General features: G+C 54.1%; 46 protein-coding genes (1 of these 46 only partly in view). 25 read left to right on the top strand and 21 right to left on the bottom strand.

What is annotated here, in order from left to right; all coding sequences use genetic code 11:
• Window positions 1–272, top strand: the 3' portion of a protein-coding gene (locus PXG97_RS06765) for a zinc-dependent peptidase (protein ID WP_276496989.1). 643 nt of this gene lie to the left of the window's left edge; 272 of the gene's 915 nt are visible here — the last part of the coding sequence; the start codon falls outside the window, past its left edge; it ends in the stop codon at window positions 270–272.
• A gap of 835 nt (window positions 273–1,107) precedes the next feature.
• On the opposite strand, the gene PXG97_RS06760 is transcribed toward PXG97_RS06765, so the two are convergent.
• Both PXG97_RS06760 and PXG97_RS06755 read right to left on the bottom strand, forming a co-directional pair.
• Window positions 1,108–2,274, bottom strand: a complete 1,167-nt coding sequence (locus PXG97_RS06760) for a sigma-54-dependent transcriptional regulator (RefSeq protein WP_276496988.1) — start codon at window positions 2,272–2,274, stop codon at window positions 1,108–1,110.
• Window positions 2,275–2,427: 153 nt separating this feature from the next.
• A complete protein-coding gene (locus PXG97_RS06755; protein ID WP_276496987.1) occupies window positions 2,428–2,895 on the bottom strand; it encodes a DUF4126 family protein in 468 nt (155 codons plus the stop codon).
• 297 nt (window positions 2,896–3,192) lie between these two features.
• Between PXG97_RS06755 and PXG97_RS06750 the strand changes: the two genes are divergently transcribed.
• The 4 genes from PXG97_RS06750 to PXG97_RS06735 all read left to right on the top strand — a co-directional run bounded on the left by PXG97_RS06750 (window position 3,193) and on the right by PXG97_RS06735 (window position 6,676).
• Window positions 3,193–4,008: an MlaE family ABC transporter permease gene (locus PXG97_RS06750; protein WP_276496986.1), complete on the top strand. Its 816-nt coding sequence runs from the start codon at window positions 3,193–3,195 to the stop codon at window positions 4,006–4,008.
• Between the two features lie 9 nt (window positions 4,009–4,017).
• Complete coding sequence (locus PXG97_RS06745) at window positions 4,018–4,791, top strand: ABC transporter ATP-binding protein (RefSeq protein ID WP_276496985.1); 774 nt, start codon at window positions 4,018–4,020, stop codon at window positions 4,789–4,791.
• Between the two features lie 9 nt (window positions 4,792–4,800).
• Window positions 4,801–5,850, top strand: coding sequence for an MlaD family protein (locus tag PXG97_RS06740; protein ID WP_338088599.1), 1,050 nt, complete (start codon window positions 4,801–4,803; stop codon window positions 5,848–5,850).
• Between the two features lie 91 nt (window positions 5,851–5,941).
• On the top strand, window positions 5,942–6,676 hold the full coding sequence (locus tag PXG97_RS06735) for an EcsC family protein (RefSeq protein ID WP_276496984.1): 735 nt from the start codon (window positions 5,942–5,944) through the stop codon (window positions 6,674–6,676).
• A 94-nt stretch (window positions 6,677–6,770) separates the two neighbouring features.
• Here the strand turns inward: PXG97_RS06735 and PXG97_RS06730 are convergent, their stop codons facing one another.
• The 3 genes from PXG97_RS06730 to PXG97_RS06720 all read right to left on the bottom strand — a co-directional run bounded on the left by PXG97_RS06730 (window position 6,771) and on the right by PXG97_RS06720 (window position 13,349).
• Window positions 6,771–11,231 (bottom strand): DUF7619 domain-containing protein, encoded by a 4,461-nt coding sequence (locus tag PXG97_RS06730; RefSeq protein ID WP_276496983.1) that lies wholly within the window; start codon window positions 11,229–11,231, stop codon window positions 6,771–6,773.
• A 218-nt stretch (window positions 11,232–11,449) separates the two neighbouring features.
• A complete protein-coding gene (locus PXG97_RS06725; protein WP_276496982.1) occupies window positions 11,450–11,899 on the bottom strand; it encodes a 6-pyruvoyl trahydropterin synthase family protein in 450 nt (149 codons plus the stop codon).
• Between the two features lie 163 nt (window positions 11,900–12,062).
• Window positions 12,063–13,349: a citrate synthase gene (locus PXG97_RS06720; protein ID WP_276496981.1), complete on the bottom strand. Its 1,287-nt coding sequence runs from the start codon at window positions 13,347–13,349 to the stop codon at window positions 12,063–12,065.
• A 405-nt stretch (window positions 13,350–13,754) separates the two neighbouring features.
• Here PXG97_RS06720 and PXG97_RS06715 point away from each other — a divergent pair, with 405 nt between their 5' ends.
• Window positions 13,755–14,210, top strand: a complete 456-nt coding sequence (locus PXG97_RS06715) for a DUF4268 domain-containing protein (RefSeq protein ID WP_276496980.1) — start codon at window positions 13,755–13,757, stop codon at window positions 14,208–14,210.
• Between the two features lie 5 nt (window positions 14,211–14,215).
• On the opposite strand, the gene PXG97_RS06710 is transcribed toward PXG97_RS06715, so the two are convergent.
• From PXG97_RS06710 to PXG97_RS06695, 4 genes are all read right to left on the bottom strand, one after another.
• Window positions 14,216–14,527: a hypothetical protein gene (locus PXG97_RS06710; RefSeq protein ID WP_276496979.1), complete on the bottom strand. Its 312-nt coding sequence runs from the start codon at window positions 14,525–14,527 to the stop codon at window positions 14,216–14,218.
• Window positions 14,528–14,680: 153 nt separating this feature from the next.
• A complete protein-coding gene (locus PXG97_RS06705; protein WP_276496978.1) occupies window positions 14,681–15,874 on the bottom strand; it encodes an MFS transporter in 1,194 nt (397 codons plus the stop codon).
• 123 nt (window positions 15,875–15,997) lie between these two features.
• Window positions 15,998–16,210 (bottom strand): hypothetical protein, encoded by a 213-nt coding sequence (locus PXG97_RS06700; protein WP_276496977.1) that lies wholly within the window; start codon window positions 16,208–16,210, stop codon window positions 15,998–16,000.
• Window positions 16,211–16,440: 230 nt separating this feature from the next.
• Window positions 16,441–16,908 (bottom strand): MaoC family dehydratase, encoded by a 468-nt coding sequence (locus tag PXG97_RS06695; RefSeq protein WP_276496976.1) that lies wholly within the window; start codon window positions 16,906–16,908, stop codon window positions 16,441–16,443.
• A 677-nt stretch (window positions 16,909–17,585) separates the two neighbouring features.
• Here PXG97_RS06695 and PXG97_RS06690 point away from each other — a divergent pair.
• The 4 genes from PXG97_RS06690 (at window position 17,586) to PXG97_RS06675 (ending at window position 23,875) form a co-directional block, all read left to right on the top strand.
• Entirely contained in the window at window positions 17,586–19,514 is a 1,929-nt protein-coding gene (locus tag PXG97_RS06690; RefSeq protein ID WP_276496975.1) for a PrkA family serine protein kinase, read from the top strand.
• A 103-nt stretch (window positions 19,515–19,617) separates the two neighbouring features.
• On the top strand, window positions 19,618–20,886 hold the full coding sequence (locus PXG97_RS06685) for a YeaH/YhbH family protein (protein ID WP_276496974.1): 1,269 nt from the start codon (window positions 19,618–19,620) through the stop codon (window positions 20,884–20,886).
• A 111-nt stretch (window positions 20,887–20,997) separates the two neighbouring features.
• The gene (locus PXG97_RS06680) at window positions 20,998–22,512 is read left to right on the top strand and encodes a SpoVR family protein (RefSeq protein WP_276496973.1); all 1,515 of its coding nucleotides are present in this window, start codon (window positions 20,998–21,000) and stop codon (window positions 22,510–22,512) included.
• A gap of 466 nt (window positions 22,513–22,978) precedes the next feature.
• A complete protein-coding gene (locus PXG97_RS06675) occupies window positions 22,979–23,875 on the top strand; it encodes an aldo/keto reductase (protein WP_276496972.1) in 897 nt (298 codons plus the stop codon).
• Between the two features lie 977 nt (window positions 23,876–24,852).
• On the opposite strand, the gene PXG97_RS06670 is transcribed toward PXG97_RS06675, so the two are convergent.
• The 3 genes from PXG97_RS06670 to PXG97_RS06660 form a co-directional block, all read right to left on the bottom strand.
• Window positions 24,853–25,164 (bottom strand): hypothetical protein, encoded by a 312-nt coding sequence (locus PXG97_RS06670; protein WP_276496971.1) that lies wholly within the window; start codon window positions 25,162–25,164, stop codon window positions 24,853–24,855.
• Window positions 25,165–25,352: 188 nt separating this feature from the next.
• Window positions 25,353–25,595, bottom strand: coding sequence for an NUDIX hydrolase (locus PXG97_RS06665; protein ID WP_276496970.1), 243 nt, complete (start codon window positions 25,593–25,595; stop codon window positions 25,353–25,355).
• A gap of 85 nt (window positions 25,596–25,680) precedes the next feature.
• Window positions 25,681–27,906: an FUSC family protein gene (locus PXG97_RS06660; protein ID WP_276496969.1), complete on the bottom strand. Its 2,226-nt coding sequence runs from the start codon at window positions 27,904–27,906 to the stop codon at window positions 25,681–25,683.
• A 226-nt stretch (window positions 27,907–28,132) separates the two neighbouring features.
• Between PXG97_RS06660 and ypfJ the strand changes: the two genes are divergently transcribed.
• Window positions 28,133–29,023, top strand: coding sequence for a KPN_02809 family neutral zinc metallopeptidase (ypfJ, locus tag PXG97_RS06655; RefSeq protein WP_276496968.1), 891 nt, complete (start codon window positions 28,133–28,135; stop codon window positions 29,021–29,023).
• Window positions 29,024–29,119: 96 nt separating this feature from the next.
• On the opposite strand, the gene PXG97_RS06650 is transcribed toward ypfJ, so the two are convergent.
• Window positions 29,120–30,010 carry a phosphorothioated DNA-binding restriction endonuclease gene (locus PXG97_RS06650; RefSeq protein WP_276496967.1) on the bottom strand — a complete coding sequence of 297 codons (891 nt, stop codon included), beginning with the start codon at window positions 30,008–30,010 and terminating at the stop codon, window positions 29,120–29,122.
• A 509-nt stretch (window positions 30,011–30,519) separates the two neighbouring features.
• Between PXG97_RS06650 and PXG97_RS06645 the strand changes: the two genes are divergently transcribed.
• On the top strand, window positions 30,520–31,704 hold the full coding sequence (locus PXG97_RS06645) for a serine hydrolase domain-containing protein (protein ID WP_276496966.1): 1,185 nt from the start codon (window positions 30,520–30,522) through the stop codon (window positions 31,702–31,704).
• A gap of 150 nt (window positions 31,705–31,854) precedes the next feature.
• Here the strand turns inward: PXG97_RS06645 and PXG97_RS06640 are convergent, their stop codons facing one another.
• A complete protein-coding gene (locus tag PXG97_RS06640) occupies window positions 31,855–32,409 on the bottom strand; it encodes a 3'-5' exonuclease (protein ID WP_276496965.1) in 555 nt (184 codons plus the stop codon).
• 373 nt (window positions 32,410–32,782) lie between these two features.
• Between PXG97_RS06640 and PXG97_RS06635 the strand changes: the two genes are divergently transcribed.
• The 6 genes from PXG97_RS06635 (at window position 32,783) to PXG97_RS06610 (ending at window position 37,882) form a co-directional block, all read left to right on the top strand.
• Window positions 32,783–33,451: a porin family protein gene (locus tag PXG97_RS06635; protein ID WP_276496964.1), complete on the top strand. Its 669-nt coding sequence runs from the start codon at window positions 32,783–32,785 to the stop codon at window positions 33,449–33,451.
• A gap of 320 nt (window positions 33,452–33,771) precedes the next feature.
• On the top strand, window positions 33,772–34,632 hold the full coding sequence (locus tag PXG97_RS06630; RefSeq protein WP_276496963.1) for a hypothetical protein: 861 nt from the start codon (window positions 33,772–33,774) through the stop codon (window positions 34,630–34,632).
• 689 nt (window positions 34,633–35,321) lie between these two features.
• Window positions 35,322–35,762, top strand: coding sequence for a Z-ring associated ZapG family protein (locus PXG97_RS06625; RefSeq protein ID WP_276496962.1), 441 nt, complete (start codon window positions 35,322–35,324; stop codon window positions 35,760–35,762).
• Window positions 35,763–35,766: 4 nt separating this feature from the next.
• Window positions 35,767–36,855 (top strand): toxic anion resistance protein, encoded by a 1,089-nt coding sequence (locus PXG97_RS06620; protein WP_276496961.1) that lies wholly within the window; start codon window positions 35,767–35,769, stop codon window positions 36,853–36,855.
• Window positions 36,855–37,031: a hypothetical protein gene (locus PXG97_RS06615; RefSeq protein WP_276496960.1), complete on the top strand. Its 177-nt coding sequence runs from the start codon at window positions 36,855–36,857 to the stop codon at window positions 37,029–37,031. Before PXG97_RS06620 ends, PXG97_RS06615 begins: the two co-directional genes overlap by 1 nt.
• A complete protein-coding gene (locus PXG97_RS06610) occupies window positions 37,028–37,882 on the top strand; it encodes a hypothetical protein (RefSeq protein WP_276496959.1) in 855 nt (284 codons plus the stop codon). Before PXG97_RS06615 ends, PXG97_RS06610 begins: the two co-directional genes overlap by 4 nt.
• Before the next feature lie 129 nt (window positions 37,883–38,011).
• Here the strand turns inward: PXG97_RS06610 and cphA are convergent, their stop codons facing one another.
• The 4 genes from cphA to PXG97_RS06590 all read right to left on the bottom strand — a co-directional run bounded on the left by cphA (window position 38,012) and on the right by PXG97_RS06590 (window position 45,081).
• Window positions 38,012–40,642 (bottom strand): cyanophycin synthetase, encoded by a 2,631-nt coding sequence (gene cphA / locus PXG97_RS06605; RefSeq protein WP_276496958.1) that lies wholly within the window; start codon window positions 40,640–40,642, stop codon window positions 38,012–38,014.
• A gap of 297 nt (window positions 40,643–40,939) precedes the next feature.
• The gene (locus PXG97_RS06600; RefSeq protein ID WP_276496957.1) at window positions 40,940–42,055 is read right to left on the bottom strand and encodes an MBL fold metallo-hydrolase; all 1,116 of its coding nucleotides are present in this window, start codon (window positions 42,053–42,055) and stop codon (window positions 40,940–40,942) included.
• Between the two features lie 159 nt (window positions 42,056–42,214).
• Complete coding sequence (locus tag PXG97_RS06595) at window positions 42,215–43,618, bottom strand: M16 family metallopeptidase (RefSeq protein WP_276496956.1); 1,404 nt, start codon at window positions 43,616–43,618, stop codon at window positions 42,215–42,217.
• 5 nt (window positions 43,619–43,623) lie between these two features.
• Window positions 43,624–45,081, bottom strand: coding sequence for a M16 family metallopeptidase (locus tag PXG97_RS06590; RefSeq protein ID WP_276496955.1), 1,458 nt, complete (start codon window positions 45,079–45,081; stop codon window positions 43,624–43,626).
• Window positions 45,082–45,447: 366 nt separating this feature from the next.
• Between PXG97_RS06590 and PXG97_RS06585 the strand changes: the two genes are divergently transcribed.
• The 3 genes from PXG97_RS06585 (at window position 45,448) to PXG97_RS06575 (ending at window position 48,894) form a co-directional block, all read left to right on the top strand.
• Window positions 45,448–46,830 carry an alpha/beta hydrolase family protein gene (locus PXG97_RS06585; protein ID WP_276496954.1) on the top strand — a complete coding sequence of 461 codons (1,383 nt, stop codon included), beginning with the start codon at window positions 45,448–45,450 and terminating at the stop codon, window positions 46,828–46,830.
• Window positions 46,831–46,941: 111 nt separating this feature from the next.
• Complete coding sequence (locus PXG97_RS06580; RefSeq protein ID WP_276496953.1) at window positions 46,942–48,585, top strand: ABC-F family ATP-binding cassette domain-containing protein; 1,644 nt, start codon at window positions 46,942–46,944, stop codon at window positions 48,583–48,585.
• A 141-nt stretch (window positions 48,586–48,726) separates the two neighbouring features.
• Entirely contained in the window at window positions 48,727–48,894 is a 168-nt protein-coding gene (locus PXG97_RS06575) for a hypothetical protein (RefSeq protein ID WP_276496952.1), read from the top strand.
• A gap of 144 nt (window positions 48,895–49,038) precedes the next feature.
• Here the strand turns inward: PXG97_RS06575 and PXG97_RS06570 are convergent, their stop codons facing one another.
• Window positions 49,039–50,583 carry a hypothetical protein gene (locus tag PXG97_RS06570; protein WP_276496951.1) on the bottom strand — a complete coding sequence of 515 codons (1,545 nt, stop codon included), beginning with the start codon at window positions 50,581–50,583 and terminating at the stop codon, window positions 49,039–49,041.
• Between the two features lie 157 nt (window positions 50,584–50,740).
• Here PXG97_RS06570 and PXG97_RS06565 point away from each other — a divergent pair, with 157 nt between their 5' ends.
• Genes PXG97_RS06565 through leuB form a run of 4 tightly spaced genes read left to right on the top strand, consistent with a single transcriptional unit; the run spans window position 50,741 to window position 55,009 of the window.
• Window positions 50,741–51,907 carry a 2-isopropylmalate synthase gene (locus tag PXG97_RS06565; RefSeq protein WP_276496950.1) on the top strand — a complete coding sequence of 389 codons (1,167 nt, stop codon included), beginning with the start codon at window positions 50,741–50,743 and terminating at the stop codon, window positions 51,905–51,907.
• Window position 51,908: 1 nt separating this feature from the next.
• Window positions 51,909–53,300 carry a 3-isopropylmalate dehydratase large subunit gene (leuC, locus tag PXG97_RS06560; protein ID WP_276496949.1) on the top strand — a complete coding sequence of 464 codons (1,392 nt, stop codon included), beginning with the start codon at window positions 51,909–51,911 and terminating at the stop codon, window positions 53,298–53,300.
• Window positions 53,301–53,303: 3 nt separating this feature from the next.
• The gene (leuD, locus tag PXG97_RS06555; protein WP_276496948.1) at window positions 53,304–53,900 is read left to right on the top strand and encodes a 3-isopropylmalate dehydratase small subunit; all 597 of its coding nucleotides are present in this window, start codon (window positions 53,304–53,306) and stop codon (window positions 53,898–53,900) included.
• On the top strand, window positions 53,888–55,009 hold the full coding sequence (gene leuB / locus PXG97_RS06550; protein ID WP_276496947.1) for a 3-isopropylmalate dehydrogenase: 1,122 nt from the start codon (window positions 53,888–53,890) through the stop codon (window positions 55,007–55,009). The genes leuD and leuB overlap by 13 nt, the downstream gene beginning before the upstream one ends.
• A gap of 312 nt (window positions 55,010–55,321) precedes the next feature.
• Here the strand turns inward: leuB and PXG97_RS06545 are convergent, their stop codons facing one another.
• Together PXG97_RS06545 and PXG97_RS06540 are read right to left on the bottom strand one after the other, a co-directional pair.
• Entirely contained in the window at window positions 55,322–55,735 is a 414-nt protein-coding gene (locus PXG97_RS06545) for a c-type cytochrome (RefSeq protein WP_276496946.1), read from the bottom strand.
• Window position 55,736: 1 nt separating this feature from the next.
• The gene (locus PXG97_RS06540; RefSeq protein ID WP_276496945.1) at window positions 55,737–57,209 is read right to left on the bottom strand and encodes a PQQ-dependent sugar dehydrogenase; all 1,473 of its coding nucleotides are present in this window, start codon (window positions 57,207–57,209) and stop codon (window positions 55,737–55,739) included.
• Window positions 57,210–57,671 lie beyond the last annotated feature (462 nt).

Here is a 57,671-nt window from a genome sequence, read left to right as displayed (position 1 = left end):
CTGACATAGACAGTTATGGTGCTACCAGCGAGGCTGAGTTTTTTGCCGTGGTTACCGAGTACTTTTTTGAGAAGCCGGAGCAATTGGCTGAAAAGCACCCGAAGCTTTACGAACTGCTCACAGAAGTTTTCGATCAGAACCCCAAACGCCGCTTCCGGCTAAACTTCAGAGAGCTGTTAAACCCGTACGGCAAGCGCCTCGGCCGCAACGAGCCCTGCCCCTGCGGCAGCGGCAAAAAGTATAAACACTGTTGTATGCTTAAGCGGAAGTAGTGTAATGATTTGATGCTTTAGATCTGTATTATGTGATGATGTTGCGTCTATGACTCGACTGCCTTGCAAAGCCATACTTTATACTTGGGCTATACTTTATACTTCTCAGGCGCAAGCGTCCGCTTGTGCCTGTGTCTAGCCGCTGCTCCTGCTGCCTGAACTAAGTTATACTTCCCGCTAGCTCGTACTTTCCCTATCGCTACTGCTTCCTGTAGCTTGAACCAGGCTGTCCTTACTAGCTACTGTTCATCCAGTCTTACAAGCCTACAGTTGCATCTCCTATTTTCTGCTCTCCAGCCCGAGAGGGCTCGTCTTCGGGCATCGCGCTATCTACATTTCCTTTGCTGTCGCAATGCCCTTACGGGCACCGGAAATCTAGAAGGCGCTCAACCCAAAGACTGGGATCAGATTCGATAGCCAGCGCTGACGGAGCTTGAACCAAGCTCCCTCTCCTGTTTTTAGGAGAGGGCTGGGGAGAGGTGTATTCCCCTCCTGGGAGGGGCTGGGGGTGGGTTTATATTTTTGCTGATGTTACTCCAACAGCCATGAAACTGATGCATGACCCAAGGCAGCTACTGAGTTCCCCTCCTTAGACAAGGAGGGGCAGGGGTGGTTGGACCCGGTGTTGCAGTATACCCTCCTCTGAACTAGCCAGCACGCGATCTAGGAGCTATTGAGCGTAGCTCTGAGGTGCATTCATACTTGTGCATTAAGTTCAAGGAAGGATTATTTTCAATTACATGGTATTACAGCCAATTAGTGGGCAAGTATGCAACAGGCCCCGGCAAAAGCTTTTGCCGGGGCCTGTTCTGTTAACTTTCAATTTCATTTTAGCTTAAGCAACTACCGGTCTGGCGTAGGCTTTGGCGTCTTCGGCCGTAATTTCTGAGCCACTCATGATCACGAGGCGCTCCACGACGTTGCGCAGCTCACGCACGTTGCCGCGCCAGTCCAGGCCTTGCAGGTACTCCAGCGCCTCCTGCGTAATGGTTTTAGGCTTGTTGCCGTAGTCGTTAGCAATGTCGTTGAGAAACTTCTGCACCAGGTCCGGGATATCTTCGCGGCGTTCGTTCAGCGGCGGCACATGTATCAGAATCACGCCCAGACGGTGGTACAGGTCTTCGCGGAAGTTTCTGGCTTCAATCTCCTCCAGCAGGTTTTTGTTGGTGGCAGCCACTACCCGCACGTCCACCTGAATATCCTTGTCGCCGCCCACACGCGTGATTTTGTGCTCCTGCAGTGCGCGCAGCACTTTGGCCTGTGCCGAGAGACTCATGTCGCCCACCTCATCCAGGAACAAAGTGCCGCCGTTGGCCTGCTCAAACTTGCCGATGCGCTGTTTCACAGCAGAGGTAAAAGAGCCCTTCTCATGCCCAAAAAGCTCGCTCTCGATAAGCTCGCTTGGGATAGCGGCGCAGTTTACCTCAATCAACGGCCCTTGGGCGCGGTTGCTGTGCTCGTGGATAGCGCGGGCCACCAGTTCCTTGCCCGATCCGTTCGGACCCGTGATCAGCACGCGTGCATCGGTAGGAGCTACTTTCTCAATAGCCTGCTTCACGCGGCCAAGGGCAGGGGAGGCACCTACCATCTCGTAAGTCTTGGATATCTTCTTCTTCAGGATCTTGGTTTCCGTCACCAGGTTTGATTTGTCCAGGGCGTTACGTACCGTCACCAGCAGGCGGTTTAGGTCTGGTGGTTTTTGCAGAAAGTCGTAAGCGCCCTTTTTGGTGGCATCCACGGCCGTGTCTATGGTACCGTGGGCGGATATCATGATAAAGGGCGTGTCAGGTGTTTGCTCCATGGCTTTCTCCAGCACCTCAATGCCATCCATACCGGGCATTTTAATATCGCAGAGCACCACATCATACTTGGATTTGCTGAGCAGCTGCAGGCCTTTCTCGCCGTCCTCCGCCTCGTCCACGTTATAGTTCTCGAACTCCAGGATCTCCTTAAGGGTGCTTCGGATGGCCCTTTCGTCGTCTATGATCAATATTTTGGGCATAGTTTTATTTTAAATGTCTGCTTAAGTATAGCTATTTCGCGGCCCCTTGTCAAGGTGGCTGCAGCACTTTTACGCGAAGTATAACGTGCCGGGTAACTTGTTTGCTATACTTCTCTGTGCAGAAGCAGCAATGTAAGTATAAATATAATCTAATTACGCCTTTGCCGCCTGCAGGCCGCCGGTTAAAACCAGGGCATCCTCCAGGGCGCCGATCACCGGATCAGCCAGGCTGGTTTTTTCACAGAGCGTTTTACGGAGGTAGAAACTGGCATAGGTAGCCGCTACAGCCGCCGCTGCACCTAGGGCGGCTCCTTCAGCAAGGCTCCTGTGCCTGCTGCCATATACAGCAGCGCCCACCACCGCTCCGGAGGCTGCCCGCATCAGCAGCGACGACACCACCGTGCGGTCCGGCGCGGCGGGAAGTTTATCGCCCAGCAGCTCGGTGGCGGCGAGCCCGGCAAGCGTGTTGGCTACGTACTTGTTTTGCAGGAACCTGAGCGGGGTGTTGGCCAATGCCCCGTTTTTTTGGTCCAGCAGGACGTGGCTCAACAGGGCTGGGGCGGATAAGCTGCGCATGCCTGCCAGCGCACCCATGGCTAGCGCTTTATACAGTACTTTCATTTGTCTCGTCTTAAATTTTTGTAAAACATACACCCGTGTACGGCTAAGGTGGCATGCCGGCTGCGTAAGGATGGCGCCTGCATGTGGCACGTTACTTTGCCCCTCCTCTTGCTGCGCATGCCCCTGCAACAAATAATAAACAAGCAATGGCTAAACACAGTTTGGTGCAAAAGGCGTATAGGTATAGCTACAATGCAAAGAAAATAATTAACCTTTGCCTATATTAAAAATACTTAATTTAGCTATTCGTTACGTACACGTGGTTAGTCCACGGGAAAATCTGTATAAGAACTTTTAATGGAGTTAAAGGATAACAAGGCTGACACGGAAAGAAAGCGACAGTATTTTGTATCGCGCAGGATAGACCGCATCTTTCTGGAGCTGTACAAGGTGTATGCTTTCCATGTCCGCTTTTTTAAGGAGGTGTTTGTGCCGCCTTACGAGTTTAGGGAGGTGATAAGGCAGTGTTACGAGGTCGGTGTCAGGTCGCTGCCGCTCATCTCGCTCACGGGCTTTATCATCGGTATCGTGTTCACTAACCAGTCCAGGCCCTCGCTGGCGGAGTTTGGCGCCACTTCGTGGCTGCCCTCGCTGGTGTCTATCGCTATTGTGCGGGCGCTGGCGCCGCTGGTAACGGCTATCATTGCGGCCGGTCGTGTGGGTTCCAACATTGGCGCCGAACTGGGGTCGATGCGGGTAACCGAGCAGATCGATGCTATGGAGGTATCGGCCACTAATCCGTTTAACTTTCTGGTGGTGACACGGGTGCTGGCCACCACTTTTATGGTGCCGGCCCTAGCCCTGTACACGATTTTCGTGGCGCTGATGGGAGCCTACCTAAACGTGAACCAGAACGAGCTGACAAGCTTCACCACCTATATTACGCAGGTGTTTGAGGCCATCACTTTCCTCGATGTGTTCTCGTCCATCATCAAGACCTTCATTTTTGGGTTTACGATAGGCATGGTGGGCTGCTACAAGGGCTACTACTCCTCTAAAGGAACAGAAGGGGTGGGCAAGGCAGCCAACTCGTCGGTGGTAACAGCTATGTTCCTGGTGTTTATTGAGGAACTGTTGGCCTTGCAGGTGATCAACCTGTTCAGGGCGATGTAAACAGAGTGTATGAAGAAGATCAATCCAAACATAAATTACGATAGCAAGGTAATTGAGATCAGGGGGCTGAAAAAGGCCTTTGATGATTTTGAGGTGCTGAAAGGCGTGGACCTGGACCTCTACCAGGGCGAGAACCTGGTGGTGCTGGGACGCTCGGGCACGGGTAAATCAGTGCTTATTAAGATCATCTCTGGCTTGCTGAGCCCCGACGAGGGCCTGGTGAGGGTACTTGGCGAGGAGGTGGACAAGCTAAAAGCAAAAGACCTGGACCAGCTGCGCCTGAAAGTAGGCTTCTCCTTCCAGAACAGTGCCTTGTATGACAGCATGACCGTGTATGAGAACCTAGAGTTCCCGCTGATCCGGCACGAAAAGCACATGACCCGGGCTGAGCGCGACGAGCTGATCCATTTTGTGCTGGACGCTGTGGGGCTGATGCAGACGATCAACCAAATGCCATCAGAGCTTTCCGGAGGGCAGCGCAAGCGCATTGGTATTGCCCGCACGCTTATTCTTAAGCCGGAGATCATGCTCTATGACGAGCCCACGGCTGGCCTCGACCCGATCACCTGCATCGAGATCAACGCCCTGATCAATGAGGTGCAGGAAAGGTTTAACACATCCGCCATCATCATCACCCACGACCTTACCTGCGCCCGTGCCGTGGGCGACCGCGTGGTGATGCTGCTCGACGGGCAGTTTCAGCGGGAAGGCACTTTTGAGGAAGTGTTTGACTCGGATGATGAGCGGGTGAAGATGTTTTATGACTATAACTTTGTTAAATAAAGTATAAAAATGGCAGAAAATAAGCGTTCCATCATGGTCGGCATCTTTGTCCTGATCGCCATCGTGATCTTTGTGATAGGTATACTGACGCTGGGAGGACAGCAAAAGCGCTTTATCGAGAGTATTACAGTAAGTACTGTGTTTGATGATGTGGAAGGACTGAAGGTGGGAAACAACGTGTGGTTTTCCGGCGTGAAGGTAGGTACAGTAAAAGGGATAAACTTTTATGGTGAGTCGCAGGTGCAGGTGGTCATGAGCATTGAGCAGGAGGCGCAGAAGTACATCCGCCAGAACTCCAAGGCACGCATCAGCTCCGAGAGCCTTATCGGCAACCGCATTATCGAGATTTTTGGCGGCACCCCATCCGCGCCGCCTGTGCAGGATGGCGCGTTGTTGGCCTCCGAGGCGAACCTGAACACCGATGACATTATGAAGACGCTGCAGGAAAACAACCGGAACCTGGCTACCATTACCGGCAACTTCAGCGAGATTAGTGAGCGGTTGGTGCAAGGTAAGGGAACCGTGGGTACCCTCCTGACGGACTCAACGCTGGCACAGGATTTCAAAAGTATGGTGGCCAGCCTGGAGAACACCTCCCGCAACGCTGTGCGCGCCTCCCGCGACCTGAGCCGTTTCACCAGCAAATTAAACACCCAAGGCAGCCTGGCAAACGAGCTGCTGACGGATACAACTGTCTTCAACAGCCTGGAGCAGTCGATGGCGGAGTTGGAGAAGGCCACGCAGTCGGCCACGCAAATGGCGCAGAACCTGGAGCAGGCCAGCAGCAAGTTTAACAACGATAATAACGCGGTGGGGGTGCTGCTGAACGACCCGAACTTTGCCCGCCAGCTGCAGAACACCATGGAGAACCTGGAAACCAGCTCGCAGAAGTTCGACGAGAACATGGAGGCGCTGCAAAGCAACTTCCTGCTGCGAGGCTTCTTCAGGAAAAGGGAGAAGGAGCAGCGTAAAGCCGCCGAGGAGGCCAGCGAGCAGCAGCCAACGGAACAGCAGCAACAGTTGCCTGCTCAACAGCCCGCTGAGAAAGAGATGAAGTAAGTATAAAAGCTGGCCCTAGCCAGCTTTTATAGTTTGAAAGCTAAAGTACAGCACCACCAAACCCTCTAACTCTCTAACTTTCTAACTCCAGATGTCTCCCTACGAAGCACAGGCCCTGTACGAATTGCGGCGGTGGCAGCACGAAATGCTGCGCGACCCATCGCTGTTCAACGCGCTCTCCCATAGGGCGCAGGTAAAGCTCAACAGCTTTATTCCTGAGAAAGTGCACCAGGCCGTTACCGCGGCCATGAAGCAGATGATCCGGGGCGTGCTTTTTGGGGCAGGATACGTTTCGCAGAAGCCGCTGGAGCAGGTGCCGCTCGAGGTACGGGAGGCGCAGGTGCGCGGGCAGATAAAGTACTACCAGCAGGCCGCTGCGGCAGAGGGAGGCGTAACAGGTGCAGGCGGCTTTTTGCTAGGCCTGGTGGACTTCCCGCTGCTGCTCACCCTGAAACTGAAGCTGCTTTATGACGTTGCTGCGCTTTATGGATATGATGTGAAAGACTACCGCGAACGGGTGTACCTGTTGCACGTTTTTGAACTGGCCTTTAGCTCGCAGCAGCACCGCCGCAAAGTATACACGAACCTGGCCGACTGGGAAACGCAGAAGGAGCTGCTGCCGGAAGACATCAATGCCTTTGACTGGCGCAGTCTGCAGCAGGAGTACCGCGACTACATCGACCTGGCAAAAATGGCGCAGTTGATACCGGTGATCGGTGCGCCCATCGGGGCGGTGGTCAATTATCGTCTCATCACCAAATTAGGAGAAACAGCCATGAATGCTTACCGCATGCGCTGGAAGGAACAAGGCCAGCTGCAGAGATAGGCGGCAGCTCACAAGTATAAAGCAGAAGGGCCGGCAATAACGCCGGCCCTTCTGCTTTATACTTGATACACTAGTGTTATACTTGCTGTACCTGCTAGCGCACGTACAGTTTATAGGTAAGCAGGCCGCGGTCTGTGTGCAGGCGCAGCAGGTAAATGCCGGCCTGAGTTTGGGGCAGTTGTACCTGCAGCGCTTCCGGTCGTGGGGCTGCTATGCGTTGCTCCAGCACCATTTGGCCCAGACTGCTGAATACCTGCAGCAGTTGCACCTCAAAGTCGGCGCGGTGCAGGTCCAGGTAAAATCTGCCATCGCTGGGGTTGGGTGAGATGACGATAGCCTCGGCCATTGGGAGGCCTTCCACCACAAAATCAGCGGTGCTGTAGGCTTTGCCGCCGTACCCCGTGATTTCTACTTTGCCAGTGGTGGCCCCGCGCGGCACCCTTACCTTATACTTGTCACCGGAGGTTTCCAGCACGATGGCTTCCCGCCCGTTAAAGGTGATCTTGTCCTGCAGCCCCATGACGCCGAAGTGCTGGCCGCTGACCTCCACCACCGTGCCCACGCTTCCCTGCGCCGGCTGCATGGCCGTGAACCTGGGCCCCGGGATCACCTCGAACCGAGCGAAGGCTGCGCCGCCCGGCGTCTCCACCACAAGCACGTTGGACTCTGCCTGCTCCGGCACCCGCACCACCAGGCGCTGCGGGCCCGCCTCCAGCACCGGGGCCTGCACCAATCCGAAAAGCACATTGAGCCGGGCCTTATCCGCCGTGAAATTCTCGCCTGTGATGGTGAAGACATCCCCCACAATGCCGCTCCCCTGGCTCAGGCTGCTGATGGTTGGCCTGTACCAAACCGAGTAGGGGGAGGCGCTCTCCACCTCGCCCCCTTTGGTAAGGATGGTGAAAGTGCCTGTCACAGCTCCGGCGGGCACCTTCACCGATACTTGGTTGCTGTTTTGATAAACGATCTCGCAGTTGAGGTTGCCCAGCTTGACCGCCTCGATCAGCTGCAGGTGCTGCCCCTGCAGGTTCACCACGTTGCCTACCAGGCCTTCCGATGGGCTGAAGGAACTCAGCACCGGCGGCTGGTACACCTCAAACACCTCCGTTGCGCTCACGCCACCGTCTGGCGTCACCACCTTCAGGGGACCCGTGGACGCGCCTTCCGGCACCAGCACCCGCAGCTCCGAGTCGGTGGCGCCGACCACGGTGGCGGCCTTCCCGTTGAGGTAGACTCTGTTGGCCGTGGCCTCGGGGGCAAAGCGCTTGCCAGAGATCAGAACCTGCGTGCCGTACTTACCCGCCGCAGGCGCAAAAGCCGCAATGGCCGGTGTGGCCAGCACCTCCTCCAGGTGCACCCGCACTTCCTCGTCCACCACCGAAGGCATGTCGTAGATGCGGTTCAGGGTTGTGTTGGTGCGCACAGGGGAGTTGTAATCGAAGAAAATGTCGGCCAAGTTCTCCACGGCCGTCTTCTCCGGCAGGCCTGCCTTTGGCTTGATGCTGAACTGGATGTAGCCGTGGCTGCCCGGCTCGTTGGCGTTGCTGTCGGGCAGCATGATGTTGTCGAAGGTCCAGGTGAGCACGGGCCGGCCTTTGCCGCTCACCTCCAGGCGGTGGGCATGCGAGGCGGCCCCCATTTGTAGCGTGCTCAGGTCCAGGTGCTCGGAGAGCGTGTCGACCACCACCACGCGGTAGGCCACGTCGGTGCCCGTGTTCTGAAAGCGGATCTTATACTTGAGCGCGGTGTTGGTGGGGGTGTAGTTCTCTGCTGTCCTGCCCACCGGCGTCACCAGCTTGTCGTTCGGGTCATAGGAGTCGGTGATGGGCACACACTCCTCCGACACTTCGGCCTCCTCGTCATCTGTGGGCAGCAGGTTGACCAGGCCGGAGGTCACGGTTGTGCTTGCGTTGGCGGCGGTACAGGCTTCTAGGGTCACGCTGGCTGTTGTGTTGTCGCCGTTGCCCTCCGGCTGGTCCGCCTCCAGGCGCCAGGTACTGCCCATGGATGGCACCCAGAACACCATGCTGTCTCCGGCGGCCAGTTTGAACTGCTCTGAAGAGGCAAGCCTGCCGTCCCTGTACTTGCGTAACAGCTCGTGCTGCTCCATGTCGGCAGTGCCAGAGTTTTTGAGCACGAAACGGATCCTGCCCGTTTCGGCGTCGCAGCGGCCGGCGATGGTGACGGTGGGTGTGGGTTTGGTCGTTGCGTTGTTGGAAGGCGTGACCCAGGCGCGGGTGCAGACGGTACGACCGCGCACGCTCTCGTCGCCGCAGGTCACCATGTCCTGTATGGTGACCTTGCCCTGCTGGCCGGCTGTTAGATCGCCCACGGCGAAAACATAGGTGCCGTCGGGCTGGCGGGTGTAAGGATTGTCTGCTGAAAGCAGCTCCACCTCGGCCGGCAGCTGCACATACACCCTGGCATCGGGTGCCGTGGCAAAACCGGAGTTTACATAGCGGACGGTGGTGGTGCTTTCGAAGCAGCGCCGGCGGCGGGTGGAGGAGACGCTGACGGAGAGGTGGGGGGAGAGGGTGACCCGATTGGCGAAATCCATGCCTGCTACCGTACTTCCTTTTGCTGTGATGGTAGCTGTATGTGGCAAGTCACCCTCCGGCGACAACTGCGTGATAGACGAACGTGCATCGAGGGTTGGCAGCACCTGTGTCACCTTATAAGTACCCGCATGCTCTACCGGCACGCTATACTTCCCACTTGCATCCGAGAAACCGAAGACAGAACCGGGCTCCACTCGCACAGGTATCCCTTTTATGCCGGCCTCTTCTGCATCCTGTACGTTGTTTGAGTTGGCATCATGAAAAATAGTGCCTGCGATGAAGCTCTCCGCCGGATCAGGATTATTCTTTAGGATCAGTACTTGGCTATCGTTAAGCGCCCCGGCCAACACAGTGCTACCGGCAGCGTTCACTGAGATTAGGTTTGCAGAAACCGGTAAATACCCCTTTAGCTGCCCCTCCGTGTCAAAAACCTCCACTGAGTTTCCGGCCACATACACATTACCTGCTTTGTCAACTTCTATACTTTTGGGAATATTGATTTCCAAAATATATCTTCCCCTTGTCTTGTACTGTAGAAGTAACAGCCCATCGGGATCATACTTGTTTACCTCATACACCGCGTCTAAAGGGGAGCCTTGGCTATGGAGGAGAATGATAATGTAAAGATTACCAGTGGCATCTACCGCTATGTCCTGATAAATAGGGTTGGGGTACGATGTGTTTACTCCCGCCAAAGTAGTAACTGACAGAAGCTTACCGGCTCGGTTATACTTGGCAACCTTCCCGTCTACCAAAACATACAGGAAATGATCAAGCCCTGCGGTTAGCCTGGGCCTTTTCCCGGCCACGTTAGCCGGAATGGGTTCAAAGTTAGTGACAAAGCTCCCGTAGGCGCTGAACCTCTTTACGGTCGCACTGTCTAGAACATACAACGCCCCATCACTGGCGGTTACTATATCCTGTATTATACCGAACTCAGCCTGAGGACTTCCGTTGCCAATGTCCGTTAACTTTATGCCTTGTCGGTTATACTTCTCGATTTTTCGGGAGGCATTGTTACCAATATACAGGTAATGGCCTAGGCTGTCTGTTTCCATGGCAGCCGTGCGTAAGCCAGTTTGTGTAGGGCCAGGCTCCCCAAAGATGGCCTCACGCTCTCCTGTAGGCAGTAGTTTAAACACCTTCCCGTGCTGCGGGCTTCCCGTTAGCCTGCCGCTTGCGGTAACATACATGTTCCCATCCTTGTCAAGCCCGATGCCTAGGTTTTCGTCGGATCGGACTCCCGGCAAGTTTAGGTTTAGCCGGTACTCACCGTCTTGGTTGAAAGTATAGACAGTGGCGTTGGAGGCGTCCGCAACGTGTACGATCCCGTTGCTGCTCACCTCCACACCCGTGGGGCGTCCGAAGGCTGGGGCCCCGCTTCCTGGAGTTGAGTAGGCGGTAAGCAGTTGCCCCGCCGCATTGAATTTTGCAATACGTTTGTTGCCTGTGTCTGCCACATATACACTCCCATCCGGGCCAACGGCCACATCTGTCGGTGTGTTCAGGGAGTTAATCTCAAGCAGAAACTCGCCATTGTTGCTAAACTTCCGAACGACATGCTTGGTAACGTCCGTGATGTAGATACTACCGTCCAGGGCCACGGCGATACCCTCCACATAGGATGAGGTAAAGGAGCCAGCTAAGTGGTTTTGGAATTTGTGTAGCAGGTTGCCCTCGCGGTCATACTTGTACAGGTAGAAGGTGTAGGCATCCCAAACGTACAGATTCCCGGCAGCGTCTGTCGCCACTGCGCGTGCACGCCCCCAGAACGGAATATTGGCTGTGAGGATATCTTTGTAAAAGCTACCGTCTGCGTTTAGCACCCTTACCTGATAGCTGTTGGCCACATAAATTTTCCCTGTCTCGTCCACCGTTACGCCCACTGGTGTACTTAGCATGTGGCCAATAATGGAAGTTGTCTTCAAAGCATCCTGGGAGTGGCTGCTGTAATGGAAAAGAAACAGAAAGGCAATCAGGAGTAAAGCTGTTCTCATAGGCTAAAAGTGAACGGTGGATGAAGTAAGTATAGAGTGTTCAGTAACAGGGCCTAAAGGTATACATTTTGACTTAAATATATAGCTCTTACAGGAGCTGTTACCGAAGCCAAAGCATACTTAATAGCAGAAGCTGAGAGTACAGCGGCAAACAAAAACAGCGGCCCTTACACTTTGCAAAGTATAAAGGCCGCTGCCAACGTATAAATCCTGCGTTTTTACCGGTTATCCTCCGCATACCACTCGGCAAAGGAGTTCTGCGTTTCCCAGAGCTTGAGGTGGTGCAGGTTCACATAGTCCGGCAGGTGCTTCTGCAGCCGGTGCTGAAAATCGATGAGCATGTTTTCGCAGGTGGGCTGGTAGGGGGTAAGCAATAGTTTGTGCTCATACTTGCGCAGCAGTTCCAGCAGGTCATTCGGGAAGCCTTGCGGCAGCACCAGCGCGTGGTCGAAGGGCTGCACGATATGCTCCTGCACTAACTGCTTCAGGTCGCCGAAATCCATCACCATGCCATTTTTCGGGTGCTCTTCCTCCACTAGTGGTGTGCCTGTAACCGTTACCTCCAGTTTGTAGGAGTGGCCGTGGATGCGGCGGCAGGGGCCGTCGTAGTTGAGCAGGGCATGCGCCGTCTCAAAGGTGAAAAGCCTGGTGAGCCTGATCTTCGTCATCAAGTATAAAGCGTAAGAATTGAAGTATAAGTGATTATACGCGCAAGGTAGGCCGGCAGTAGGAAGTATAAAATGACCCAGGTCATTGTGCGGGAGGGGCAGGGGGCAAAAGAAAAAGGCCAGCCCATGGGCCAGCCTTTCCTGTGTTTATATTTTTAGCAGATTAACGCTTCTCCACCGGAACGTAGTCACGCTTGGTTTCGCCGGTGTAGATCTGGCGCGGACGGCCGATAGGCTCCTTGTTCTCACGCATCTCTTTCCACTGTGCGATCCAACCTGGCAGACGGCCCAGGGCGAACATCACCGTAAACATATCGGTTGGGATGCCGATAGCGCGGTAGATGATGCCGGAGTAGAAGTCCACGTTCGGGTACAGCTTGCGGTCCACGAAGTACGGGTCGTTCAGGGCAGCCTCTTCCAGCTCCTTGGCGATGTCCAGGATCGGGTCGTTGATGCCCAGAGCGGTCAGCACCTCGTCGGCTGCTTTCTTGATGATTCTGGCGCGTGGGTCGAAGTTCTTGTACACGCGGTGGCCGAAGCCCATCAGGCGGAACGGATCGTCCTTGTCTTTTGCTTTCGCGATAAATTTCTTAGAGTCGCCACCGTCAGCTTTTATCTGCTCCAGCATCTCGATTACCGCCTGGTTGGCACCACCGTGCAGCGGGCCCCACAGGGCGCTGATACCGGCAGAAACAGAAGAGTACAGGCTGGCGTTAGCTGAGCCTACCAGACGCACCGTAGAGGTAGAGCAGTTCTGCTCGTGGTCGGCGTGCAGGATCAGCAGCTTGTTCAACGCGTCCACTACCACCGGGTTGATCTCGTAATCCTCGGTCGGATAAGCGAACATCATGTGCAGGAAGTTAGAGCAGTAATCCAGCTTGTTTTTAGGGTAGTTTACCGGATGCCCGATTGAGTTCTTGTAAGACCAGGCTGCAATGGTTGGCATCTTAGCCATCAGGCGGACGATAGAAAGGTCCAGCTCCTCTTTAGTCTGGTTTGGGTTAAGTGACTCTGGGTAAAAGGCCGTGAGCGAGCTGATCAGGGCAGAAAGAATGCCCATTGGGTGTGCCGCAGACGGGAAGCCGTCCAGAATCTTGCGCATATCCTCGTTCACCAGCGTGTGCAGCCGAATCTTGTTGCTGAAATCGCTGAGTTCCTGCTCTGTCGGGAGCGAACCGTAGATCAGCAGGTAAGCCACCTCGATAAAGTTCGATTTCTCAGCTAGTTGCTCTATCGGATAGCCTCTGTAGTGCAGGATGCCTTGCTCACCGTCCAGGAACGTGATGGCGCTGGTGGTGGCGCCTGTGTTTTTATAACCTGAATCCAGGGTAATATAGCCCGACTGAGCGCGCAGAGAAGAAATGTCAACAGCTTTTTCATTCTCTGTACCCTCTACAACAGGCATTTGGTATGATTTACCATCTAAAATTATTTCAGCAAATTCTGACATGTGTATTAGCTTTTGTTTGCGTAGTTGTGTCTCTTAATGAAGCGAAATTAGGTAAAATTGTTATAAAATGAAACGCGCTGCTTGCATAATATCTTAATTAAACAATGTACTCACAGCCACCTGAAAGTGCCCCACTCCTTAAAGTGATTTTAGCTTAAAATGTTTCATTTTACCTGTATCATTTGTCAGGATTTGCTCCTGAGAGTCTTCACTTAGGATTGGGTGAGGCTCCCTATGGCTCCAATGTACAGACAAACAGTTGATGGTGAGGCTATAACTTCCCCGATCGCATGGGTAGAGGCCCCACGCCTTATCCTGATCAAACGCCCTGCAGGCTTATCCTCCTGCCTGCCTTCATCAAGCCGACCGATAGCTTCCGATCCTGAAAATAGCTACTTTTGCAGCATGTATACCCGTGAGCAGGCATCTCAGATAAGGCAGCATTTCTGGACCACCTTTGGCCAATACATGTCCCCGCAGCTTTCCGCCGAGGGGTGGAAGGTGAATTGGCTCAACTACAAAACCGGCGTGAAGGACATTTATTTCCGGATGAATGCCGACAATAAGCGCGGCTACATTGCCATTGAGCTCGCCCACCCTGACACCGAGATGCAGGAGCTGCTGTTCGACCAGCTGCTAGAGCATAAAACCATGCTGCACGAGGTACTGGGGGAGGAGTGGGAGTGGCAGCTGCACACCTCCGACGACTCGGGCCGTGTGGTGAGCCGGGTTTACAAGGAGATTGCCCCGGTGAGCGTATTTAATAGGGATGATTGGCCGGCCCTCATTTCTTTCCTGAAGCCCCGCATTATTGCCCTGGATACCTTTTGGAGCGATGCCAAGTATAGTTTTGAGGCGTAACCGGCTTACCAGGTCGTGTCGTCGTCGGGGTTGGTGAAGCCGAGGCCAGGGCGGTAACGGGTGCCTCTGCCGTGCAGGTGATCCCACATGTCAGCCTCCATTTTCAGCTTGTCCAGCCGCATAAACTCTTCCCACCGCTCTTTATCTTCCTGGCTTAGCTCATTTACGAGTTGCTGCAGGTGTATAGTATTGCTTTCCTGTTGCTGTGCCACCAGGTGCGGGTTGGTGCGCAGCAGATGCTCTATCTTGATGCGGAAGTAGGTGTTCAGCTCTTTGTAGCGCGTTTCGTCCCAGTTCTCCAGGTTTGGGTTCTCCATAGTATATGTGTTTGATGTTGGCGATTCACTGCAGCGGCCTTGCCTTTCTTTAACGTGCAATAAGCGATTCCGTGGCAGCCTGAAAGGTATAAAGTTAAAGGTAACAGCGTTGAGGAGAGAGATGCAATCGAACAACTAGTAACCAACAACGAACTAAGCAGCCTTGCCTGAGAACAGCAGGTGCACCGCCAGGGCCAGCGAAGAGAAAACCAGCCCCACCAGCACCACGCCATTCCAGCGCCACAACTGCCAGGCCTGGCTCGCCAGTATGGTGCCGGTAGCGCCGCCTATAAAGTAGGTAAACATGTATACTGTGTTCAGGCGGTTGCGCGCCTCCGGGTTTAGGGAGAAAATCTGTGTTTGGTTAGAGATATGGGAGCCCTGCAAACCCAGGTCCAGCAGGATGACACCCGCTACAAGACCAAGTATACTATAGGAGAAAAGCCCGAACACCGCATACGACACGATGACCATGACCAGCATTGCGATCTGGATATAGCGCGTGTTAAACCTGTCGCTAAGCCGCCCCATCACAGAGGCCATGATCGCGCCGCCTGCACCCACCAGACCAAAGGCCCCGGCCACATCGCTGCCGGCAAAGAAGGGCGGCCCCTCCAGCAGGAAGACTAGCGTAGTCCAGAAGCCGCCAAAGCAGGCAAAGGCAAAAGCCCCGCGCGCAGAGGCCAGCCGAAGCACCGGCTCAGTGCGGAACAGGTGCACGAGTGACTTCATCAGGCTTTTATAGTTACCCTTAAACTGCGGGTGGATCTCAGGCAGCAGGAGGTATATCGCCACCCACAGCAGCACCATGAGCCCGGCCGCGATCAGAAAGACGGAGCGCCAGCCCAGGTGCTCGCCCAAAAAGCCGCTGAGGGTGCGCGAGAACAATATGCCCACCAACAGACCGCTCATGACGGTGCCAACCGCCTTGCCGCGCTCCTCGGGCTTGGCCAGGTGTGCCGCCATGGGCACAAAAAGCTGGGGCACCACGCAGGTAGCCCCAATTAGCAGGCTGGCTGCCATTAAGGTATAAATGTTGGGGGAAAAGGCCGCCAGCAGCAGCGAAAGTATGATCAGCGCAAAATCGAACATAATCAGGCGCTTGCGGCGCAGCATTTCGCCCAGCGGGATGATGAACAGCAGCCCTATGGCGTAGCCCACCTGCGCCAGCATGGCCACCATGCCGGCACTCGACTCTGATACCTGAAATGTATCCGCGATCTTGACCAGCAGGGGCTGGTTGTAGTAATTGTTGGCGATGACCATGCCGGAGGCGATTGTCATCAACCAAAGTGTGGTGCGCGTAAGCTGCGGCGCAGCAGTAGGCGTTGTTTGGGGAGGCGTCATGGAAAGGCGAATGTACTATGCTTTGCTATCTTCTACTAACGGGAGCAACAAAAGTATAAAACAGAAGTTTGCCGAGCCCGCCTCTGTTGCCGGCTCCCGTTGTAGAGCCTGACGCAGCTACCCCTACTGCTCAATCGCTCTGTGGCGTGGTACCGTTCGTGAGTAAGCCCCGTTCATCCCCACAAAAATGCACGTGTCAGGTGCAGACACCCGCTCCACAAATAGCGCCCAATGCGGCGGGGCTGGGGTAGGCAGGTTATTATACCCCAAAGCCCTGCAGCTGGTAAGCAGGTGGAGGGGTGCCTTGCCGATGAGGATAGCACTTTCGATCGGCATGTCCTAAAGGTCAGCCCCACGGCTCCGGCTACCGTCGCGGCAAGCTGGGCAGCACTGGTTAACTCAATCTCCCGCAGGTGCTGCAGCAGCGCATTGTGCTCCGGTACCAGATCCACAGGGCAGGAAGGAAGCTGTTAAACTTCTCTTCCTTTGCGATGGGTTGGCAGTTAGCCTGGCGTTGGCTCAAGGCTAAGTATGGAAAACGTGCTGCTGTAGCCCAGGGGGCGCTTTTAGTCGTTAAAATGGTAGAGGAACGTAATCACCCCGGTGAAGGCCGGCTTTTTGCTGTCCTCAATCTCCAGGGTTACCTCCAGGCTAGCCTTGGCTATGCCGCGCAGGTTTTTAACCGACAGCAGCTTGGCACGCAGGCGCACACGGCTGTTCACGACCACGGCCTGGTTAAAGCGCAGGCTCTCTATCTCATAGTTTACCTGCATCTTCAGGTTCTGGATAGTGGCTATCTGCGACCACAGGTAAGGAAGCAGCGACACGGTGAGGTAACCGTGGGCAATGGTGGCTCCGAAGGGCGACTCGGTTTTGGCGCGCTCGGCGTCCAGGTGTATCCACTGGTGGTCCAGGGTGGCATCGGCAAATTTACTTATCTGCTCCTGCGTGATGGTGTGGTATTCCGAAACACCCATTTCGGTGCCTTCATACTTGGTAAGTTCATCAAGGGTGCTAATTACTAACTGGCTCATATAGTTTGTTGTTTGTGTAGGTGTGGCAGTATCTTTCTATCCCACGTATAAGGTACAAACGTGGCGCTGCGAGGCGTAATATACGAAACTTAAATATTTAGTTCGTGCATACACGCCGCAGTGCTCTGTTTCAGGTTCGTCTGCAGGGCGCGCTAACCGCTTCTTTCAGCCGTAAAACTTGAGCGACACTAAAAAATTATTGCATACAAAGTATACTTTTTATAAATCTAATAGTATAAAATATAAACCTTTTTGAATCTAAAGCACGGAAGCAGTGTTTCTTTAGTAGCTGTCCTTATCTACAGCAGGTAGTAAACGGGTGCTGCCTCAGGCGCCCGGGGGGTGGCGAAAAGGTGCTGATGTGCAGTTAGTAACACAGGGCATGTGCCCGAAAGGTATGTTCTCCCTTGTTGTTACAGGCTTACTTTCCGACGTAAATCATGAACCCTATTGTTTCTGTGAAAGACAGAAGGCAGGTAAGCTGGTTTAAAATCACCCTTAGCAAGTATTAAAAGGCACGGGTTGCCGCAGAATGGTATTAAAGACATCAGCTTAAACAAAAACCTACACCTATGATCAGATTGGTTGCTCAGCAGTACCCCAAACGCTAGTCTCGCTTTAGGAGCTGCTCTGTAAACTCAGCGGAAATGATTCTGATATGTTAAGAAACACCCGATATGAACATTTTAGAAAAGATCAAAACCAATTACAGTGCCTCCCAGAACGAGATGACAGTAGCTGCCTATCTTGAGGAGTGTAAGAAGGACCCGGCAATGTACGCCAAGCCCGCCGAGCGGATATTGAGCGCCATTGGGGAGCCTGAAATCCTGGACACGCGCCAGGACCCCATGTTAAGCCGCATCTTCTCCAACAAGAAGATCAAGATCTACCCTGCCTTCCGGGATTTCTACGGGATGGAGAGCACGATTGAGCAGATCGTTTCCTATTTCCGCCACTCGGCGCAGGGGCTGGAGGAGAAAAAGCAGATCCTGTACCTGATGGGTCCGGTGGGAGGCGGCAAAAGCTCGCTGGCCGAAAAGCTGAAGCACCTGATGCAGCAACACCCCATTTATGTGCTGAAGGCCGGGGACGAGGTAAGCCCTGTGTTCGAGAGCCCGCTGGGGCTGTTTGCCGATTACACTGATGAGCTGGAGAGCGAGTACAGTATACCTACCCGTTACGTGCCGAGCTGCATGAGCCCCTGGGCCTCCAAGCGCCTGCGCGAGTTCGACGGTGACGTGAACCGCTTTAAGGTGATCCGGCTGTTCCCGTCCATTCAGGAGCAGATCGCTATTTCCAAAACAGAGCCAGGCGACGAAAACAACCAGGACATCTCGACGCTGGTAGGTAAAGTAGATATCCGCAAGCTGGCCGAGTACCAGCAGAGCGACCCCGATGCCTACTCTTACACCGGTGGCCTGTGCCTGGCCAACCAGGGCCTGCTGGAGTTTGTGGAGATGTTCAAAGCCCCGATCAAGGTGCTCAACCCGCTGCTGACAGCTACCCAGGAGAAGAACTACAAAGGCACCGAGCCGATCGGCGCCATTCCTTTCGACGGCATTATCCTGGCGCACTCCAACGAGTCGGAGTGGGCTAAGTTTCTGAACGATAAAAAGAATGAGGCCTTCCTGGACCGTATTTACAAAGTACAGGTGCCGTACTGCCTGCGCGTGAGCGAGGAGATCAAGATTTACGAGAAGCTGATCCGGGAGAGCTCGCTGCGCGAAGCGCCCTGTGCGCCGAAGACGATAGAGCTGCTGGCTGAGTTCTCGGTGATGTCGCGGTTGAAGGAGCCGGAGAACTCCAGCATCTACTCAAAGATGCGGGTGTACAACGGCGAGACGCTGCGCGAAACCGACCCCAACGCCAAATCCATACAAGAGTACCGCGACGATGCCGGCATCAACGAGGGCATGCAGGGCATCTCGACCCGCTTTGCCTTCAAGATACTTTCCAAGGTGTTTAACTTCGACAGCGAAGAGATTGCCGCCAACCCGGTGCATTTGCTATATGTGCTGGAGCAGGAGGTGATCAAGATGATGCTGCCGCCGGAAACGGAGACGAAGTACCTGCACCTGATCAAGTCGGTGCTGGCCAGCAAGTATGCCGAGTTCATCTCGGATGAGATCCAGAAGGCGTACATCGAATCCTATAGTTCCTATGGCCAGAACATCTTTGAGAAGTATGTGATCTACGCCGACCACTGGATGCAGAACAACGATTACCGCGACCCGGACTCCGGCGAGATCTTCGACAGAAGCATTCTGAACGAGGAACTGGAGAAGATCGAGAAGCCGGCTGGCATTGCCAATCCGAAGGATTTTCGTGCCGAGGTGACCAACTTCTTTCTGCGCTACAAGGCTAACCACGGAGGCCAGAGCCCACGCTGGGACTCTTATGAGAAGATCAAGAACGTGATCGAGAAGAAGATCTTCACCAACACCGAAGACTTGCTGCCAGTGGTGTCTTTCAACGTGAAAACAAATGAGGAGGACGAGAAGAAGCACCGCGACTTCACCCGCCGCATGCGCGAGCGCGGCTACACCGATAAGCAGATCCGTATCCTGGTAGACTGGTTCATGCGCGTGCGCAAAACGATGGCCTAAATAAGTTAGAGAGTTTGTGAGTTTAGGAGTGATGAGTTAAACCGCTGCGTCTCTTAAATTCTATGACTCTCTAACTCCTAAACTCTTTAACTCCCAAACTCCCATGAGCCATATCATTGACAGACGGAAGAACGACAAGGGAAAGTCTACCGGTAACCGGCAGAAGTTCCTGAAGCGGGTGGAGAACCAGATCAAGCGGGCCATACCGGACGTCATGGGCCAGGAAAGTATAACCGACAGCAAATCCGGGGGCAGCGTGAAGGTGCCGGTCCGCGGGCTGGATGAGCCACATTTTCGCCACGACCCAAAAACCGGTAAAAAGCACATCGTGCAGCCCGGCAACGACCGCTTTAGCGAAGGCGACCGGATACCCAAGCCTAAGAGCGGCGCAGGCCGTGGCAGCGGCAAGGGCAAAGGCTCTAACAGCCCCGAGGTAACAGAGGATGAGTTTACGGTGGTGCTTTCGAGGGAGGAGTTCCTGAAGTATTTTTTCGACGACCTGGCCCTGCCCAACATGGTGAAGAAGCTAATGGAAAGCACTGAGAGCTTCTCCATGCGGCGCGCCGGCTATACACGCGACAGCGTTCCGTCGCGACTCAACATCAAAACCAGTTACCAGCAGTCGCTGGGGCGGCAGCTGGCCCTGCGGGGAGTGTTTGAGAAGAAGCTGAAGACGCTGGAAGAGCAACTGGCCAAGACCAGGAAAAAAGCAGACCGGGAGGCACTGCAGCTGGAAATAGAGAAGGTGCGCCGGCAGGCCAACACCATTCCGTTCATTGAGGACATTGACCTGCGGTACAACAACTTTGAGCGGGTGCCAGTGCCCATAACATCGGCTGTTATGTTCTGCATCATGGATGTGTCGGCCTCCATGGGCCACCACGAAAAAGACATCGCCAAACGCTTTTTTACGCTGCTCTACCTCTTCCTGACGCAGCAGTACAAGAATGTGGAGTTGGTTTTTATCCGCCACCACACCGAAGCCAAGGAAGTTAATGAGGAGGAGTTCTTCAACTCGCGCGAGAGTGGTGGTACGGTGGTGGCGCCGTCGCTGAAGCTGCTGGACAAGATCCGCCGGGAGCGGTACGACGAGAGCTGGAATGTGTACTGCTGCCAGGCCTCGGACGGTGACGTGTGGTCCAAGCAGGATGCGCTGGAGTGCAAGAACCTGGTGTTGGAGACCATACTTCCGGCAGTGCAATACATGGCTTATATCGAGATCAGCAACAGAGACCGCGAAAGCGACCTGTGGCAGGCCTACAAGCGCATCAGCAACGATGAGGAGTTCTCGATCCGCCACGTGTACGAGCCTTACGAGATATGGCCTGTGTTCCAGGGGCTGTTCCGGAAGCGTAGCGAAGCTGTTTCTTGACTGTTAGACAAAGGACTTTATGACAAAAGATAGCTTGCACATAAGCACCCATATTTAAATAAACATCCTTTGTCTTTTGTCAAATGGTCAAAATGTCAAACGAAAATCACCATGACAGAGAAAGATCAATATAAGGCCATGTTCTGTAACCCCAACTGGGATTACCAAACACTCGAGGCGGCGGATGAGGTGATCGGCAGGATAGGGAAGGAGTACCTGAAGCTGAAGACCTACCCGAACCAGATCGAGATCGTGACCTCGGAGCAGATGCTGGACGCCTACGCCCTGACCGGCCTGCCCACTTCGTACCCGCACTGGAAGTTCGGCAAGGATTTCGTGCTGAACCAGAACAACTATACCAAAGGGCGTATGGGGCTCTCCTATGAGTTGGTGATTAACTCCAACCCCTGCATCAGCTATAACATGGAGAACAACTCCACCTGTATGATGCTGCTCGTGATCGCGCATGCCTGCCAGGGCCACAATGCCTTTTTCGCCAACAACTACATGTTCCTCGACTGGACCTCGGCCGACTCGATTGTGGACTACATGGCCTTTGCGCGGGAGTATATCTTAAAGTGCGAGGAAGAGTATGGTGAGGAGGAGGTGGAGCAGGTGCTGGATGCTGCCCATGCCCTGATGCACCATGGGGTGGACAAGTATAAAAAACCATCCAAGGTATCGGCCAAAGCAGAAAATGAGCGCCTGAAGAAGCTGACGCACATTAAGCGGGAGAACTACAATGAGCTCTGGCGCACACTGCCCACCGTGCCCGACCTGCCGGAGGCCAGCGCTAGCGTGGATCACAGGTTTCCGAAGGAGCCGGAAGAAAACGTTTTATACTTTATAGAGAAGTATGCGCCGGCACTGCCGCAATGGAAGCGCGAGATCATCCGGATCGTGCGCAAGGTATCGCAGTACTTTTACCCCCAGGGGGCAACCAAGGTGATGAACGAGGGCTTTGCCACCTTTACGCACTACCACATCATCAACAAGATGTTTGAGGAAGGCTACCTGAACGATGGCTTTATGCTGGAGTTCCTCAAAAGCCATAGCGGGGTGCTGTACCAGCCCGAGTACAACAGCAAGTTCTACTCCGGTCTGAACCCGTATACGCTAGGCTTTAACATCTTTATGGACATCAAGCGCATCTGCCAAAACCCTACAGCTGAAGACAAGCAGTGGTTCCCGGACCTGATCGGTAAGGATTGGCTGCAGCAAGTACACTATGTGATGGAGAACTTCCGCGACGACAGCTTTATACTGCAGTACCTCTCCCCAAAAGTAATCCGCGATATGCGCCTTTTCATGATCGTGGACAACGAGCACGAGGACGAATATGAGATCGGGGCCATTCACAACGAGCGCGGCTACCGCCGGGTGCGCGAGCACCTGAGCAACCAGTACGACCGCTCCTCCATGGTACCGAACATACAGGTAACCAAAGTAGACCTGCACCGCACCAGTAAGCTCTACCTGACGCACTACATCCAGAAAGACCGCCGCCTGGATGCCAAGAGCGCCAAGGAAACGCTGGAACACATCCGCTACCTGTGGGGCTTTCCGGTGGAGCTGCATTCCAAAAACAAGCTGGGCATCAACGAGACCACATTTGAGGTGAAGTGACTTTCTCCCATACCCCCTCATGGGGCGGGGCGTCAAACTCTCCACTCCATGGCGCGAACTTTCAACTTTGTGATTTGCAGTGAAGGGAGAGTTTCTGGCTCAATTCGGCCGGAGGCCAGGCAATAGCAAGTCATGAGTAAGGGGCGCTCGCGCGAGGGGAAGGTTTTATTCAATTTTCTAAAACGGCCACACACTTTGGAATGGGAGCGGTGCTGTAGCTTTCTGCGTGTATGCAGGTCTTACCGCTCAATAATTGTCTACACCTCCTGATGCCGCTAAACATACCATCTCATGCCTTATCGTAAGTATAGCTTCTGTTTTTGCGCCGCCCTGGCCAGAGTGCAATCTGTAGTAGGTCTGTGTCATTTTACCTCCAAGCGTCCAGAGGGCCCTTGAGCGTCTGCCCGGGCAACTTTCCATACTTTGATGAGTTATGTATACTTTAGCAGATCATCTAACTTAAAGTATGAAGTATAAACAACTCGGAAAATCAGACTTGCTCGTAAGCGAGGTCAGCTTTGGCTGCATGTCGCTGCAAGGGGAGGAGAAGGAAAATGTCCAGCTGCTGCACCAGGCGCTGGACCGCGGCATTAACTACTTCGACACGGCTGACCTGTACGAGAAAGGACAGAATGAGGCAACGGTGGGCAAGGCATTTAAGGGGATGCGGGACAAGGTAATTATGGCTACCAAGGTAGGAAACCAATGGCGCCCTGACGGCAGCGGCTGGGACTGGAATCCGCGCAAAGCCTATATTCTGCAGGCGGTGGAGGAGAGCCTGCGCCGGCTCCAAACCGATTACATCGACCTGTACCAGCTGCACGGCGGCACAATTGATGATCTCATAGACGAAACCATAGAAGCCTTTGAGCAGCTGAAGCAGCAGGGCAAGATACGGCACTACGGTATTTCCTCTATTCGCCCCAACGTAATCCGGGAGTATGTGAAACGCTCTAACATCGTCAGCGTGATGCTGCAATATAGCCTGCTCGACCGCCGCCCTGAGGAAGAGGTGCTGGACCTGCTGCACCAAAACAACATCGGCGTGTTAGTACGCGGCAGCCTGGCGCAGGGGCTGTTAGCTGGTAAACCCGCTAAGCCATACTTAGCTTATACTTTAGAAGAGGTGCAGCAGGCCGCCGAAGCGGTGGAGGCCGTGGCCGGCACTGTCCTCGATGCCTCAACTGTTGCCACACGCTTTGTGTTGCAGCACCCGGCAGTCACCTCCGCCGTTCTGGGCATCCGGACGGAAGAACAACTAAGCGCCGCACTTCAGGCTGCCGATGCTCCACCGTTGAAGCAGGAAGCAGTACAGCAACTGCAGGCAGTGTTGCCCGCTAACAAGTATGAGCAGCACCGGTAGTCTTATCTTAAGCCATCTTGACAAAAGGAGGGGGAGAGTTCATCCCTCTACCTTTAGCCTCAAGTTATGTTTTATACTTCCTTCGCTGGCGCAAGCGTCCGCTTGTTCCAGTTCTAAGTCATAGCTTCTCCCGCTAGCGCGAGCTTGTAGCTCGTGCTTTCTCTATTGCCACTGCTTTTCGCAGCTTGGAACAAGCTATCCTTACTAGCCCCTGTTCATTCTCAGTCTTACAAGCGGCTTGTTTCATCTCTGGCTTTGGCTCGCTCCAGCCCGCGAGGGCTCGTCCTGGGGGTAGGGGTCCTCGATAAGGGCATCGCGCTGTCTACATTTCCTTTGCTCCTGCGTCGCAATGCCGCCACAGCGGCACCGGAAATCTAGAAGGCGCTCAACCCAAGGACTGGGTATCATTCCAATAACCACCGTTGATGGAGCTGGAACAGAACTCCCCTCCTTAGACAAGGAGGGGCAGGGGTGGTTGGACCCGGCACTGCAGAATTCCCGGGAAGGGGCTGTATTACACCTTTCAGTAGAAGGTTATGACCTAGTTCTGCAAGACCGCAGTGCCGAAGCTTTTACTTTCCACATGATTAAGCGAAGACCTGCTCCTGAGACAAGTATAAAGAAACCACGCCTCGAAAAGCAAAGCAGGTAAAGTATAAACAAAGCGTTAGGTAGCAGGCATAGACCTACTAAAAAGCAGAAGCAGCAAAGAATTCTTTGCTGCTTCTGCTTTTTTTCGTGTGCTATCCGCTGGCTTTGTAGCGCCAGTGGTTTCTTAATCGTAGCTGTTCTTTTTCTTTTCCAGTTTAGCGGCCTTTTTCTCCTTGTCGGTTTTGGCCGGCTTCTTTTTAACGTCCTTTTTCGCGTCTTTAGACTTTGCCATGGTTGTAGGAATTATGGTTTAGCTAAAGGTACGCTTTTTCCTGACTTCCCGGCTATGCCTGCGGTGCTATCTGAGCTATTTATTTTGGCTTGCTTCAAGAATAGTGCACCTCCAACTCCCCGGCCTCCAGGCCAAGCGCGATGCCCTGCAGCAGGATACGGCAGTTAGGGTGCGCAGGATCACGCAGGTCGTTCTCAATGTCGCTGATGCGCGTCTGGAACGGGTCGCCTTCGAAAAACCGGAACCACAGTGCCTTGCCCGTTTCCTCTTCTTCCTCCTCATCATGTATCACCTGCAGCTCGATTTCCCGAAGCCGTACGATCAGGCCATCCAGGTCTAGCTGGTTGTCCAGGTATGCGTTAAAAGCCTCGCTGGCGATAGTAGTGTAGTGCGGTTGTTTCGTCATAGTGTACAGGCTTTAATATATAAACGTAAGCTGCTACCGAATACGTTTTTGCTCCTTCAGCCAGTCAAAGATAAGCTGATCTACCGGAGTAATAAGCGCCCTTTCGGTATAAGATAGCCATACTACCTCCTCAATTTCAGCGGCGGCCGCGATAGTGCCAGTGTACGTGCCCTCGTAGCAGGTCATCTTTACCTGCACCCCATCGGGGTGGCTGTCGGCCTGTCCTGAAAGATGCCAATAAACCTCATGCTCTTCTCCACCAGTCCTATGCTTAATTCTTCCTGAATCTCGCGGTGCAGTGCCTGAAAATCTGTCTCGCCTGCCTCGCGCTTGCCGCCCGGTAGGTAGTACTTTGTTCTGCCCCTGCTGCGGGTGCTGAGGATCCTGCCGTCCCGGATCTCGATCCAGGCCAGTTTGTCGATGAGTTTCATGTGGGGTAAGTGTTGCTACGTAGATAGATGATTGGGTAAAATGCTCAAGTTGTACAGCTTTTCCGAGGCTACCAGGTTGGCTGCACTACGCCAGTTCCTCCACCGCCTGCTTTAGGTTGCCGGAAATGGTGTGCAGCCATTTTAGCTGATCCGAAATGAGACGGGCTTCCTTCAGGTTTTTGAGAAAGCCGGGGTCAATGGGCTTGTAAGCTGCGCCGGCCAGCTGTTGGGTGCGCACGGCAACCAGTTCATTATACCTGCCCTCCAGGTGCCCGTAAGCCGCTATCAGTTCCTCTTTTACCACTTCCGCTTGCTGCACCTCCTCTTGCAGCGCTTGCAGGGCCTGTGCCAGGTTGGCGTCTATTGATTTAATGATCAGATTAAAGTGTTCGCTGTCAGCCTCCGCATTGTTGTCCCGGATAAAGGTACCCAGCGCAGCCGCGGCGGCCAGGAAAGTATGGTTCAGGCCAACGATCTCATAAATTTCCATCAGGTGCTGCTGCGTGGATTTCGGCTCCTGGCTCATCCGCTGGAAAGCAGCATTCAGGTTGCCCATCTGCAGGAACGCTTCTTTCCGGGCGAGTTTATAAGCCGTGCTACTCTGTGTCTTGTGCTGGTTATAATAGGCTATCTCGGCCAGGTAGCTGCGGTTGGCATTCAGGGCTTTCACAATGTTGCCTTTTATACTTAATACCTCCCACGACGGCCACAAAAAGGAGATAGCCCCCATGGCAATGGCAGCTCCTGTCAGGGTGTCGATCACCCGGAACTGGATCGCGCCGAAGGCGTTGGGGGTGATGAGGGCGTAGATAAAGACGATACCGGTGGTCACAAAGATAGAGGAGGTGCGGTAGTTCTTCTGCACGAAGGCAAAGGAAAGCACCAGCGAGACCAGGGCCAGCACGCCATACAGGTAGGTGTTCTGCACCAGGAGCACCACCAAACCAGCTATCACGGCACCTAACAGGGTGCCGTACAGCCTGTGCTTTGAGCGCTGCTTGGTAAGGGTGTAGCCGGGCCGCATGATCACCACAATCGAGAGCAGTACCCAGTAGGCATTTTGTATCGGGAAAATGATGCCCAGCACATAGCCCAACAGCATAGCGATTGTAAGCCGGGCGGCGTGTTTGAAGATGGGCGACTGAAGAGAGAAATTCTCCCGCAAAATCCGCACATCATAATCCTGCTGGGTGAGGAACCGCTGGCTCTCCCTGCTTTGCAGGCCAATGCTTTGCTGGCCCTCCAGGTCCTGGTACACCCGTTCGATGGCGGTAATCTTTTGCAGCAGTTTCTCCTCATAATCCTGCAGGTTGTGGAGCAGCAGCGCGCCCTCCCGGGCCTGGGGCAGCTTTAGTTCCTCCACATATTGCCGTATGCTTTGGCGGCACTTTTCCAGCAAAGGCTCCAGGTCTTTTTCCGCAGCCAGGGCACGCCCCAACTGCATGCTGTCCGCCACCTTATCCAGCTTCTCCGACAACTCAAAAACCAGTTTGATGAAAGGCACCAATACTCTGCCAGAGCTTTGGTATAGTTCTCTTGCGCGCTCGTAGTTGGCTGGGTTGGCAAGCGACAGTTCCAGGATATCTATCAGCTCGATAAAAATCAGCAGTTGCCTGCGCTGATAGTTGGAGGTGCCGGTTCTTTGCCTGTCGTGTAGGAGCACCTCCCGCAAGGCCTCGTGTATCTCGTTGAGCTTTACCTGCAGGTTGTAGAGCTCTTTCTGTAGCGCCTCCTGGTCCTGGGTCTCGGTAGCCAGCTTGCCACGCAGTTGTATGTAGCGGGCTGTTTGGCGCAGGCAGTCGATGATGAGGTTCTCGGTTTGCCGCCTCTGCAGCAGCGAGTGGAAAACAAGCGACAGCAGCAGGGCCCATAGGCCGCCAGCACCAATCAGCAGGCCATGTATAAAAATGTCGGCACCCGTATGCGCGTGTACGAAGCTGAGCACAATGGCCATCAGCCCCGCAAAAGACACCAGGGAAGCCCGGAAGCCATAAACCGAGATAAAGGATATACAGAACACCAGCACCGCCAGGACCGGAAGCAGCAGGTACAGGTTGCCCAAGGCCAGGTTAATGGCCATACTGGCCAGCATGGCAATGGCAGCAGAAACAAGTATACCTACGATCTTATGTTGCCGGCTGCCCGGGACGTCGCTGCTAGAGGTCAGCATCACCCCAATGGTAATGCTCAGGAAGTAGGGCACCTGTCCGAGCCATACCCCCAGGGCAACAGGCACAGCGGCGCCAAACACAGTCACCAGTGCCTTTACAAAATCTGTACTCTTGATAAATTGTCTCAGCTCTTGAAGCATAGTGCTAATGTACGGGAAGTAGCGGCACGAAGCAGCATCTGCAGCCAGAACTATCGCTATCCCGTAATTTTTCGATGTCTTCCTGTGTAGGTAAAAGTATACGGCTCAGTTGCGGGCATCCAAGTGCAGCTGCTGTCCGTTATACTGCTCGTATATAGCAATAGAATTCAGTTGCAAGGTGGTAACCAAGCAGTTCTCTCATCACGCATTTTTGTAAAAATTAACTATGAAATGGCAAGGCAGAAGAAAAAGCAGCAATATAGAAGACCGTAGAGGACAATCGGCAGGTGGTGGCAGAGGTATCAGCCCTATGCTACTTATCCCTCTGTTCCGGTTACTTTTCTCAAAAGTGGGGCTTATTATTGTGGCGGTGCTGGTGGCGCTGATGTTTCTGACAGGCACCAACCCGCTGGCGCTGCTGCAGCAGTTTGTGGGCGGAGAGCCGCAGTATGCACAGCAAACCGAATACCAGCCAAGCCCGGAAGAGCAGAGGCTGGCCGAGCAAACAAAAGTTGTGCTGGCAGATACCGAAGACGTCTGGAACAAGATCATAGATGGGTACCGGGAACCCACCCTGGTGCTGTTCACGGATCAGGTAAACTCGGCCTGTGGGTTAGCCTCTTCCGCCACAGGTCCTTTTTACTGTCCCGGCGATGAGAAACTATACATCGACCTCAGCTTTTTTGGCGAAATGGACCGAAGGCTGGGTGCTCCGGGAGACTTTGCGCAAGCCTATGTGGTGGGCCATGAAGTGGGGCACCATGTGCAGAAGCTCACCGGCACCATGGAGCAGGTGAACGCCATGCGTGGCAGACTCTCCGAAGCGGAGTTCAACAAACTAATGGTACGCTTAGAGCTACAGGCCGATTTCTATGCCGGGGTGTGGGCGCATCATACCCAACGGGCAACAGGGTTTCTGGAGCCCGGCGACCTGGAGGAAGCCCTGAATGCAGCCAGTGCCATCGGCGATGACCGCCTTCAAAGGCAAGCCACAGGCAGAGTGGTGCCCGACTCCTTCACGCACGGCACCTCGGCACAAAGAGTTCGCTGGTTTAGAAAAGGCTTCGAGACAGGCGATGTGAGCCAGGGCGATACGTTTAATGCAGAGCAGTTGTAGAGCAATAGTTGTAGACTCGTAGTAGAACATAAAGCCTTTCCAGCAATGGAGAGGCTTTTTTACATCTAGTGCTAGTGCGTGCTTGCAGGGGCGGGATTAGCTTCTGTAGCCACCTTTAAATACCTCATTTACATGCCAGGCGGTATAAGCTGGGCTAGGGTAGAAGGCTTTTTTCTGGGGAGGCTTAATGGACTTGCCGTTATGCCGGATAAGCCAATCTTGCGCACCTATACCATTTACTTCGTCAGACACCAACATCCTAAGCTCTTCTGTAACCGTAAAAGCTCCCAGATCGAACAGCTTATGGTGCGTAGCGCAAAGGGCTAAACCATTCACCTCCACATCCGGACCGCCTGCCTGGTGCCACATAATATGTGCCGCCTCCAACGCCAGCAGCTGGTGCCGTAGTCTTACACTAAATCCACAAACAGCACATTGGTACTCGTAGGCCTTCAGTATGCTTTCCCGGAAAAGGGGATCGCGTTTCCGGCTAGGTTTTATAAGTTGGGCTGCAGGGATAACCGTGATATCTAAGCCTACAGCATCCAGTATGTCCTGGTGTAGCGTGTCCGGGAAATTCTGCTCAAGTATAACTTCAGCTATACTTTTTACCAGCTCCGGATTCTGTCTTAATTGTTGTGTTACATGCTCCGGAAACTTACCCGCCAGGTGGTGTTCACGCAGAAACTTTGAAGTATAATCCTGCTTTGTGTTGATCAGATCAGGCGCACTTAACTGCCAAAGCCCATCGTTCGCCAGTTTTGTGAAAGGGAAATTAGGGTAATGGCTTTTCCTGTAAGGCCCGAAATCAATCAGCAGGTCCTTTAATTTAGGCTCTATACTTGTATATGGTATAAAGCCGGTATTGCCTCTTTGTATCTCTCCCAAAGCAATAAGTATAAGCAATGGCTTGTGCGGCGCACGCGTGCCTTTGCTTTTCCAGGTGTTGATGTTTTGGAACTGGGAGAGGACGTTTAGAGCAGTCAATGTGCTTAAATGAAGAAAAGTAGATTACCTTTTAAATTTTAATGCTGATAGCATCTGCCAGTCGCATTTGTGGTCATGCGTCTACACCGGGCGCCTGCTTTTGTGGTTCCAGAGCATTGCACACTAGCTGATGAACTTCTGCCTGGGGAAGAACTAACGGCTTGTTCCCTATTACCACCTGCTGAGCTTTCTGGTGTAACTGTTTGGGCACCAGCAGTTGGTTTACATATACTACAGGGAGTTAACCCTTCAGCCTTGGCCAATGCTACTGTTGTTTCAATAGAGCTCTTCAGGTATCGACAATTCTGCAAGTGATACTTAGCACCTGTTCTGGTTTTGTAAACTGTTTGCGCCTGGCAGGCAAAAGCGATCAATACAAAGAGGAAGAAGAGTAAGTGTCTTTTCACGCTGTTGATCCTTGTTTTAATATTATATAGTAAATATAATATTATTTTAGAATACCTGATGCGCCAAGCAACGTACTTCTACAAAACCTTCAAAGCTCTCCTATGAAAAACCTCTACCTCCTCTTCCTTGCCATACTTCCCCTCACCACCCACGCGCAAACTATCACCAAACTCGACGGCAGCAAAGTAACCGCTACTGCCTTAGATCAAAGGATAAACCAGCTGATGCAGGAGGCACAGGTACAAGGGCTGGCTGTCGCCATTTTCAACCAAAACCAGCCTGTGTATAAGAAAGCCTTTGGCTACAAGAATCTCCAAGCTAAAGAACCGCTGAAAACCAGTACCAACCTGTATGGTGCCTCGCTGAGCAAGGCGGTATTCGCGGTGCTCGTGATGAAGCTGGTGGAGGAGGGGGGGCTGGAGCTGGACAAGCCGCTGCAGGAGTACTTGCCGAAACCGATCTACTCCTATGCCCCGCAAACCAAGTGGCACGACGACTACAGCGCCCTAAAGAACGACAGCCTCTACCAATATATCACAGCTCGCATGTGCCTGGCCCACACTTCCGGTTTTCCGAACTGGCGCTGGTATGAGGAAGACCAGCAGCTACGTGTAAAGTATAAACCCGGCACCAAGTATAGTTACTCTGGCGAGGGGCTAGTGTACCTGCAGGTGGTTCTCGAAAAAATGACGGGCAAAACGCTGGAAGAGCTGATGCAGGAAAAGGTTTTTAAACCTGCAGGCATGAAAAACTCGTCGTATACATGGCAGCCGCGCTTTGAGCCGGACTATGCGCTGGGGCACAAAAGCAACGGCGAGCTTTACCCGAAAGATAAGGACAACGAGGCACGCTCGGCCAGCACCCTCGAAACCACATTGGACGACTATACTCTATTTACGCAGGCTGTGCTGCAGCACAAAATCCTGAAGCCTGCTTCCACCCGCAAGATGTTTTCTCCGCAGATCAGGATTCGGTCTGTGAAGCAGTTTGGCCCCTTAAGCCAGCGCGACACCACTGCTAACGATGCTATTGCCCTGAGCTACGGGCTGGGGTGGGGGCTGCTGCAGTCGCCGCACGGAGTAGGGGCTTTTAAAGAGGGGCATGGCGACGGCTTTCAGCACTATTCCATCATTTTTCCGGAGGTCGGCACAGGCATTATTATCATGAGCAACTCCGATAATGCCGAGAGCATCTTCAAAGAACTGCTCGAAACCGCCATCGGCGACACTTACACGCCCTTGTACTGGGAAAATTACATTCCGTACGATCAGCAGGCATCAAAATAAGGAAAGATAAATACGCGCGCCCTCCCGGGGCCGAAGCTTGTACAGAAGAGTAAGCGCAGAGGCGGGAGCCGCTCTTACCAAAGGAGCGGGCGTATGTGCCGGCTGCCTGTACAACTAGTTGTGCTGCCGGAGCTAAAAACACCAATCCCCTCAGATGCGGCTGATCTTACAGCCCATTTTAGCAGCGAACTCTATTTCTGACAAAGTGCCGGTCAGGTCCAGGGCCTTTAGGGACAACCGGGCGCAAGCATCAGCATCTGAGGCGGCCCGGTGGTGCAGGAAATTGATGCGGTGCATGTTGCAGAGCGTTTTCAGGTCATACTTGTGCATGCCTTTCCAGATGTTTTTGGAGAACTTCAGGCTGCAGGCATAGCGGGCTTCCGGTAGCGGAAGTTGGTATGTGGCCAGCGTTTTGCGTAGCACGCTCATATCGAAGCTGGCGTTATGGGCTATCAGGAACTGGCCTTCGAGGTACGGCTGCAGCACTGGCCACAGCTCCCGAAAATCAGGCTGATCTTTCACGTCGGCTGGCCGTATGCCGTGCACGGCCACATTAAAAGGATTAAAGTGCGGGTAATACAGCGGCTTAATCAGCCAGGAGCGGGTTTCTACAACCTGCCTGTCCCGTACCACCGTCAAACCAATCTCACAAGGGCTGTCTCTTTGCGGCGTAGCCGTCTCAAAGTCTATAGAAATGAAATCCATGGCCAAAGGTAGGGAATTGTACGGAAATGTGTTTTATAGGATGGTAGGTGCAGCCGGAACTGCGGCGGTTGGAGCCGTTAAAGTAGGGCTCCTGTAGTAGCAACAGGTAAACAACATCGTACAGGGGCAAAAGCGTAATACTGCCATATCAACCTTTTTTATTATTTAAGGAAAGTGTTATCCCGATAAAAGAACTTTTATATCATTATATAAAGATGGTGTTTTTGAGGTTTTGCTATACTTCTGGCACTCAATAAATTGCTGAACGGATGCAAGCGCCCGGCGTTTGGACCTAGGAAAAGGTATAGAAACCGGCTATATAAGAAGGCACGTATATTGTCCGTTTACTACCAAACTAACACACTTATCACTTATGATGAAGAAGTTTTTCTTTGCAGTTGCCCTGGCGTTTGGCACTTTTACCGCGGCGCAGGCGCAGGCCACATTCGGCGTAAGGGGAGGGGCAAACCTAACCAACTTGTCTGGCGACCTGCAGAACGAGGATCGGTTCGAGAACAAAGTATCCTTCCACGGAGGTGTTACCCTGAACTTCCCGGTGGTAGAGGATTTCTTCTCTATACAGCCAGAGCTGCTTTACTCCAGAAAAGGCTTTAAGAACAACAGCGAGGAATATACCAACCTGCTGCTGCAGAAAAGAAGACGCGAAGGCAGGGTAGACTATAACTACCTGGACCTGCCTATCCTGGGCCATATCAATACCGGTCCGGTATACTTTGAATTGGGCCCGCAGCTGGGCTACCTGCTTAGCGTGAACAACAAAACAGAGCTGTACGATGGCAACGGCAGCCGTATCTCCAGCGAGACAGACGCAAAGAGCAAAGACGGCCTTTCGGAGTTTGAGATTGGCTACGCCGCCGGGCTTGGCTTTAACGCCAGCAACGGTGTGAGCCTGGGCTTACGCTACAACGGCGCCTTCTCCGACTTTGTGAAAGAGGACGTGAACTTTGAGGGAGACCTGACCAATGCCCGCCACTCGGTATTCATGCTGACGCTGGGCTTGCGTTTCCCGTCGGGTAATTAAGTATAAAGTATAAACTATGGAAGCTGCCAGTCTCGCCCTTTGGGCGGGGCTGGTTTTTTATTTTCCGTGCTTTCAGCCCTGAAAGGATAGCTCCAGGCTTTTACACACCACAAGGGCGGGCGGCGCTAGTTCTGGGCCTCACCCCAGTATGAATGGCCTATCCGGGTTCTGACCGATTCTAGCGGACACTGCGTCCGGGAATGGGCACTTTTCTCCTCCTCACCGCAACCGATATTGCCTTCCGAATTAATATTAGCGCATCCTAATAATTGGCACTAAACTTGATGATGCGGATATGAGCTATTTATACAAATAAAACTATGAAAAATTTTATCTATGTTAAGCCGAGGCTGCTCGTGCTTGCTGCCGGTTTAAGCCTGTCGCTACTGACGCTAACCTCCTGCGAAGAGGAGGAAGTACTGCCATCTGTTCCGGGAGTACCTTCCACAGGTACGCCGCCTACTACACCACCAGCTAATCCTGCGCCGCCGGCTAACCCAACGCCACCGGCTACACCCGCACCGCCCGTTACCACCAATAGCCTGCTCACGCAACTGGGTACTAAAGTACTGAAGTATGATGCACAAAACCGATTAGTAGAGGTGAGCTACACCGACCAGCAAACCCATGGCTACACCGTAGTGTACGAAGGCAACAAGGCTGTGCGGCTTAATTTCCGCAGCGGCGGCTACTTGCTTTATACTTACGAGGGTGATAAAGTGGTAGCGGCGGCTCGTTATTATGGCGATAACCTGGTAAACTACCGTTATGCGTTTGAGTACAGCGGCGACAAACTGGTGAAGCAAAAGCAGTGGAGCTATGCCGTGTCGGATGCAGGGTTCCTGACCGTAAATGCGTACAGCTACGACGCCAATGGCAACCTGACCAGCATTCTAGTGTCAGCGGCGGCTAGCGGGCAGGAGGCAGACCTGGCCCGGTCGTACCAAATCACCTGGGGTGGGTATGATGCCAAGCCCAACCCCATGCCTTTTGCAGAAAGCACCATTTTTCTGCCCGGCGTCAAACTGTTCGCCAATAATCCTGGCTACCGCGACTCCGGTTCTTCCAAGGAACTCTTCAGCTACTTGTACCACGAGTCGGGCATGCCGGATAAGCGGTACACCAGGTTAGAAGGCTACCCGCACGTGCCGGCGTTTACCGATACCTATACTTATCAATAAGCATTTAAGGCTCTAGAATCAGGCAGCCGCTTTACCCATGGGGTAGGGCGGCTGCTTGGTTTTATATTGGCTGGTTTAAGCTAACTCTTTGTCTTGCGCAAGCGTCCGCTTGTGCCTCACATTGCCGCTGCTTCCTGTAGGTTGAACCAAGCTATCCTTACTAGCTACTGCTGATCCTCTAGTTCCCACAAGCCTATAGTTTCATTTCTGGCTTTGGCTCCCTCCAGGCCGGGAGGCCTCGCCTTCGGGCATCGCGCTGTGTTCCCTCCTGCGCCAGGGCGCTGCCGCTCACGCGGCACCGGATCTCACAAGGCGCTCAACCCAAAGACTGGGATCAGATTCGATAGCCAGCGCTGACGGAGCTTGAACAGAGCTCCCCCTGCTGTTATTAGGCAATGGTTGGAGCGTGGTTGTCCCATTGGAAGGGGGCACGGGGATGAGAATCGTTCACGAGCGATTCTCCTCCTCGGAGGGGCTGGGGTGAGTTAACAGCTCCTAAAGGACAAACCTTAACCCCAAACCTGTTACCGTTTCTGCAGCAACATAAAAGCAGCGGCACTTCAACTAAAACCTTACCCGAGCCTTCCTGTTCTTCGTAAGGGAAGCAGACAAAAGTGGTCCATCTACCCAACTTCATTCCCCGTATAAAAAGTAGATTTCCAAACGTCAGATAAAAAGTACAATCACATATGTTATTCTTCTGGATATTCGTTATAGGGGCAGCGCTGGGATACCTGTTTGGCCACTACGTAAACCCTAACCGGCAACTGCGGAAGGCCATAGAACGGGCGCGCCTGGCAGGGCAGGCAGTGCTGCAGGAGGGGCACCAGGGCGTGTACCGCACGGTGGTTTCGGACCACGACCAGCAGTCGGAGCTGGTGGTGGAGGTAAAGGAACTGGCCGTAACGCAGGCGGGCATGGTGAAGGTGGAGTACCTGAGTGCCTTTTACAAGAACCCGACTTTCCGTACAAAAAAAGGCGAAGCCCTGATGCGGGAAGTGCGCGAATTATTAGGAGATTATCTGCCTTTATCCGATATTGAATGGTACGAAACCGCAGAGCGACAGGAGCAGGCGCGCAAGAACCTGCAAACACTGGACACGCTGGCTAAAAACAACATTGGAACGTAGCACCATGGAAAACACGAACATCACCATCACCGAGAATAAAGAACTGGTTCAGCAGAAAGCGCAGGACCTGGCCCGATCCATAGACCCGGAAAAACCAGAAACCCTGACCAATTTCGGCGTGGAGACGCAGCGCAAGCTGGGGCAGTACTCTGACGAGCTGCTGTCGAAGGTAAAATCCAAAGACTCCGGTGACGCCGGCACGGCCATTAACGAGCTGCTGACCCAGATCAACATGATCAAGATTGATGAGGAGGAGAAGCGGAGCTTTCTGTCGCGGCTGCCCTTTGGCAAAAAGATCGAGGATCGTTCCAAAAAACTGGCCATGCAGTATAACTCGATCTCGGAGAACGTGGACGATGTGGTGATAAAGCTGGAGAAAACACGCCAGAGCATCCTGAAAGACTCCACCAGCCTGGAGGTGATGTTTAAGCAGGCTGTGGAGTACATACACGAGGTACGCGCTGTAATTGCCGCCGGCAAGCTAAAGGTGGAGGAGATAGAGAACACCGTGATACCAAAGCTACAACAGGAGGTGGAAAGCAGTGGTCAGGACGAGCTGGTGGTGCAGCGCCTCAGCGACATGGTCTCGTTTAAAGAAAAGCTGGAGAAGAAGGTGCATGACCTGACGCTGTCGCATACCATTGCCACGCAGGCCATGCCGCAAATCCGCATGCTGCAGACCACCAACGACGTGCTGGCCCAGAAAATTCAGAACTCCATTGTCACCGTTATTCCGGTGTGGCGCCAGCAGGTGGCCATCGCCTTGGGGCTGGAGAAGCAGCGCAAGGCCCTGGAGATACAGAAAAAAGTAACTGACACCACCAACGAGATGCTGCTGAAGAACTCGCAGCTGCTGAAAACGAACGTGGTGAACGCTGCCAAGGAGAACGAGCGCGGCATCGTGGACGTGGAGACGCTGAAGAAGGTGAACCGCGACATGGTGGAGACGCTGGATGCGGTGGTGAAGATATCGGAAGAGGGAAGCCGAAAGCGCATGGAGGCGGTAAAAGAGCTGGCTGTAGTGCAGGAAGAACTCAACAACAAGATCATCGGCACGTTCAGCAGCAAATCCAAGAAGATTGAGACCGAATAATGGCTTCGGAGAAAGGACAGAAGCACGCCCCTAAAAAACTCCTGACATCGGAGCAGGAGGAACTGCTGGATTTGTATGTGCAGAAGCTGGACTACTTCTTTGAAGAGTTGAAAGCCGCCGATGCCATACAGGTCGAGATCGAAACGCAGCACCTAAAAAAGATTCTTCATAAATGATAAAGCTGATGCGCTCCCTTTTCGGGCTGAACGGGCAAACCGGCAACAGGAAAGTGGTTGGCGCCCCTGAAAGTACAGGGCCCGGGGATGTGCCGTATCTTAAGGAGTCGGAGCAGCGGCTGGCGGCGCTGCAGGAGCTTTGCAGCAGGTATAGAAACACGCCTTACGCTGCCCAGTTTCAAGCGGCTTTTGAAAAAACGAAACGCATCCATACCTATCTTGTGTCGCGGGACAGAGGGCATGAGCTGGAGTTGTTTCATGTGCAGCGCACCGATCATTTCCTGAGTACTTATACCGCTATCCTGACTGCGCAGCAGGAGCCAACCCTACAGCCGTTACCGCCGCCGCTGCCATCACAACGTTTGCCCCAACCCCCTCCTGCGCGGCCGGGGGGCGTGCTGGGCAGAACAGTGGTATTCGGGCCTTTCCGTAGCGAGCACAAAGAGGTGAAAGCGGCCCGCACCCTAAACCGCGAAACGAGCCAGCGGGTGTTCCAGGCCACGGCAGACGCCAAGGTGGAGGTGCCCCGATTGGCTTTACCCGAAATAGCCATCAACACCTATGCTACTGTGGTGTACCTGCGGGAGGATGTATCGGACGGCCTGACCACAAGTGAGATTGGCTTTACCTCCTCGCCGGAAGAAAAGGAGGCGTTTATAAGCTACATCTCTTCACGCTTGGGCATCGATCACCTGACGTACGCGGGCAACGCCATGGTATACGTACCCACCCACGACAGCAAGCACCCGGCAGAAATGCTGCCAGTGGTGCACTGGCATGGCACCCCCTATGTGCTGAGCATGGAGGATGACCGCCTCTACCCGGTGCGCACCTACAGAACCAGGAGATAAGGCAAAACCTAAAGCTTTGTTAGCTATAGCAATCTGGGGCTCCCCATAAAATAGGAAAGAGGCTTAAAAACGCAAAAAGCGCGGCAGTTTCATCAGAAGCTGCCGCGCTTTTTCGTACACTGTCTGCTGCTACTGCTCTGTGTTTGATTCCCGGTGCTGAATAACCCTGAAGTTCTCCACCAGTTTAACGGCTTCCGGGATATCCTCTGAGAAGAGGGCGATAAAAGAGCCTTCGGGGGCATACTCCAGGGCATAAGCCAGGGCCCGCGCCTCCTGGTTAATTTCCTTTGGCTCCAGCTCCGGCTTCACCTTGTAAATGCCTTCTTTCAGCAAGTGGTTTATCTCGTTGCCGTTGCGCCCACGCAGGTCCTTGTCCTGCCGGATAATGATCTCATCGAACACTTCGGCAGCTAACCGGCCTACTTCCTTCACGTCTTCGTCGCGGCGGTCACCGACGCCTGCGATAATGCCGATCTTAGGGTGAGCCTCCATGTTCCTGATGAAGTCGCCGATGGCCTGCATGCTGGCAATATTGTGGGCATAGTCGATGAGCACCTCTGCCTTTGGCAGCTTAAACAGGTTCATGCGGCCCGGGGTAGTCTCCGGGGAAGGTATAAATGTGCGCAGGGCGGTGCGGATCTCATTTATCTCCATATGCGAAATATAGGCCGCCAGTGTGGCCGCTAGCACATTGTAGATGTTAAACTTCGCTTTGCCCCCGAAGGTGAGCGGCACATCGGCCACCCGGTCTACCCGTATCTTGTAGGTGTTCTTGAAGATAGAGATAAAGCCGTCTTCGTAAACAGCGGCAAGCCCGCCTTTAGAGATGTGCTCCATGATGCGCGGGTTCTCCTCATCCAGGCTAAAAAAGGCTATTTTGCAGCGCAGGCCGCTGGCCATACCATATACCAGGTCGTCATCGGCATTCAGGATGGCGTAGCCTTGCGAGCATACTGTCTTCGGAATAACGGCTTTCACACGGGCCATGTCCTCCACTGTATGTATGTCTCCCAGCCCCAGATGGTCTTCCGATACGTTCATCACGATCCCGATGTCGCACTGGGTAAAAGCTAGGCCTGTGCGCAGCATGCCCCCGCGCGCGCACTCCAGCACGGCATAGTTCACGGTGGGGTCCTTTAGCACAAACTCGCTGCTGTAGGCCCCGGTGGTGTCGCCTTTCAACACACGCTTGCCTTGTATGTAGATGCCGTCGGTGGTGGTATAGCCTACCTTGTGGCCCTTAAAGTTGAGCATGTGCGCCGTGAGGCGTGTGGTGGTGGTTTTGCCGTTGGTGCCGGTTATGGCCACAATGGGGATGCGGGACGGGCAGCCGTACGGGAACAGCATGTTGATGATCGGTTCCGCCACGTTGCGCGGCAAGCCGTCGGTAGGGGAGATGTGCATGCGCAGGCCTGGGGCGGCGTTCACTTCGATCACGGCCCCCCGTGCTTCGGGCAGCGGAATGGCGATGTCGGTGGTGATCACATCTATACCGCAGATATCCAGCCCAATAATACCGGCTATGCGCTCTGCCATCAGCACATTATAAGGATGCACCAGGTCCGTCACATCGGTGGCGGTGCCGCCTGTGCTGAGGTTCGCGGTCGTTTTCAGGTACAATACCTCCCCAGCAGGTAGCACTGCCTGCAGGGTCAGCCCTTTGTCACGCAGGATGCCCCGGGTAATCTTATCGACCTTAATGTGGGTAAGGGCTTTTTCATGGCCTACCCCGCGGCGCGGGTCTTTGTTCACCTGGTTGATCAGTTGCCGGATAGAGGATTTGCCATCGCCCACCACCATGGCTGGCGTGCGCCGGGCGGCAGCTGTGAACTTGCCGTCTATCACCAAGAGCCTGAAATCGGAACCCTGGATGTACTGCTCTACCAGGACCTCCTCTGAATAGCGCTGTGCCTCGGCAAAGCCTCTGTGGGCTTCTTTCCAGGTGGGCAGGTTTATGCTGGCGCCTTTGCCCTGGTTGCCGTACAGCGGCTTGGTCACCACCGGGTAATCCAGGCTGTCGACCGCATGCTCCAGCTCGCGCGAGGTCTTCACAATTCTGCCCAGCGGCACAGGAATGCCTGCCTCCTCCAGTATCAGCTTTGTCAGGTTCTTGTCGCCCGCGTTTTCTACCGCAAAGCAGGAGGTGTTGCTGGTCATGGCAGCCTGTATGCGCTTCTGGTTAACCCCGTAGCCCAGCTGAATAATTTCCATTTGCCTGTTCTGGATGTACGGGATATTGCGGTTCACGGCCTCGCGCACAATGGCTTCAGTGGATGGGCCGAAGTACTCATCTTCCCGGATCTGGTGTAACCTGGCCACATCCTGCACCACGCTTACGCGCTCGCCCCGGGCCAGCGCCTCCGTAATCCGCACCGCCGCCGTTGCCGCGTACTCTCCCGCGCGTTCCTGCTGATACGAGAAAACCACGAAGTCCACCCCGGGCTGCTCGGTGGCATAGCGCCTGCCGTAGCCACTGTCCATGCCGGCGGCCGTTTGCAGCTCCAGGGCAATGTGCTGCACCATCTTGCTTAAGGTGGTGCCCTCGTTCACTAGCCGGATAAAACCTCCCTCTGTGCCCTCGGAGGAGCGGTGCTTGTAAATGCCCGGAAACAGCTTTAGAAGTTTGTGTGCCAGGTTCGGCACTTCGTTGGTAAGGGTGTGCTGCAGGTCCTCCAGGTCCAGCTTCAGCACAATAATCTTCGGATGCTTAATAGACCAGTAATTAGGCCCACGCATTATCTTAAGCTCAACGACTCTCATAGTATGATGATAACAAGCTTATACTTCGCCTTCCAGAAGTACATGCCTTTCTAGATCATAAAAGAGGGAAGAAGAACTAGAGGAAGGTATATGGCTATACGTAATTTGGCCCTTAAGAGCAGGCATGGGCAGTTCAAATTAACAGTAGCCTCAAAAAAATGCGTATAAACGGCAGCTATGGTGCCGCGAGTAAGTAATTATACGGGGTAAGGGGCTACCTTCTGTTTGGTACAAAGCAATCATACATTACTACTGGCATACGCACCGGCACAAGTATAAAAAAGCACTACCCGCTTGTTACGGACGCCACCAGTTGCTGCGGGGAGCAGCCTGGTGCAGGATAACAGGCTGCCCAATGAGCGGAGTGGTGATAGGCACCTGTAGCTCCCGCGCCTCCTTGGTAACGCGCTCGATCGGGTCGGTCCAGCTGTGGAGGGCCAGGGCGAAGGCGCCCCAATGAATGGGCATGAGCAGCTTGCCTTTTAGGTCGAGGTGCGCCTGCACCGTTTGCTCCGGCATCATGTGGATGCTCGACCAAAGCTCGTTGTACTGCCCGCACTCCATCAGGGTGAGGTCGAAGGGACCATACTTGTTGCCGATCTCTGCAAAGCCGGGAAAGTAGCCGGAGTCCCCACTGAAGAAAATCCTGTCCTTGCTGCCCAGGATCACCCAGGAGGTCCAGAGTGTTTTCATGCGATCGGTGAGGCCGCGGCCGGAGAAGTGGCGGGATGGTGTTGCGGCAAAGGTAAGCCCCTGAAAAGTAACCTCCTGCCACCAGTCCATCTCCGTTATCTTTTCGGCAGGCACGCCCCATCGCTCCAGGTGCGCGCCTACGCCCAGCGCCACGTAAAAGTGGCCTGTCTTTTCGTTTAGTTCTTGTATAGAGCCGTAGTCCAGGTGATCATAGTGATCATGAGAGATCAGCACGGCATCGATAGGGGGTAACGCTGCGGCGGTGATGGGCAGCGGGGCAAATCGCCTGGGGCCTAGAAAGCTGATCGGGGAGGCAATGTCGCCCAGCATCGGGTCCAGCAGCAGCCGTTTGCCGTCTATCTCCACAATAAAGGCTGAGTGCCCGAGCCAGGTTACCACCGTGGCGGTGTCCTGCACGGTGCCGGGCGCGCTTGCCTTTACAGGGATGTATGGCAGTGGGTGGTCAGGCTGCTGATTTGCTGTTTCTCCAAAGATCCGGGTCTGCAACAGTTTCAGGTAGCCCTTAAAGCCGATGTCCATGTTGGTAGGCACGGGGTTGTGAAACACGCCGTCCTTGTAGTTCGGTGACTGCTGCATCTTTTTCAGGCGGGCTCCTTTGGCCTCGGCACCAAACTGGGGGGAGAACTGGAGAAAAGAGCAGCTGGCTACTACAGCCAGAAGTATAATGAGGGTGAGGGCGTAAGCGAAGTATCGGACCATGAAAGCAAAAAGGCGCTGTTTCTGCTGGCGTAGTTACGACTTTTGGCCCGAAAGGCAATGCAAAAGTATAAACCGCTTGTTTGAAAGGGTGCTCCGGTATAAAAAGTTACAGCGAGGCTCCGGTAGCACCGGAGCCTGGCTGTAAAGTATTAAAGTTGCTTACTGCGTAACAGGTGCCTTTTTCAGGTCTTCCTGAAACTTCTTCAGTTGCTTGTCTATCACTTTCTTGTCTCCAACCACCACCAGCGTCATGTCTCCGGGGCGGATGTAGGTGTTGGTGATTTCCTGCACCTTTTGCGGTGTGACGGCATGTATGTTTTCCACCTGGTTTGTTAGGAAGGACTCTGGCAGGTCGTGCAGGTCCAGGAAGTTAAGCTGTCCGATGATACCCCCAGGGGTGGAATTTCGCAGCACAAACAGGCCCGCCTCATAGTTCTGGATGCCCTTCAGTTCTTCCTCCGTTGGCGGCTCTTTGCGCAGCCTTTCAATTTCATACACGATCTCCTTCAGCGAGTTGCCGGTATGCTCCGTGGTAACATCTGCCTGCTGCGCCCAGTCTCCGACCTTATACCTGGCAGAGACAGAGCTGGAGGGAGAGTAGGTATAACCTTTGTCCTCGCGGATGTTACGGGTGATGCGGGAACCAAAGGAGCCGCCCAGCAAGGAGTTCGTTACCCGCAGCGGAATGTAGTCCGGGTGTGACGGGTCAACAACCGGCAGGCCGATCAGGAGGGTAGACTGCGGGGCGCCGGGCCGGTCCACCACGATCATGTCTTTTTTAGTAACGGGTTTTGCCACAGGTATGGCACGCTCCGGGCCTTCGCGCCAGCCACTGAGCGAGGAGGTGATCGCCTCTTTCATGGCTCCTTCATCAAATTTGCCGGCCACGTATACGTTGGTGCGGCGCGCGCCGAACTGCTTCTCGTAAAAGTCGCGCACCTGGGCCAGGGTGTAGCTGTCTATCTCTTTGTCGGAAGGCAGGTCGCGGCCGTAGGGGTGGTCGCCATAGAGTGCCTTGCTGAACCTGGTGTACGCCTGTGTGCCCGGCTGCGCCCGGGCCAAATTCATCTGCCGCTTCAAGTCGTTCTTCACCCGCTCCAGCTCCGATTCCGGGAAGGCGGGGTTCTGCAGGATATCGGCCATCAGGCGCACCAGCTCCGGCCCGAACTCTGAGAGCGCATCGGCATAAATGGTGGTTTGGTTGGGGCCGATGCCAATGCTTAGAGAGCCACCCATCCGCGCCACCTCTTCTGCTAGCTGCTTGGCTGTCCGGGTGGCGGTGCCTTCTTCCATCAGTTTGCCTACAATGTCGGCAAGCCCGTTCTGGCTCGCCTCCTCGTGCACGTTACCTGCCTGCACCACCATGTTCACCGTTACCTTCGGCACCTCGCCGTAGGGCACCATGGTGGCTTCCAGGCCATTGGGCAGGGTAAACTCCTCTTTGGCTGGCAAGGTGAAGTTTTTGGGCTGGCCTCCCTCCGGAGGGGTTTGTTTTTGCGCCACGGCTATACTTGCGCTCATAGCCAGCAGCATACTCAGGGATATGGAAAATATTTTCTTCATGATGCTTATATCTGTGCCTGTGGGTTGATAACTAAAACAGTGCGGTTGGTTGGCCGCAGGTATTCCTTAATGGTTTGCTGAATCAGCTCCGGCGTTACCTTCCGGAACTCCGACTCCAACTCGTTGATGCGGGCGGGGTTGTCGTCGAACAGGGCGAAGCTGGCCAGCAGGTCGGCTTTTCCGAAGCCATAGAGTTGACTTACCTGGTCGTAGAGCGAGGAGCGTATTTTTACCATGGCCAAGTCTAGCTGCTCCTGGCTGATGCCTTCCTGCTGCAGTTGGGCGATTTCCTGGTCCAGCACCTGGATGATGGAGTCAGAGGCTACGTTCTTATCATAAACCAGATTGCCCATCCAGAGCATGGGCCCGTTGTAGTTGTACATATTGCCCAGGTAGGCGTTGATGCCTCCACTTACAGAGCCGGTGTACCCTTTATCTTGCACCAATGCCTGGTGTAGGCGGCTATCATCGCCCTGCAACAGAATCTGGTCCAGCAGGCCCATGGCGTAGTACTCAGGGGTGTTACGCTCCGGCATGTGGTAGGCAAAGGCAATAGCAGGTTTGTTAGCCAGTTTGTCGTCTTTGGTAAAGTGCTGCTCTTTCTCCTGGCGCGGCTCGCTCAGGTTTACCGGCTCAGGCAGGGTGGAGGATGGGATGCCGCCAAAGTACTGCTGCACCCACTGCCTGGCCTGTTGCGGCTCAAAGTCGCCTACTATCACCAGTGCGGCATTGTTAGGGGAATAATACGTTTTAAAGAAGGACTGCACATCCTCCAGGCTCGCTGCGTCAAGGTCCTTCAGGTCGCCGTAGAAGTTGTGGGCGTTGTACCAGTTCTTGTTGGCATACTGGGGCATGTCCAGCCACGGGAAGCCGCCGTACGGCTGGTTTAGCACGTTCACCTTCACCTCGTTCTTTACCACGCCCTGCTGGTTGGTCAGGTTTTCTTGCGTGATGTTCAGGCCTTTCATGCGGTCAGCCTCTGCCCAAAGCATGGTCTCCAGCTTGTGCGCCGGCACTATCTCGAAGTAGTTGGTAAAGTCGAAGCGGGTACTTCCGTTCAGGATGCCACCGTTCTTCTGCACCAGCTGTATAAACTCCATTTTGCCCAGGTTGTCCGAACCCTGGAACATCATGTGCTCGAACAGGTGTGCGAAGCCCGTGCGGTCTTTAGGCTCTATCCGGAAACCGATGTTGTAGTACACGGCCACGGTCACGACAGGGGCCGTCTTATTGGGCGAGAGCACTACTTTCAGGCCATTGTCCAGCTTATAGTAGTCTACCGGCACCTCAAAGCCAGTGGTAGCAGCGGGCTCAACCGCCTCGGCCGTCTGCGTGGCCGCTGTAGTATCGGAGGTGGGAGCCGTCGTTTTCTGGCTACAGGAGGCCATCGCCAGTGCCATGCCTACGGCTACAGGCAATAGCCTATACTTGGGCAGGCGAAATTGTCTAGGTTTAATTTGCATAGAGACAGTTGGTTAAGGTTTCAGAAGTTAAAACATAGTGCTATACGATTATTTAAAAGTATAGTACAAAATAATATTGGTAAAAATTAGTTTATGTCTGTAGTGCCGTTGTAGCTCATCCAACAGAGCCATTTTCAGGAGGTAAAGTGGGCCGGTGCGGGAGAAGCTACTGGTGTTTTGTAACAGGACTGGCAGGCTTCTGCACGCACCCGGTGCTGTTACTGTGCCTGCGGTTCTGATGTCGTGGCAGGAGTATGGTTTCCTAGCATCTGGCGGCAAGGGAAATAGCGGTTTTCGGAACCTCTGAGTTGCTAGCAGAAGAAGAATTTAGAATTATCTTTACAAAGCTCTAACACATATACAACTATGAAAAAAAGTATACTTCTGGCCATGGCGGCACTTGCCTGGTGCCTGTCACTTCCGGCGCAGGCGCAACACCTGAAACGCCGCCCTTTCCTGGGGGTGCAGATCGCCCCGGTGGCTGATTCACTGGTGGTGGTTTATGGCCTTGCAAATGAAGAAGGAGGAATGGTGATGGCGGTGATTCCCAATAGCACGGCGGCAGCGCTTAAGCTCCAACCAAATGACGTCATCGTCAGCATTAACAAGGAGGCTGTCAAATCAGCGAACGATGTGGTAGCCAAGGCGCGGGCTTTTACCACTGGCGAGCCGGTTACCGTGGGCATTATCCGGAATAAAAAGCGCCTGACCTTGAAGGGAAAAGTAAAGGAAATGCCGCGCGAGGAGGATGCTGCGGCGGAGGTGCTGTATGACGAAGTGAAGACAGACCATGGCTACGCCCGCCTCATCATGAAAAAGCCTAAAGGGAAAGGCAGGTTTCCGGCAGTCTTTTTTCTGCAGGGCTATGGCTGCAGCTCCATTGATAACCTACCGCCCCACGACCCGCAGCGCCGGCTGATGGATGGGCTGGTGGCCAAAGGCTACGCGGTTTTTAAGATGGACAAACCTGGCTCCGGCGATAGCCAGGGCAGCGCCCCCTGCTCCGAAGTCGCCTACGCCGAAGAGCTGGCCGCTTTCTCGGCGGGTCTTAAAAAGCTTACTTCCTATGATTTTGTGGACACAGGCAACGTGTTCTTGTTCGGCCACTCGCTTGGGGCCAACACGGCGCCCGTTATCGCCGGGGATACAAAGGTAAAAGGCATCATCGGCTACGGGGTGGCTGGTAAGCCCTGGTATGAGTACATGCTGGATGTTTTTCGGGAGCAGCGCGCTGAAATGGGGCTGGACCCGGTAAGGATTGATGAGGACATGCGGGTGCTGGGGCCGCTGACCTACGAGCTTTTGGTCGAGAAAAAGTCGCCTGAGGAGCTGGCTCAGAATCCAAAGTATAAACAACATCTGGAACAGAGCTTTGAGTATGATGGCAAGGGGCATTTATTTACACGCCACTACACCTTTATGCAAGGCATACAGGAGGTGCCCTATCATAAAGCATGGCGCGATGCCAACACCAATGTGCTGATTATCTATGGCGGGGCAGACCTTCCGTCTATCAGCCCGCACAACTCGGAGTTGCTGGTAAATGCGATCAACGCGATGCGCCCCGGCACAGCCACCTACAAGTTTCTGCCGGAGACCGACCACGGCTTTATTAAAGTAGGCTCAAAGCAGGACCTGATGCGCCTGCGGCAAAGCGACGCGTATGAGGCCTACGCCCGCGATAACTTTAACCCGGAACTGGTGGAAATGATAGACGCTTGGATGCGGCACCTCATGCAGAACCAATAGGGCTGAAGGCTGGAAGTGTTTTTTGCAAGTATAAAGGGGCTGTACTTCATGGTAATGTTCTGAGGCATACGCAGAATTATCTTGTATCTTTGCAGCCTTAAAACAATACCTATGATTTCAGTAGACGCGGTTGCAGTTGAGTTTAACGGGGCAGCCCTTTTTAGTAACGTTACCTTTAACATCAACGAGAACGACCGGATAGCCCTTATGGGCAAGAATGGCGCTGGCAAGTCCACCCTGTTAAAGGTGATTGCCGGAGTGAACAAGCCTACGCGGGGAAAGGTGTCGGCGCCGAAGGATGCCGTGATCGCCTACCTGCCGCAGCACCTGCTTACCGACGACGACTGCACGGTGTTTGAGGAAGCCTCCAAGGCCTTTGCCAAGGTACTGGAGATGAAGAAGCAGATGGAGTTCCTGAACTCGGAGCTGGAGACGCGTACCGACTATGAGTCGGATGAATACTACGCCATCATAGAGCAGGTATCGGAGCTGAGCGAGAAGTACTACTCGGTGGAGGAGATCAACTATGACGCGGAGGTAGAGAAAACCCTGAAGGGCCTGGGCTTTACGCGCGAAGACTTTGCTCGCCCGACCAAAGAGTTTAGCGGCGGCTGGCGCATGCGCATCGAGCTGGCCAAGATCCTGCTGCAGCAGCCCGACCTCATCCTGCTCGACGAGCCCACCAACCACCTCGATATTGAGTCCATTCAGTGGCTGGAGGAGTTTTTGGTGAACAACGCCAAGGCTGTGATGGTGATTTCCCACGACAAGGCTTTCGTGGACAACATCACCAACCGCACCATTGAGGTGACCATGGGCCGCATCTACGACTATAAGGTAAACTACAGCCAATACCTGCAGCTGCGCCAGGAGCGCCGCGAGCAGCAGCAAAAGCAGTACGACGACCAGCAGAAGGAAATAGCCGAGATCACCGCCTTTATTGAGCGCTTCAAAGGCACCTACTCCAAAACACTGCAGGTGCAGTCGCGGGTGAAGATGCTGGAGAAGATGGAGATCATCGAGGTGGATGAGGTAGATACCTCGGCCCTTAACATCAAGTTTCCGCCGGCGCCACGCTCGGGCAACTACCCGGTTATAGTGGAGGGGCTCACCAAGAAGTATGGCGACTATACTGTTTTCAAGGATGCTTCCCTGACGATAAACCGGGGCGAGAAAGTGGCTTTTGTGGGCAAGAACGGCGAGGGTAAATCCACGCTGGTGAAAGCCATTATGGGCGAGATTGATTTTGACGGTAAGCTGCAGCTGGGCCATAACAGCATGATCGGCTACTTTGCCCAGAACCAGGCCTCCCTGCTGGATGAGAGCCTTACCATCTTCCAGACTATCGACGAAATTGCCGTGGGCGATGTGCGCACCAAGGTAAAGGACCTGCTGGGTGCCTTCATGTTCAGCGGCGATGCCATAGAGAAGAAAGTGAAGGTGCTGTCGGGTGGCGAGAAGACACGACTGGCCATGATCAAGCTGCTGCTGCAGCCAGTGAACCTGCTGATCCTGGACGAACCGACAAACCACCTCGACATCAAAACAAAAGGCATCCTGAAAGACGCCCTGAAAGCTTTCGACGGCACGATCATACTTGTGTCTCACGACAGGGACTTTCTGGATGGACTGGCCTCCAAGGTGTTTGAGTTCGGCAACAAGCGCGTGCGGGAGCATTTTGAGGACATCAACGGCTTCCTGCGCAACAAGAAGCTGGAGAACCTGCGCGAGATTGAGCGAAGCACCGCCAAGTAAGTGCCGTTCCTCGTCTTACATCCGCGCAAACAAAGTATAACTTCTTTCCGCTAACAGCCTCGGAGGCAGGGAAGGGCAAAGTATAAAACAGGCGGGGCGATGCGGCACGAGGGCATCGCCCCGCTCTTACCTAACAAGGATATGCTAAAGGCACTGGTGGCGGTGTTCGCCCTAGCGGGTTTTCTATACTTCCTGTTCTATCCCTGGCTAAAGCACAAGATCGGGCGAAAGAAACTGTTTCGATGGTTTCTGATCCTGTACATCGCCATAGTTTTGGCCACCACAGTGGGTACCTACATCCTAAACTGACGGGAGCCAGAGGCTATACCTGTACTGCCTGGCAGGTGTCGTAACCGAACAGCAACGGTGGATGCTGTCGGCTTAGCTTCTCCGAAAAGAAGCGTTTCTCCCTCATCACCTGCAGCCGTGATCGACACTACGTCTGAGCCGCCATCACTTCAGCTGCCTGAACTTCCGCCTGATCACCTCTTGCACCGGTATACTTTCTATCTTGCTCTCCAGCCACGATATGATGTCCAGGTACAGGAAAGGGCGGCGCTGGAACGGATTCTCCGCTATGGCCGTGAGCTTCTCCTTCAGGTCGGCAAATGCCTGCTTCACCTCGTGTGGAGGCACATTCCCGAGCCGGCGCAGGAAGCGGAAAATCTCCACCTGCATCGCGTTCTGATCGTTCATCTTCCCCAGGAAACGGTATACCGAGCGAATCTGCAGCTCCAGCTCATAGTCGTCGCCGGCCTCATAGTAGGCGATCAGCCGCAGAATGCGGGCAAAGCACTGGATGTCTTCGCGCAGGTTGGTGTCCTGGTAGTTGATGATCTTGTTAAGGTACCTGATGGCCGTTTGGTTATCACCGCTGCCAAAGTATAAACTGGCTATCTTAAAGTAAAAGATAAGGCGGCGGTGCGGGTCCAGCTGCATCTGGTGCTGGCGGAGCTTCTTGAGCAGGCTTGGCACCCAGCTGACGCCCCCTTCAAAATCGCCGCGCATAAAGTAGGCGTTGATGCGGTTGGTCGTGCTGTAAAGAAACAGCAGTACCTCGGTGTTAGGGGTGTGGCGCAAGGACTCGTCATCGGCAAACTGCTCCAGGTCTTGCAACACCTGCTCGAAGCGCGAGTAGTACTGCAGGTTAAACAGGGCCGCCAGCAGGTTATGAAGCCCCTTGATGTAGAGGGACGGCTGAACGCTCTTCATCTCCGGTTGGGCCTCAAAAAGGTCCACCCACTTTTGCGCGTAACGGTAACAGGCTTTAAAGTCCTGCACCAGGTAATAGTACCAGACATGCGCCTGGTAAAAGTATAGCTTCTCCATAAAGCTTGCCCCCCGTAGATCGATGGCGGGCAGGTTCTCCTGAAAGAAAGCCTTAAACTGTTCGAAGTCTTCCTGGGTTTTGGCGTGGCCCGCCTGAATGTATACCCCGTACAGCCGCAGCGACAGGTTGGACAGTTCGTGGGCCTGCGATACATGCAAGGCCAGGTCCGTCGCCTCCTCGGAAAGGGAGTCGGCCCGGCCGCTCAGGCTACGGGTAATGTACTGCGACTCGATCTGCTTCTCAAAATCTATGGCTGTGAGGGCAATGTGCTGCAGCTCCGCCTGCCGGGCAGCGGCCTTTACCTTGTCCAGCAGCTTCAGGCACTGCCGGTACAGCCCCTTGTTGTAAAGCACCCGCGCATAACTCAGCTGCTCGAGCAGCTGTATGTCCTGGTTCTGGTTGGCATGGAACAGCCGCAGGCTGGAGAGGAGCTGCTTGTACAGGTTGGCCTTTAGGTTGGGCAGTTGCGGTTTTTTCAGGTTTGGCACCTGCTCGATGATCTTTTCCTCCTCATAGTCATGCAGGTTGTCGAGCACGTCAAAAAGCTGCAGAAACTTTAGCCCCTCGTTTGTTCCCTGTCTTTTGGTGTACAGGCGAAAATGCCTCTTCTCAGAGCGTGTCAGTGACTTCACCAACTGGAAAACGGGATCGGAGCTAGGATTAGCCATGGTATAAAGGTAAGTTGTAACTGTTTGATGTATAAAGATTTAACACTTTGTGGTTAACCATTGGAAATGGTAGCACCGTGTTAAATTTTGTTTCCCTTGCTGCTGAATATACAGGAGATTTAAATCAGTACCGTAACTGTTAAAGACCAAATAAAGGATGTCAGCAGAGAAAATACAAATATTTGATACCACCTTGCGGGACGGAGAGCAGGTACCAGGCTGCAAACTGAACACAAACGAGAAGCTTGTGATTGCAAGACAGCTGGAGCTGTTAGGCGTTGACGTGATTGAAGCCGGATTCCCCATTTCCAGCCCCGGAGACTTTGAGGCAGTAAGAGCGATTGCCCGCCAAACGAAAGAGGCTACCGTCTGTGGCCTGTCCAGAGCCGTGGAGAATGACATACGCACGGCGGCTGAGGCACTGGGGGGGGCTGTGCGCCCCCGGATCCACACTGGCATCGGCACGTCAGACCTGCATGTAAAGTATAAATTGCGCACCACCCGCGAGGAGGTGATCGCCCGTGCCGTAGCGGCAGTGAAGCTGGCCAAGAGTTTTGTGGAGGATGTGGAGTTCTATGCCGAGGACGCCGGCAGAACTGATGTAGAGTTTCTGGCCAGGGTCTGTGAGGCGGCAGTAAAAGCGGGCGCTACGGTACTGAACATCCCCGACACCACCGGCTATTGCCTGCCCGAGGAGTATGGCAAAAAGATCAAGTACCTGTATGAGAACGTGAAGGGGATAGAGCAGGTATGCCTCTCTACCCATTGCCATAATGACCTGGGTATGGCCACGGCAAACTCTATCGCCGGTGTGATGAATGGTGCCCGCCAGATTGAGTGCACCATAAACGGCGTAGGAGAGCGGGCCGGAAACACTGCCCTGGAGGAGGTGGTAATGATCCTGCGCCAGCACCCAGACCTGAACCTGACCACTGGCGTCAACAGCAAGCTGCTCACCGAGACCTCTGTGCTTGTGTCGCACATGATGCGCATGCCAGTCCAGCCGAACAAGGCCATCGTGGGGGCCAACGCCTTCTCGCACTCCAGTGGCATCCATCAGGATGGGGTGATCAAGCACCGGGAAACCTATGAGATCATTAACCCGCAGGATGTGGGCGTGGATAGTTCTTCCATTGTGCTTACGGCCCGCTCCGGGCGCGCTGCGCTGGCTTACCGTCTGCAAAAGCTGGGCTACAACTTCGATAAGGAGATACTGGATAAGGCTTATGGCGTTTTTCTGAAGGTAGCAGACGAGAAGAAGGAAGTATGCGATACAGACTTGCATGTGTTGGTGGAGAAGCAGAACCTTATTACGGCCGGATAACATGGGAAAGACATTATTTGACAAGATATGGGATGCGCACGTGGTGCGTTCCATCGATGGAGGGCAGGATGTCTTCTACATCGACAAACACCTGATACACGAGGTAACGAGTCCGCAGGCGTTCGAGGAGCTTGAAAAGCGAAACCTGCCCCTGTTCCGCAGAGGACAGATTCTGGCCACGGCCGACCACAACGTGCCCACCAAGAACCAGCACCTGCCTATCGAGGAGCCCTTGTCGCGCTCGCAGGTAGACAAGCTGACGGAGAACTGTACCAAGCATGGCGTGGAGCTGTACGGGCTGGGCCATCCTTACCAGGGTATTGTGCACGTTATAGGGCCAGAGCTGGGAATCACGCAGCCAGGCATGACCATGGTGTGCGGCGACAGCCATACTTCCACGCACGGGGCTTTCGGGGCCATTGCGTTCGGTATCGGCACCAGCCAGGTGGCGCAGGTCATGGCCTCGCAGTGCTTGCTCCTGTCGCGCCCCAAGCGCATGCGGATAACGGTAGAAGGGGACCTTCGGCCAGGCGTTACCGCCAAGGACCTGATCCTGTACATTATCGCTGCCTTGGGCACGGGCGGTGCCACGGGCTATTTTGTGGAGTATGCGGGCAGCGCCATTCGCTCCTTAAGTATGGAAGGGCGCATGACCGTCTGCAACATGAGCATTGAAATGGGCGCACGCGGTGGCATGATTGCCCCGGACGAAACCACTTTTGCCTACCTGAAAGGCCGCCCCTTTGCCCCACAGGGAGAGGAGTGGGAAAAAGCATTGGCTTACTGGCAAACGCTTTGTTCGGATGAGGATGCGAAATTTGAGGTAGAGTATCACTTTAACGCCCCGTCCATCACACCGATGATCACCTACGGCACCAACCCCGGCATGGGCATCGCGCTGCATGAGAACGTTCCGGTGAAGGTAAAGGCGAGCGAGCAGGTGAGCTTTGAGAAGTCGCTGCAGTACATGGGCATTCAGGCTGGCGAATCGCTACTGGGCAAGCAGGTGGACTATGTGTTCATTGGCAGCTGCACCAACTCCCGTATCGAGGACATCCGAGCGGTGGCGTCTTACGTGCAGGGCAAGAAAAAAGCGAGCCATGTGGAAGCCATTGTGGTACCCGGATCAAAGCAGGTAGAGCAGCAGGCCAAGCAGGAGGGCCTGGATAGAATATTGGCAGAAGCGGGGTTCGAGTTGCGTGAGCCAGGCTGCAGTGCCTGCCTGGCTATGAATGAGGACAAGATACCGGCGGGAGCCTACTGCGTGTCTACCTCGAACCGAAATTTTGAGGGCCGCCAGGGGCCTGGCTCCAGAACACTGCTGGCCAGCCCATTGGTAGCAGCGGCGTCAGCCGTGGAAGGGAAGATTGTTGACATTACCTTACACCTGTAACACATGGAAAAGTTTGATATTCTCCGATCGACGGCCGTACCGCTGCCGATCGAAAATGTAGATACAGACCAGATCATACCTGCCCGATTCCTGAAGGCTACCTCACGGGAAGGCTTTGGTGAGAACCTCTTCCGCGACTGGCGCTACAACAGCGACAACACGCCTAAGGCTGGCTTCGTGCTGAATGATGCACGGTACCAGGGGCAGGTATTACTGGCCGGTAAAAACTTTGGCTGCGGCTCCAGCCGGGAGCATGCTGCCTGGGCCTTGTATGATGCCGGTTTCCGGGTCGTTATCTCCAGCTACTTTGCCGATATTTTCCGGGGGAACGCCCTGAATAACGGTCTGCTGCCGTTGCAGGTAACTGACCAGGTGCTGGAGCGGCTGTTTCAGCAACTGGAGCAGGACCCGCAAACAACGCTGATCGTGGACCTGGAGTCTCAGCAACTACGCGTGCCGGTTTGGGAGGAGGTCATCCCTTTCGAGATTGACCCTTACAAAAAGGAGTGCCTGTTGAACGGGTATGATGACATTGATTTTTTAGTGAGTCAGAAAGAGGCGATTGAGGCCTACGAAAAGAGAAGACTATGGGTGTATTAAATAAAAGAATAGCTGTTTTAGCTGGGGATGGTATTGGCCCGGAGGTATGCCAGGAAGCTATAAAAGTATTGAAAGCCGTCGGCGAGAAGTTCGGCCATACGTTCACGTTTGATAAGCAGCAAATGGGCGCCTGCGCTATAGAGGCCACCGGTGACCCTTTGCCCCCTGAAACGCTGCAGGCCTGTTTTGAAGCAGATGCCGTGCTATTGGGAGCCATTGGCGACCCGAAGTATGACAATAACCCGGCAGCCAAGGTAAGGCCGGAGCAGGGGCTGCTCCGGTTGCGCAAGTCTCTGGGGCTGTTTGCCAACATCCGACCCGTCACAGCCTATCAGATGCTGCTGCCGCACTCACCGTTGAAGAACGAACGCATCGCCGGGGCCGACATGCTGTTTTTCCGGGAACTGACCGGTGGCATCTACTTTGGCGAGAAAGGCCGTCTGGCCGACAGTGCCTATGACCATTGCACATACAGCCGTTTTGAGATTGCCCGCATAGCCCATCTGGCTTTTCAGGCTGCCCAGAACCGCCGCAGAAAGCTAACACTCGTAGACAAAGCCAATGTGTTGGAAACCTCCCGCCTCTGGCGTGAGGTGGTGCAGGAGATCAGCCCTTCTTACCCTGATGTGGCGGTGGATTACCTGTTTGTGGACAACGCGGCCATGCAGCTTATCCTCAATCCGAAACAGTTTGATGTGATTCTGACGGAGAACATGTTCGGGGACATCCTCTCTGATGAGGCCTCCGTGATCGCAGGTTCGCTGGGCTTGTTGCCATCGTCATCTGTGGGACAGGAAGCGGCTCTGTTCGAGCCGATCCATGGTTCGTATCCGCAGGCAAAAGGCAAGGGCATTGCTAACCCGATCGCCACTATTCTTTCCGCAGCCATGATGCTGGAGCACTTCGGGCTACTGCAGGAGGCAAGCCTGGTGCGCTATGCTGTGGAAGAAGCCCTGGACAAAAAGATCGTGACACAAGACCTCACTTCCTCTGAAACCGCTTATTCTACAGAGCAGGTAGGGACGTTTATCGCCTCCTGCGTGATGGGGGGCGTACTGGAGGGCCTGCACAAGGAGAATGTGGAGATCGGAATGAGCACCGTGATCTAACCTAATCTTTATACCTGCCAACACCCCTGAATAGGAGTTCGTGAGGGAAAATAAAACCTAAACCACCAGCTATGGCTGCGCTAGGCGCGGCAGCGGTTCATTCCAAACAGCCAGGTAAGCCTGGCTGTTTGGCTGTTTGTTATAGGAGGGGAGCAGAATTGCTGCGGATATCAAGTGTGGTCTTGATAAACAGCAGTCTCTGATGCACAGCACTCACCTTACCTGTTTCATCCTTAATCAGAACGAAGAGGAACCGGATTTGACGCTACTTCTCTGAAGGGCCGACTGCGTCTGAAAGAACTCCAGCCATACTTACTGTTTCACGAGGTTTTCCTCGAGCGGCTTATTTTTCTTTAGTTCTTTGATGTAGCTCACCAGAGCCTCCAGGTCCCGGTCAGAGATCTCCTCTTCTTTAAAAGATGGCATTCTGCCCAGCCCGAGAAGGAACGCCTTGCTGCGCACCCTGAACTTGAGCAGCCCTTTGGGAAGCGGCACATTGTTAATGGGCAGCCCGACGCCGGCCTCACCCCCTGGGTGGCATTTCTGGCAGTGCTGCATAAACACCAGTTGCCCGCGCTCCAGTTGCTCAGTGTCAAGGTTAAGAGGGCCGCTGATAGGTTCACCTCGTTTTGCGGTGCTGCAACCGCCTGCCACGATGAGAAAAAATAACCCGATACAGCAGGCAAGTCTTCGCAACCTTTTGAGATTAAGGAAAATGTGTGCCATATCAGTTGCCTCCTTCCTTGGTTATCTTCCATAGAACACCCGTTCCCTGCTTGGGAGCTGGCCCCTGTTCAGTCATTTGCATGATGCCGAAGTCAACTACGTAAAGTGCCTCCCCGCTGGGATCAAACGCTGCGTCGATTGGGCGCTCTAATCCACCTCCGCCTATTTGGGAGGCGGGGCCATTGGTCTTGCCTTTGTTCACCGCAAAATCTTTCACGATACCCGTCTGCACGTCTACCCGTACCACCTTGTACCCAACTGGGCCATAGATACGGCCAACTTCCGGGGCCATATCCCCGAACTGGGTAATAAAAGCCTGCCCCTCATGTCCAAAGCCGGCGCTGGTTGAAAAGGTAAAGCCGTTAGAGGAGGAGTGAACCCCCAGCGTGGCTACAGGACGGGGCGGTTGCTGGGGGTGCTCCGTCAGCAGGAATTCAGGATCTTCTTTGTTGGTCTCATAGTCTTCAGTGTTCAGGGCGTCGCCTCCCGAGTAGTCTGGCCACCCGTACCATGTGCCGGGACTCACAGCCCAAAGCCAGTCGCCGTTGCCATAGCCTGGGCGGCTCCCGCGGGTATCATAGGCATTATCTGTCACAAAGAGCCGGCCCTCTGGCGAAAAGGCCAGCCCAAATGGATTTCGGAAGCCCCACGCGACCAGCTCCAGCGCACCTCCGTTCACCGGTACGCGCATTACGGCCCCAGAGCAGGGGAGGCTGCCTCTTATAACCTGCCCAGGCTGAGAGGGTGTTCCGTAAGGCAGAAAGGCGCCAGTAACAGCCTTGTCTTTCCCGTCAGGGGTAAGAAGGTTGTCTGACTCAAAGTTTTGGCCGACGAGCGTGATGTCCGCACAGGGAATGTCATGAAAATCAGGTGTTCGGGAGAGCCAGCCGTAGTTGTAGTTGTCAGGGCCAACCACACCGGAGTTTGTAGCAGTGCCCTGCCCAAAGTATACGTAACCGTCCGGGCCTATAGCCGGCCCGTTGGTGTGGTGGTCGCCAAAGCTCGGCAGGTTCTCCACCAGGCGGGTGATGCTCCCGTCCGGCATTATCCGCAGTATCCTGCCGCCTTCCAGGGTGCCGCCCTCGGCCACATAAAAGGCCCCGCCCTGGAAAGCCACACCTGTCCAGGGGCCGTTCTTGTCGCCGGCTGCCACCTGTGACGTACTGCCGTCTGATGCTATCCGCAGCAGGCGCGGTGTGGTCCAGATCTCCCCGTAGGAATACCCGGCCTCTACCACAAACACGTTCCCATCGTCGTCAAACGCGACACCTGTCGGGTAGGTGAGGCCGGTTGCTGCCACTTCGATCTTATAGCCGGAAGGCAGGGCGATATCCGCAGGCTGAAGGGGGCGCGGCTGCTTATCGAAGCTTTGCGGCCCTCCATAGTGGCCCCGCAGTTTGTAGCAGCCCTGGAGGGTGCCCAGCAGAAGTAGTGCCAGCAGGAAGCGCTGTAGAATGGTAGAGCGTTTTTTCATAGCGTGCGGATTTCAAGAATAGGGATAGTATTATTCAATGTTTCTTCCATACGATATTTCTGGATAAGTGGCTTACTTCGGAAACAACTGCAGGGAGCGTTGATTCAAAAGAAAGTAGGGGGACCACTTTCGCTCTTCGTGCATCACTATGGCTGCTGCCACTCAACCGCAGAAATAAGGCCGGTGATTCGATGCTTATCGCTTCGTGTGCCGCCCAGAACCACCCAGGCAAGTATAAACAGCGAGCCGGTACCAAGATTGGTTTTCTGTTAACCCTTAGAGTAGCTAAACAAGGCGTATGGGGCCCTGAACTTCACCAGGGGAGAGTAAGACACTTTATGAAAACTGGGGGACAGGTATAAAAGAAAAAAGGAAGCCTGCCTGTAGTTGGCAGCTTCCTTTTCTCCTGCTTTAATAGTAGCCTCGTGCTGCTTCTAATTAAAATGCAGCACGAGGCGAAGG

The organism is Pontibacter litorisediminis, assembly GCF_029360645.1.
Taxonomy (GTDB): domain Bacteria; phylum Bacteroidota; class Bacteroidia; order Cytophagales; family Hymenobacteraceae; genus Pontibacter; species Pontibacter litorisediminis.
The sequence above is the reverse complement of the archived record's forward strand: the minus strand, read 5'-3'. Positions and strand labels throughout refer to the sequence as shown.

What these genes read in the sequence shown, in the direction of transcription:
- PXG97_RS06760 (WP_276496988.1), bottom strand. Translation starts at nt 2,274, where the DNA reads ATGCCCAAAATATTGATCATAGACGACGAAAGGGCCATCCGAAGCACC.
- PXG97_RS06755 (WP_276496987.1), bottom strand. Translation starts at nt 2,895, where the DNA reads ATGAAAGTACTGTATAAAGCGCTAGCCATGGGTGCGCTGGCAGGCATG.
- PXG97_RS06750 (WP_276496986.1), top strand. Translation starts at nt 3,193, where the DNA reads ATGGAGTTAAAGGATAACAAGGCTGACACGGAAAGAAAGCGACAGTAT.
- PXG97_RS06745 (WP_276496985.1), top strand. Translation starts at nt 4,018, where the DNA reads ATGAAGAAGATCAATCCAAACATAAATTACGATAGCAAGGTAATTGAG.
- PXG97_RS06740 (WP_338088599.1), top strand. Translation starts at nt 4,801, where the DNA reads ATGGCAGAAAATAAGCGTTCCATCATGGTCGGCATCTTTGTCCTGATC.
- PXG97_RS06735 (WP_276496984.1), top strand. Translation starts at nt 5,942, where the DNA reads ATGTCTCCCTACGAAGCACAGGCCCTGTACGAATTGCGGCGGTGGCAG.
- PXG97_RS06730 (WP_276496983.1), bottom strand. Translation starts at nt 11,231, where the DNA reads ATGAGAACAGCTTTACTCCTGATTGCCTTTCTGTTTCTTTTCCATTAC.
- PXG97_RS06725 (WP_276496982.1), bottom strand. Translation starts at nt 11,899, where the DNA reads ATGACGAAGATCAGGCTCACCAGGCTTTTCACCTTTGAGACGGCGCAT.
- PXG97_RS06720 (WP_276496981.1), bottom strand. Translation starts at nt 13,349, where the DNA reads ATGTCAGAATTTGCTGAAATAATTTTAGATGGTAAATCATACCAAATG.
- PXG97_RS06715 (WP_276496980.1), top strand. Translation starts at nt 13,755, where the DNA reads ATGTATACCCGTGAGCAGGCATCTCAGATAAGGCAGCATTTCTGGACC.
- PXG97_RS06710 (WP_276496979.1), bottom strand. Translation starts at nt 14,527, where the DNA reads ATGGAGAACCCAAACCTGGAGAACTGGGACGAAACGCGCTACAAAGAG.
- PXG97_RS06705 (WP_276496978.1), bottom strand. Translation starts at nt 15,874, where the DNA reads ATGACGCCTCCCCAAACAACGCCTACTGCTGCGCCGCAGCTTACGCGC.
- PXG97_RS06700 (WP_276496977.1), bottom strand. Translation starts at nt 16,210, where the DNA reads ATGCCGATCGAAAGTGCTATCCTCATCGGCAAGGCACCCCTCCACCTG.
- PXG97_RS06695 (WP_276496976.1), bottom strand. Translation starts at nt 16,908, where the DNA reads ATGAGCCAGTTAGTAATTAGCACCCTTGATGAACTTACCAAGTATGAA.
- PXG97_RS06690 (WP_276496975.1), top strand. Translation starts at nt 17,586, where the DNA reads ATGAACATTTTAGAAAAGATCAAAACCAATTACAGTGCCTCCCAGAAC.
- PXG97_RS06685 (WP_276496974.1), top strand. Translation starts at nt 19,618, where the DNA reads ATGAGCCATATCATTGACAGACGGAAGAACGACAAGGGAAAGTCTACC.
- PXG97_RS06680 (WP_276496973.1), top strand. Translation starts at nt 20,998, where the DNA reads ATGACAGAGAAAGATCAATATAAGGCCATGTTCTGTAACCCCAACTGG.
- PXG97_RS06675 (WP_276496972.1), top strand. Translation starts at nt 22,979, where the DNA reads ATGAAGTATAAACAACTCGGAAAATCAGACTTGCTCGTAAGCGAGGTC.
- PXG97_RS06670 (WP_276496971.1), bottom strand. Translation starts at nt 25,164, where the DNA reads ATGACGAAACAACCGCACTACACTACTATCGCCAGCGAGGCTTTTAAC.
- PXG97_RS06665 (WP_276496970.1), bottom strand. Translation starts at nt 25,595, where the DNA reads ATGAAACTCATCGACAAACTGGCCTGGATCGAGATCCGGGACGGCAGG.
- PXG97_RS06660 (WP_276496969.1), bottom strand. Translation starts at nt 27,906, where the DNA reads ATGCTTCAAGAGCTGAGACAATTTATCAAGAGTACAGATTTTGTAAAG.
- ypfJ (WP_276496968.1), top strand. Translation starts at nt 28,133, where the DNA reads ATGAAATGGCAAGGCAGAAGAAAAAGCAGCAATATAGAAGACCGTAGA.
- PXG97_RS06645 (WP_276496966.1), top strand. Translation starts at nt 30,520, where the DNA reads ATGAAAAACCTCTACCTCCTCTTCCTTGCCATACTTCCCCTCACCACC.
- PXG97_RS06640 (WP_276496965.1), bottom strand. Translation starts at nt 32,409, where the DNA reads ATGGATTTCATTTCTATAGACTTTGAGACGGCTACGCCGCAAAGAGAC.
- PXG97_RS06635 (WP_276496964.1), top strand. Translation starts at nt 32,783, where the DNA reads ATGATGAAGAAGTTTTTCTTTGCAGTTGCCCTGGCGTTTGGCACTTTT.
- PXG97_RS06630 (WP_276496963.1), top strand. Translation starts at nt 33,772, where the DNA reads ATGAAAAATTTTATCTATGTTAAGCCGAGGCTGCTCGTGCTTGCTGCC.
- PXG97_RS06625 (WP_276496962.1), top strand. Translation starts at nt 35,322, where the DNA reads ATGTTATTCTTCTGGATATTCGTTATAGGGGCAGCGCTGGGATACCTG.
- PXG97_RS06620 (WP_276496961.1), top strand. Translation starts at nt 35,767, where the DNA reads ATGGAAAACACGAACATCACCATCACCGAGAATAAAGAACTGGTTCAG.
- PXG97_RS06615 (WP_276496960.1), top strand. Translation starts at nt 36,855, where the DNA reads ATGGCTTCGGAGAAAGGACAGAAGCACGCCCCTAAAAAACTCCTGACA.
- PXG97_RS06610 (WP_276496959.1), top strand. Translation starts at nt 37,028, where the DNA reads ATGATAAAGCTGATGCGCTCCCTTTTCGGGCTGAACGGGCAAACCGGC.
- cphA (WP_276496958.1), bottom strand. Translation starts at nt 40,642, where the DNA reads ATGAGAGTCGTTGAGCTTAAGATAATGCGTGGGCCTAATTACTGGTCT.
- PXG97_RS06600 (WP_276496957.1), bottom strand. Translation starts at nt 42,055, where the DNA reads ATGGTCCGATACTTCGCTTACGCCCTCACCCTCATTATACTTCTGGCT.
- PXG97_RS06595 (WP_276496956.1), bottom strand. Translation starts at nt 43,618, where the DNA reads ATGAAGAAAATATTTTCCATATCCCTGAGTATGCTGCTGGCTATGAGC.
- PXG97_RS06590 (WP_276496955.1), bottom strand. Translation starts at nt 45,081, where the DNA reads ATGCAAATTAAACCTAGACAATTTCGCCTGCCCAAGTATAGGCTATTG.
- PXG97_RS06585 (WP_276496954.1), top strand. Translation starts at nt 45,448, where the DNA reads ATGAAAAAAAGTATACTTCTGGCCATGGCGGCACTTGCCTGGTGCCTG.
- PXG97_RS06580 (WP_276496953.1), top strand. Translation starts at nt 46,942, where the DNA reads ATGATTTCAGTAGACGCGGTTGCAGTTGAGTTTAACGGGGCAGCCCTT.
- PXG97_RS06575 (WP_276496952.1), top strand. Translation starts at nt 48,727, where the DNA reads ATGCTAAAGGCACTGGTGGCGGTGTTCGCCCTAGCGGGTTTTCTATAC.
- PXG97_RS06570 (WP_276496951.1), bottom strand. Translation starts at nt 50,583, where the DNA reads ATGGCTAATCCTAGCTCCGATCCCGTTTTCCAGTTGGTGAAGTCACTG.
- PXG97_RS06565 (WP_276496950.1), top strand. Translation starts at nt 50,741, where the DNA reads ATGTCAGCAGAGAAAATACAAATATTTGATACCACCTTGCGGGACGGA.
- leuC (WP_276496949.1), top strand. Translation starts at nt 51,909, where the DNA reads ATGGGAAAGACATTATTTGACAAGATATGGGATGCGCACGTGGTGCGT.
- leuD (WP_276496948.1), top strand. Translation starts at nt 53,304, where the DNA reads ATGGAAAAGTTTGATATTCTCCGATCGACGGCCGTACCGCTGCCGATC.
- leuB (WP_276496947.1), top strand. Translation starts at nt 53,888, where the DNA reads ATGGGTGTATTAAATAAAAGAATAGCTGTTTTAGCTGGGGATGGTATT.
- PXG97_RS06545 (WP_276496946.1), bottom strand. Translation starts at nt 55,735, where the DNA reads ATGGCACACATTTTCCTTAATCTCAAAAGGTTGCGAAGACTTGCCTGC.
- PXG97_RS06540 (WP_276496945.1), bottom strand. Translation starts at nt 57,209, where the DNA reads ATGAAAAAACGCTCTACCATTCTACAGCGCTTCCTGCTGGCACTACTT.